Origin of the sequence: Brevundimonas sp. UBA7664 (assembly GCF_002483305.1) — a bacterium.
Classification (GTDB): Bacteria; Pseudomonadota; Alphaproteobacteria; order Caulobacterales; family Caulobacteraceae; genus Brevundimonas.
The window spans coordinates 54,560-105,129 of sequence record NZ_DLHQ01000059.1 but is presented as its reverse complement, the minus strand read 5'-3'; the positions used below and the strand labels follow the sequence as shown (position 1 = coordinate 105,129).

The window sequence follows — 50,570 nt, the reverse complement described above, 5'->3', positions numbered from 1 at the left end:
CGGTTCTTCGAGACGACGTCGAGTGCCGCCTGGATTTCCTGCTCCGTGCGGGTGTCGAGCGCCGAGGTCGCCTCGTCGAGAATGAGGATCGGCGGGCTCTTCAGGATGGTGCGGGCGATGGCGACGCGCTGCTTCTCACCGCCGGAGAGTTTCAGGCCACGCTCACCGACCATCGCCTTGAAGCCTTCCGGCAAGTGGCGGATGAAGGGGCCGATCTGCGCCGCCTCAGCGGCGGCGGTGACCTCCTCGTCGCTGGCGCCAGGTCGGCCGTAGCGGATGTTGTAAGCGATCGTGTCATTAAAGAGCACGGTATCCTGCGGCACCATGCCGATCACCGAGCGCAGGCTCTTCTGCGTGACATCGCGTACATCCTGCCCGTCGATGGTGATCGCGCCCTCCTGCACGTCGTAGAAACGATAGAGCAGCCGCGAAAGCGTCGACTTCCCTGCGCCGGACGGGCCGACGACGGCGACGGTCTTGCCGGCGGGAACATCGAAGGAGACGCCCTTGAGGATCGGCCGCGCCGGATCATAGGAAAAGTGCACGTCCCTGAAGGAGATCGCGCCGTCGGCGATGATGAGGTCCTTGGCACCGGGCTTGTCCTGTACCTCTTCCTCCACTTCGAGCAGATCGAACATCTGTTCGATATCCGTCAGGCCCTGGCGGATTTCGCGGTAGACGAAGCCGATGAAGTTGAGCGGGATGGCGAGCTGGATCAGCATGGCGTTGATGAAGACGAAATCGCCGACCGTCTGCTCGCCGCGCTGCACGGCAAGCGCCGACATCGCCATCATGACCGCCATGCCGACGCCGAAGATCAGCGCCTGACCGAAGTTGAGCCAGCCGAGCGAGGTCCAGACCTGGGTCGCCGCCTTCTCGTAGCGCGCCATGGACTGGTCGAAGCGGCGCGCCTCCATCTCCTCGTTGCCGAAATACTTGACCGTCTCGAAGTTGAGCAGCGAGTCGATCGCCTTGGTGTTGGCTTCGGTGTCGCTGTCGTTCATCGAGCGGCGGATCGAGATGCGCCAGTCGCTCGCACGCACCGTGAACCAGATGTAGAGACAGACAGTGACGGCCGTGACGAGAAGATACTGCAGCCCGTAACCCCACCAGAAGATGGCGGCGGTGAGCAGGAACTCGATGAAGGTCGGCACGCTGTTGAGGATCGTGAAGCGCACGATCGTCTCGATGCCCTTGGTGCCGCGCTCGATGACGCGCGACAGGCCGCCGGTGCGCCGCTCCAGATGGAAGCGCAGCGACAGGCGGTGCAGGTGCACGAAGGTGCGGTAGGCGAGCTGGCGCACGGCATATTGCCCGACGCTGGCAAACAGCGCGTCGCGCAGCTGGTTGAGGCCGGCCTGCAGGATGCGCGCACCGTTGTAGGCAAGCACCAGCATGACGGCGCCAAGCAGGAAGGTCGGCAGAAGCGAGACGGCATCCGCCTTGCCGTTCAGCGCATCCGTTGCCCACTTGAAGAAATAGGGCACCAGCAGCAGCACGATTTTCGAGGCGAGCAGGAAGACGGACGCCCAGACGACGCGCATCTTCAGGTCGGGCCGGTCGGAAGGCCACATATAGGGCCAGAGGTTCACCAGCGTGTGGAGGGGATTGCTGCTGTCGGCCGAAACCGTCTTTTTCGTCGTTCTCGCCACGCTGGCCTCCGCCGGGTCGCCGTCACGCCCCGGTCTTCGTTTCTTGCCGGACTTGCCGAATGAAAATGCGGCGCCCGGTAGGGGCGCCGCATCGGGGAGATAGGTCCTTGCCGGCCGCTTCGCAACGGCCGGCGGGAAATTGTCCTTGTGCAAGTCCGGCAAACTCCGCACTGCCGGACCTGCGAGGGATCAATTGCCGCGAACGCGCTTGCGGTGCAGCTCTTCCGCCTCCGCATCGCTTTCCACCGTCTTGTCCGGCACGCCGAAGACCTGGCCGGGGATGATGCGGTCCGGATCGGCGATCTGGTCCTCGTTGGCGAGGTAGATCGTCGTGTAGCGTACACCCTTGCCGTAGATGCGGCGGGAGATCTGCCAGAGCGTGTCGCCGCGGCGGATGATGACCGAGGTCTTGCTCTGCTGCAGCGGCGCCTGCTCGACCGTTTCCGGCTCCTCGGCAACCGCCTGTCCGCTGCCCGTTGCGGCGGCTTCGCCCGAGGTGGCGGTGCCGCTCTCGCTGCCGGTCGCAGCCGCGGTGCCGCCGGCCGTCGTGGTTTCCTCCGCCGGGCTCGCAGCGTCGGCAACCGGCGCACCGCCCACCGCTTCGCTGCCCGACGCAACGGCGTTGGCGGCGGCCGTCAGCGAGGGCATGCCTTCCAGCGCCACAAGCGCCTGCTGATAGGCCTCCTTGCCGGCGCCGGCCGGAACCGCGGCGAAGCGGTCGAGCGCGGTCGAGGCCCAGCCCTTCAGCTTTTCGATGGCCGCCGTCACATCCGCGGCCGTGCCCGCCGGGGGCGTGAAGCCGGTGATGCCCTTGAGGGCGCCTTCAAGCGCGGTGCGGGCGGTCTGGATTTCCGCCGACGTCGCATTGCGGCCGTCGGAGAACAGCGCAACGAACTGCTGCTGGAGCGCCGTCGCCTGGCCGGCCAGCGCCTCGATGGAGCTGTCCGCCGCGGCCGACGCCGCGCCGACCACGGCCTCCGCCTTCTCGATGGCCGGAGCCAGCGCATCGGCAACGGCCGTCTCGATCGAGCCGAGAGCACCGCCGACAGCGGCAGCGTCCTTCGGCAGGGCCTGGAGGCGGGCGAGCGCCGTGGCCGCAGCGGCCGAGGCCTTGGCGGCCATGTCGCGGGCCGCATCGCCCTCTTCCGGGCCGGGCTTGAACTCCGATAGCGACTTCAGCGCGATCTCCGTCGCGGACCGGGCAGCCGCCAGCTCCTCGACGGTCGGCAGGCGGCCATCGGCATAGAGGCCCTTGAGCAGCGCCAGCGCCTTGTCGGCCTCGGTGCGCAGCTTGTCGAACGTGCCGCCGCCGATGAGGCCGAGCGCCGGGGCGGTATCGCCGGTGGCATTCTCCTGCGCGACAACGGCGACCTGTTCGCCTTCCGGCCGATCGAACGGAACGGAAGCGCGGAATTCGACCTTGCTGCCATCCGGGCTCATCACGTCGGCGCGGACGGTGTGGCGGCCGACCGACAGGTCGATCGTGCCATCGGCCACGTAGCGGCCCTGATCATCCGCCTTCGCCTCGCCGACGAGCGTGTCGTCGGCATAGATACGCACAAGCGCACCCGGCTTGGCCGTGCCGGCAATGAACATGCGCTCGCCTTCCAGCTCGACGGCCGAAACACGGGCCTGGGGCTTGGCCGCCGTTTCCGTCGCCGCGCTGCCGGCTGCACCCGCCGTCTCCGTCGCAGCGGCCGTGGCGGTTTCGCCCGTGGCTGCCGCATTGCCGCCGCTCGTCCCGGCCGTTTCCGTCCCGGCAGGCTGTTCGCCCGCGGTGCCGGCTGCGCCTGCATCGGTGGCAGCGGCGGTTTCGCCGGCTGGCTGGTCGATGGTCTTTTCCGCGGTAGCGGCGGCCTTGTCCGCGGTGTCCGGCACCGTGATCAGGCGGCTCGCCTCGCCGGGCTTGGAGACCATGGCCAGGAGCTCGCCGCCGGCATCCTTCGGCACGGAGACGGTCGCCACCTCGTCCGAGGTCTTCGAGACGCCCTTGTCGTCCTTGGTGTTCAGGGTGAGCTGATAGTCGCCGGCCGAGAGCGGCTGATCGAAGACGGCCGCGAAATCGCCGGACGGGCCGATATCGGCCGTCGCGACGACGGTCTCGCCATTCTTGATCTCCAGCTTGGTGTTCGGCTGGCCGCGGCCGGCGATCACCGTCGAACCATCGGGCTCGACGCGCAGGAGATCGAAGGCAGGCGTGACCCAGCCGGCGGCCGGATCGGCCGGCGTCGTTTCCGCCTTGGCGACCTCCTGGGTCGCGGTCGCAGCCTCGCCTATCGTCGCATCGGCCGGCTTCTCGCTTCCGGCAGCAGAGCCCGTGCCGGTCGCTTCTCCACCCGTCGCTGCCTCGCCGGTTCCCGTCGTCGGACGGGCCTGCTTGCCCTCGGCCGTCGTGGTCTCGCCGCCGCCTTGCGTCGTCGTATTGGTAAGGCTCGCGACCGGGGTTTCGGCCGGCTTGTCCTTGTTCATGTTGGGCAGCACGAAGAAAACCATGAGCAGCGTTGCCGCCGCCAGCACGATCAAGGCCACCAGACCGGTCTTGTTCTTCATCATCAACTCTCTCTCTGTCCCGGTTTCCCGGGGGTCCCCTCCTGAAATTGCTATCGATTCCCAATGTTTTGCACAAGGTTCCCGGGACGTTCCGGAGCCGCCGCCCCGCGCTTTTTCGTCATTATCCTTGACGGGCTGCCAGCCGGGTGGCTGAATCCCGTCATGAGCGAACAAACCCTGCCGATTCGATCCGTCTGCGTCTACTGCGGCTCCCAGCCGGGCCGCGAAACCACCTATGTCTCCGCCGGGCGACGCCTCGGCAAGGCGATGGCCGAAAACCATCTCCGCCTCGTCTATGGCGGCGGCACGAAAGGCATCATGGGGGCGGTGGCCAGCGGCGTGCTCTCGCATGGCGGCCGCGTCACCGGCATCATACCGCAATTTCTCGTGGATATGGAGGCCACCCGCCATTCGCTCGGCCAGCTCTCCGAGCTGATCATCACGCCCGACATGCACGAGCGCAAACACAAGATGTTCGAGCGCGCCGACGCTTTCGTGGCGCTGCCGGGCGGCATCGGCACGCTGGAGGAGATCGTCGAGGTGATGACCTGGGCACAACTCGGCCGCCACCGCAAGCCAATGGTCTTCGCCAATATCGGCGGCTTCTGGGACCCGATGCTCAAGCTCATCCGCCACATGGCGGACGAAGGCTTCATCCACACGGCCCATCTCGTGCAGCCGATGGTGATCGACGAACCGGAAGAGATCGTCGCGGCGCTCGTTGACCATTGGGCCGGCCAGGTCGACCGCGAAGGCGAAGCCGACATCATCGCCAGGCTCTGATCTTCTCAAGAGAAACGGAAGCTCGCCTTACAGGCGGTCGAGTTCGTACCACACTTCGCCGTGCTCACTGCCCGCGATCGGATCGGGAAAATCGCCGGACACCGTCCGCGCATGCCTCATGCCGATCTTTTCCATGACGCGGCGCGAAGCCTGGTTCACGGTCATCGTCGTCGCCACGATCTTTTCGTATCCGGCGGTTTCAAAACCCCAGTCGACGAGAGCCTCCGCCCCCTCTGCGGCCAACCCCTGGCCCCAGTTCACGCGATGCAGGCGATAGCCGAGTTCAGCCAGCGTCTCGCTTTCCGGCCAGAGGCAGAACCAGCCGACAAAGACGCCATCGGCCGTCCGACGGGCTGTCCAGACATAGGGCTCCGTGCCGGTCGGCATCAGAAAGGTCGCGTTCGGCGCGACCGTCTCCCGATCGACGGCATATCCCCCGTTCAGAAAGCGCATCACCTCCGGATCACGCTCCAGATCGATGAAGTCCGCACGGTCGCCTGGCCGGCAAGGGCTGAGCGTCAGACGCGCCGTCTGCAAAACGGCCATCGTCTATTCCGCCGGCTTGAGCTCCATGGCCGCAAGACGCTTTGTCCGCGCCGTCCGTAGCATGGAGCTGGAATAGAGGAGAAGCGCGGCCCAGATGAAGGCGAAGGCGATGAGCTTCGTCGTGCCGAAAGGTTCGTTGAAGGCGAAGACGGCGATGAAGAAGATCATCGTCGGCGCGATGTACTGCATGATGCCGATGGTGGACAGGCGCAGCAGCTTGGCGCCATTGGCATAGATCATCAGCGGGATGGCAGTGACGACGCCGCAGGCGAGCAGCCAGAGAACATCGGCGGCACCGGTATCACCGAAATGGCCCTGCCCCGAGGATTCGAGCCAGAAAATATAGCCGAGCGCCGGCACGCTCAACAGCAGAACCTCCAGGAAGAAACCCTGATTCGGACCGATCGGCAGCGTCTTGCGGAAGAAGGCATAGAAGCCCCAGGAGATGCAGAGGCTGATGGACACCCACGGCAGCCCGCCGGCGTCGAAGGCAAGGATCCCCACCGCCAAGGCCGCAAGCCCGATCGCCAGAATCTGCGTCCGGTCGAGTTTTTCCTTCAGGAGGACGGCGCCGAGGAAGATCGAGAAAAGCGGGTTGATGTAATAACCGAGGGCCGTCTCGATGGCCCGGCCGGCGCCGATGGCCCAGACATAGATGCCCCAGTTGATGGTGATCAGCACCGCCGTCAGCGTCGCCATGGCGAGCATGCGCGGCGAGCGCAACGCCACCTTGATATCGGCGGTGCGGCCGAGCCAGATCAGCACCAGCCCGGCGAGCGGCACCGACCAGACGATCCGGTGCGCCACCACCTCGGCAGCGGGAATGTGGGCGACGGCCTTCATGAAGAAGGGCAGGAACCCCCAGAACACGTAGGCCGTCAAGGCGAAGGCGAAACCGCGCGGCGAATCGCCGGTTTCGGGGCCGCTGGTGGATTTAGCGTCGGCCATGGCGTGGTATCCCGTCATTTCATGGATTTTTCGACGGGATACTCCAAAGGAAGGTTATGCACCAATTCATTCCGGTGAAGGGACGATGAGCGGCGCTGAACCTCGCCCCGTTACTCCGCGGCCACCCGCCCCGCCTCCCCGCGGTTCTTCAGGAGCTTGTAGATGATGGAATCCATCAAGGCCTGGAAGGACGCGTCGATGATGTTGTCGGAAACCCCGACCGTCCACCAGCGCGCGCCGCTGGCATCGGTGGATTCGATCAGGACGCGGGTGATGGCCTCGGTGCCGCCGTTGAGGATACGCACCTTGTAATCCGCCAGCTCCAGGTCGGCGATCTCGGCCTGATACTTGCCAAGGTCCTTGCGCAGCGCGAGATCGAGCGCGTTGACCGGGCCGTGACCTTCGGCAACGGACATCATCGTCTCGCCATCAACGACGACGCGCACCACGGCCTCCGAGACGGTCTTGAGCTGGCCGTTGGCGTCGTAGCGGCGCTCCACCATCACGCGGAAGCTTTCGACGTGGAAAAACTCCGGCACCGTGCCGAGCGTGCGGTAGGCCAGCAGCGCGAAGCTCGCATCCGCGCCCTCATAGGCATACCCGGTCGCCTCGCGTTCCTTGACGATCTGGATGAGACGATCGAGCTTCGGGTCATCCTTGCTGACGGTGATGCCGCGCAGCTTGAGCGCATTGATGAAGTTCGCCTTGCCGCCCTGGTCGGACACCATGACCTTGCGCAGGTTGCCGACGCTTTCCGGCGTCACATGTTCGTAGGTGCGCGGGTCTTTCAGGAGCGCCGAGGCATGGATGCCGGCCTTGGTGGCGAAGGCGGAAGCCCCGACATAGGGCGCCTGATGGTCCGGCGAACGGTTCAGCAATTCGTCGAAGGTATGGGCAAGCTTGGTGAGGCCCGTCAGGTCCTCCGTGTCGATGCCGATCGAAAAGCGCGTCGCATAGGTCTCCTTCAGCGCCAGCGTCGGGATGAGCGTCACCAGATTGGCATTGCCGCAGCGCTCGCCGATGCCGTTCAGCGTACCCTGGATCTGGCGCACGCCGGCCTCGATGGCGGCGAGCGAATTGGCGACGGCCTGCCCCGTGTCGTTGTGGGCGTGGATGCCGAGATTGTCGCCGGGCACACCGGCGGCGATCACCGCCCGGACGATCGCCTGCACCTCCGACGGCTGCGTGCCGCCATTGGTGTCGCACAGCACCACCCAGCGGGCGCCGGAGGCATAGGCCGTGGCGGCACAGGCCAGCGCATAGGCCGGATTGGCCTTGTAGCCGTCGAAGAAATGCTCGCAGTCGACCATGGCTTCGCGACCGGAGGCGGCGACGGCCTTGACCGATTCGGCAATGCTCTCGAGGTTCTCCTCGTTGGAACAGCCGAGCGCCACGCGCACATGATAGTCCCAGCTCTTGGCGACAAGACAGATCGCGTCGCTCTTCGAGTCGAGAAGCGCGGCAAGGCCAGGATCGTTGGAGGCGGAAATGCCGGCGCGTTTCGTCATGCCGAAGGCGACGAATTTCGCGCGGCCGGTGCGCTTCTTCGAGAAGAAAGCCGTATCCGTCGGGTTGGCCCCGGGATAGCCGCCCTCGACATAGTCCAGGCCGAACGCGTCCAGCATGCCGGCAATGGCGATCTTGTCCTCGACGGAAAAGTCGATGCCGGGCGTCTGCTGGCCGTCACGCAGCGTGGTGTCGAAAAGGTAGATACGGTCTTTTTTCATCTGTTCCCTCCCTGGGAACTCATTGAACACTTCAATCCGCCCCTCATCCGGCTGCCGCCACCCTCTCCCCGCAGGTGAGGAGAAGGAATATGCCGCGCCGAAAACCTCGAACCCGAATCCTGCATTCGACGGGCCCCCTCTCCCCGCATGCGGGCAGAGGGTTTGGGTGAGGGGCAGTCTCTCAAACTTTCCCCGCGAACTTGTCCGTCGCGTAGATCAGCCGGTCGAGAATGCCCGGCTCGGAATAGGCGTGGCCCGCCCCCTCAACGAGGTAGAATTCCGCCTCAGGCCACGCCTTGTGCAGGGCCCAGGCCTGTTTTGCCGGGCACGGCATGTCGTAGCGCCCGTGCACGATGAGGCCGGGAATGCCCTGCAGCTTGTGCGCGTCGCGCAGGAGCTGCCCCTCGTCCAGCCAGCCGGCATTGACGAAGAAGTGGTTCTCGATGCGGGCAAAGGCGTGGGCGAACTCGTCCTCGCCGAACTTGTCGCTCGTCGAGGGCTCCGGCAGCAACGTGATCGTCTCGCCTTCCCACAGGCTCCAGGCAAGCGCCGCGGCGATACGCGTCGCCTTGTCATCGCTCGTCAGGCGGCGGTGATAGGCATGCATCATCTCGTGCCGCTCTTCCGGGGGAATGGGCGCGATGAAACGCTCCCACTTGTCGGGGAACATTTCCGAGACGCCGAACTGGTAGTACCAGTCGAGCTCGCCCTTGGTGAGCATGTAGATGCCGCGCACCACGAGCTCGGAGACGCGCTCGGGATATTTTTCCGCATAGGCAAGCGCCAGCGTCGAGCCCCAGGAGCCGCCGAAGACCAGCCATTTTTCGGCGCCGGCCATTTTCCGCAGGCGTTCGATGTCGGCAACGAGATGCCAGGTCGTGTTGGCCTCCAGCTCCGCATGCGGCGTGGACTTGCCGCAACCGCGCTGGTCGAACAGCGTCACGTCGTAGAGGGCGGGATCGAACAGGCGGCGGTGGGCGGGCGAGAACCCGCCGCCGGGGCCGCCATGCAGGAACACCGCCGGCTTCGCACCGGGCGTTCCGGCGCGCTCCCAGTAGATGACATGCCCATCGCCGACGTCGAGATGGCCGGAGGCATAGGGTTCGATTTCGGGATAGAGGGTACGCAGGGTCTCGCTCATAATTTCATTCCGTGGGCAGGCCAGTTTTCGGTTTCGTGGTCGGGGTGCTGGAAGGAGATGATCTTCTCCTGCTGGCTGTAATAATCGGGGTCCTTGTGGGCGGGCGCGGAAAAGATCGCCTCGACCCAGGGAAGCCGTGCGTCGAAATTGACCTGGATCTGCGGCGCGAGGTCATCGCGCCTGTCGAAGGCGCCGATGGCGATCTCCAGCCCGCCGGGATGCTTGTAGGCCAGCGGCGTGCCGCATTGCTGGCAGAAGCCGCGGGCGATGTTGATCGAGGACTGGAAATAGGCCGGCTCGCCGCGCGGCCACTCCACCTCGCCCTCGACCGTGACGAGCGGGCCGAAAAAACCGCCGAACTGCTTCTGGCACATGCGGCAATGGCAGATCGACGGGCGGCCGAGCCCGCCCTTGATACGGAAACGCACGGCGCCGCACTGGCAGCCCCCGGTTCTTGTCTCTTCCTGTTCGACGCTCATGGCAGCTCCTTCAACGATAGGCGGAATAGACGACGACGGCGACCACCACGGCGGTGATCAGGATCAGCTTGCCGGCGATGAGATAGAGCCACTTGCGCGGAAAACCGAGCTCCGGCCGGGTCTCGGTCATGGAATGTCCTCCGGCGGCCAATGGTCCGTGTCATAGTCCGGGTGCTGGCGGTTGGAGGCGCGGACCACGATGTGCCGCGCCGCGCCGAACTCGCCGTCCTCGCTCTCGCTTTCCGGCAGTTTCGCCAGCTGCGCGAACCAGACGAGCCGCGATTCGACGCCCGCCTGAGCGACCGGGCGGACATCGTCGGGATCGTCGAGCGAGCCGAGTGTCACATTGATATGGTCGGCGGCGAGCGCGTCGTAGAACAGCGGCGTGCCGCAATCGCGGCAGAAACCGCGGCGCACGATCTCCGAGGACTGGAACCAGCCGGCCTCGCCGCGGGTCATGGTGAAACGGTCGCGTGGCGCATTGGCAAGCGGCAGGAAATAGTTGCCGGCCGCCTTCTGGCACATGCGGCAATGACACAGATGCGGATCGCCGAGTGTCCCTTCCACCCGATAGCGCACCGCGCCGCACTGGCACCCGCCGGTATAGATGCGGGAAATGCTCATGGCTTGCGCTCCGGCGGCCATGCGTCCGTGTCGTGGTCCGGATGCTGGTAGGAGACAAGGTCGGCGAGGAAGGACGCCGCCTCCTGGTCCGCCATTGTCTCTTCCCCCGGCAGGTCGCAAATCGCGTCCACATAGGGCAGCTTCGCCTCGACGCCCCACTGGATGCGCGGGGCGATCTCCGCCGGGTCGTCAAAAGCGGCGATGGTCAGCGCCACGCCGTCCGGCGCTTCATAGGTCAGCGGCGTGCCGCAATCGGCACAGAAGCCGCGATAGCCGTGGTTCGACGACTGGAAGCGCTTCGGCTCTCCCCGCGTCCAGGTCAGCTTGGCCTGCCGCACGGAGACCAGCGGCAGATAGAAATTGCCGCTCGCCTTCTGGCACATGCGGCAATGACAGACCGACGCATCGCCGAGCGCCCCTTCGACATGAAAGCGCACGGCACCGCACTGGCACCCGCCGGTGTAGAAGGGGGTGGTCACCTTTTCACCTCCCATGTCGTCACGCGCTCGCCCGTCTGGGCGTCCTTGCCGTCCTTCAGCTGGACTCCCCTGGCGGCGAGGTCGTCGCGAATCTTGTCGGCTTCGGCGAAGTTCTTCGCCTTGAGCATTTCCAGGCGAAGTTGGATCAGCGTTTCGATGCTATCCTCGAGCGCCTTGGAGATCTCGGCCTTCTTCGGCAGGACGCCAAGAAGTTCGGCGCTGGCAGCGAAGACCGGCAGCATCAGCGGATCGGCATTGGCGCACTGGGCGAGCGCATGCAGCGCCTGCACGGCCGCGACGGTGTTGAGATCGTCGAAAAGCGGCGCACGCACGCTTTCATCCACCCGGCCCTCGGCCGGATTGCCACCGGCGGGCCATTTGGCAAGCAGGCGCTCCGCCTCTTCCAGCCGCTTGACGGAGAAGTCGATCGGTTCGCGGTAATGCGTCATCAGCATGGCGAGGCGCAGCACCTCGCCCGGCCACTTGCGGCCGCCGAACTTCTCCTCGTGCAAGAGTTCTGCGATCGTGAAGAAATTGCCCTCGGACTTCGACATCTTGCGGCCTTCGACCTGCAGGAAGCCGTTGTGCATCCAGACATTCGACATGACCGGCGTGCCATGCGCGCAGCGCGACTGGGCGATCTCGTTCTCGTGGTGCGGGAAGATGAGGTCGAGGCCGCCGCCATGGATGTCGAAGGTCTCGCCGAGATAGGCGGCAGACATGGCGGAGCACTCGATGTGCCAGCCCGGACGACCGCGGCCCCAGGGGCTTTCCCAGCCGGGCTCTTCCGGCGAGGAGAGCTTCCAGAGCACGAAATCGCCGGGGTTCTTCTTGTGCACGTCGACGGCGACGCGGGCGCCGGCCTGCTGTTCGTCGAGGTTGCGCTTGGAAAGCTGGCCGTAGTCGGCCATGGACTGCGTGTCGAACAGCACCTCGCCGCCCGCCTGATAGGCATGGCCGCGCTCGATGAGGCGTTCGATCAGCGTGATCATGTCGACCTTGCCGTCGCCGCGCGGCTGGACGAACTCCGTGGCGCGGGGCTCGTGCGTCGGCTCCATGGTGCCGAGCGCGGCGATATCCGCGTGGAACTGGTTCGCCGTCTTCTCCGTCACCCGGCGGATCGCCTCGTTGAGCGAAAGCGTGCCGTCGCCGATCTCCTTTCCGAAATCGCGCAGTGCCCGGGCGTTGATCTTGTCGTCGACGTCGGTGATGTTGCGGGCATAGGTGACGTGGTCTTCGCCGTAGACATGGCGCAGCAGGCGGTACAGCACATCAAAGACGATGACCGGCCGCGCATTGCCGATATGGGCGAAGTCGTAGACCGTCGGGCCGCAGACATACATGCGCACATTGTCGGGATCGATGGGAGCGAAGGGCTCCTTCGAGCGCGTGAGCGTGTTGTACAGCGTCAGGACCGGCTTTTCGGCCATAGAAATCTCCCCAAAAGGCGTAAACCCGGCTGGCCGGGTCGTTGTCATCCGGGGATTTTGAGGGACGAAAACGGCCGGGCCAGCGCGTGCGCTAGCGAATAATGCTCCGGCGAATGCAGAGTACCGTTTTCATGGCCTGCTTTATCGCGCCGTGCGGGCGTCCGGTCAAGCGGGCGCGGCCCGTTCCCGGACGAAATTCTCGCCAGGCCTCCTGTTCCCGCGGTGACACGGCCGCCCCTGCCCGCATGGGAAAAAGAAGGGGTGAGACCGGCAGTGCCCGCCGGCAAACCGAAGGGACAGCATCATGACGACCCGGAAGACAGAGACACGCCCCGAGACCGATCTTGCCAGCCGCTACAATCCGATCGGCATCCGCGCCGTCATCGCGGCCTTTCTGATGATCAAGGTGCGGCAGGTTCCGAGGAAATGAATGTTTGCGGCCGTCACAATAGTTGATCTCGAAAACCTGTGTTTTCAGTCGCTTGCCGCAGATCGATCAAAATTTGAGCAGAATTTGGCCGAATGGGTCGCGTAAATGCATAACGCATCGGGGGTAGCAACCGGGGGATCGAAACGGGGCTGCCTGACAATTCAGGAGAAAGACAATGTCGACCGCACGAAAACAGCCGCCGCAGAACCATGCGGCAAACGAAAACCTCCAGGCGCGCTACAAGCCGCTCGGCCTGCCCGCCGTCGTGGCCGCCACGCGCTGCAAGCCCGAGGCGAAGACAGAGGACAAGCGCTCCAAGCGCGATATTCCGGCCGTGCTCCAGCCGCTCTACGATTGAGCCGCTCCAAGGCGGCCTCGCCGGCGCGATTTCAGAACAGCGACAGCTGGTCGGACGGTGATGGGGGCGCTTCCGCGCCCTTTTTCTTTTCCGCCGGCGCTTCGTCGGCCCGCTCTTCCACCGGCTCCAGGATATCCGGCCCCATATTGGCGACCTTGCCCACCTTGTCGGAGACCGGGATCGCCTCGAAGAAACCGTCGTCGATCGGCTTCATCAGATCAGCCACCTCACGCGGCTCCTGCGTCTTGCAGTCGAGCCAGCGCGAAAAGTCCTGCCTGCGGATGACGACGGGCATGCGGTCGTGGATGCGGGCAATGTCGTTGTTGGCCGCGGTCGTCAGGATCGCGCCGGTGTCGACCTCCGAACCGTCGGCGGAAGACCACGTCTCCACCAGTCCGGCAAAGGCGAGAATCTCGCCCTTCTTCGGGCGGATCCAGTAGGCCTGCGCCTTGGCGCCCTTCCCTTCCGGCCGGCGCCATTCGAAAAAACCGGAGGCCGGCACGAGGACGCGGCGATGGCGCATGGCGGCGCGGAACGAGGCCTTGCCGATCGCCGTCTCGGCGCGCGCATTGATGAGCAGCGGAAAGTCGCGCGGGTCCTTCACCCAGCCGGGCATGAAACCCCAGCGCACCAGCATGGCCTTACGCTCCGGCAGGTTGCTGCCGGGCTCCTGCCTTTCCCCCGCGACGACGACCAGGATCGGCTGCGTCGGGGCGATGTTGTAGCGCTCGGTCAGGTCGTCCAGCTCGGCGAGATCGAGATAGTCGCGCGCAAGATCCCGCTTGGCCAGCAATGCAAATCGTCCACACATGGCATCGTCATCGCACTTTGCCTATAAGGGGTCAATCGAGCGCAACCGAACCGGACCGCGATGAAGAAATCCAAGACGCCCCAGCCCGCCTCCTCCGCCATCATCGAACGCGACGGGCGCTATCTCCTGGTCCTGCGCAGCAACCCGCCCTCGGCGGACATGTATGCCTTTCCCGGCGGGCGCGGCGAGCCGGGCGAGACGCCGGCCGAGACGGCGCTGCGCGAACTCTTCGAGGAAACCGGCATCAGCGCCGAAAAACCACTGCTTTTCGCGACCTACGACCTGCCCGGCCGGGAAGACGGCCCCGGCAGCCCGTCGTTCCGCCTCTCCGTCTTCAAGGTGAAGGCGGATGCCACGGCCATCGCCGTCGCCTCGGACGATGCGGCGGCCGTCGGTTGGTACACGGCCGGGGAGATCGAAAAGCTGCCGGCGCCGGACAGCGTGCGCGAATGCATCCGGCGCCTCGAGGCGGAACGCACGGGGCAGACCGCATGACGGTGATTCGGCTCGCCCTCCTTCTCACCCTGACGCTTTCCGCGCCCGCCTTCGCCCAGAAGGCAAAAGGTGACGCGAAGGAAACACCGCCCGCGGCGGCCATCGAGGAAAAGCCCGCACCCTATGACGAACGGCTGGAACGGCTCTCGGAAATCCTCGGCGCCGTGCACTACCTGCGCAATCTCTGCATGGACAAGCCGGAGGACGGCTGGCGGGCCTCGATGCAGCGCCTCATCGAGCTGGAAGCCGCTAACGAGCCGAAAAGACAGGAGAAACTGACCGCGGCATTCAACCGTGGATATCGTTCCTTTGCCGCCATCTATACCGCTTGCACCGACTCGGCTGTTGTCGCAGAAGAGAGATACCGTAACGAAGGTGCAACACTTGCCACAGAAATTACCGCACGCTTCGGAAATTAGCGGTTAATTAACCTCTTTTTACAGGACCCAGTGCCGTTTTGGGAAAAGGCTGCTAAGGTCGTTAACAGTCAAGTAAGAACTGAATGCCCCGCATGGACCGATCAATGGAACCTACTCTCAACGATATCGACGAGATGATCGTGCACGAGAAGATGCAGGCCGCTCTGGAATACCAGAACGAGGCCTGGGCCGACGGCATGGCTGATGGCATCGAACCGGAAATCATCGCCGATGCCGCCATCGCGCTCGCCATGCGCGAGACGATTCGCATTCACGGCGAACGTGGCGCGGAGGCGATGCTCGAATCGCTGCGCGAGCGCATGCTGGCTGGAGAATTCTCCCCCGAGCGCATCCTGCAATAGGCTGGAAAGACAAGTCATGCAGACGTCGCCTGACGGCAAAACGCTGTTTCGCAGCAGCCTCATCGTCTTGTCCGTGCTTTTCACGACGACGGCACTGGTGGCACCCGTCCGTCCCGCCTTTGCGCTCAGCGAGTTGAAGAACGAACAGGGTCAGGTGCCGCAGAAGCCGGCCGAGGACGGCCAGACGCCGCCCGTCGAGGAGGAGCAGGAAGAAACCGGCCCTCTCGAACTGCCGCTGCCCGATCCGCTGATTCGCCGTAACCAGGCGGTGACAGAACCCTCCGACGACGCGCCCGCCACCGACGACAAGGCTGACGACGAACCGGAGGTTCCGGTCGAGTTCTTCTCCGACATCGCCAAGGCGCCGGAACCCGTGCGCCGCATGCGCGAACTCATCGTTGAGGCTGCCGCCTCCGGCGATATCGAGCGCCTGCGCCCCCTGCTCGGCAAGGGCATGACGGAAACGCAGGTCTCCATCGTCGAGACCGACGAAGGGCCCGTCGAAACCCTCAAGGGCCAGTCGGGCGACGAGGAAGGCATCGAGGTTCTGGCGATCCTGCTCGACGTGCTGGCGACCGGCTTCGTGCATGTCGGCAAGGGCACCGCGGACGAAATGTATGTCTGGCCCTATTTCGCCGAAAAGTCGCTCGCCACGCTGACACCGCCGGAAAAGGTGGAGCTGCTGCGCATCGTCACCGCCGGCGACTTCGCCGACATGAAGGAATTCGGCAGCTACAATTTCTATCGCGTCGGCATCACGCCGGACGGCCAGTGGAAATTCTTCGTCACCGGCGACTGAGCCTTACAAGACCGCGCTCCAGGCATGATCCGGATAGGCCTGCGCGAGGCACGCCTGCAACCAGCACCTTTGCTTTGCGTCGAGCCGCGGCAACGCCTTGGCGAAATCCGCCTCGTCCTTGTCGCGCCGGTATTTTGCCTTGAACAGCAGGACGATCTCCGGCGCGAGATAGGCGATGCCACCGCCCGTCCTGCGCACGGCATCGGCGCGCGGCAGGCGGATCGACGGATCGCGCTTGTAGACCCAGGTCTCGGGCGTGCCGTCCTCCAGCATCATGTCGACACGCCAGCAGCCCGCCGCTACATCCTCGCACCAGACCTGCGCGATGCCTGAAGGCAGCATGTCCTCCGCGCCGAGCGGCTCGACATGGCCGTCGCCGACCGTATGGAGACGCAGGCCCGGCAAGGCTGCGCGGAAATCCGCAAAATCGGTGCGCAGAATGGTGAATTCGAGGTCGTCGTGCGGCCGCATCTGCTCCCCGTGCCAGAGATCGAGCGCCCAGCCGCCGACGATGCACCAGGGCCGTGTGACGCCGGCTAGCCGGTGGGCGAGCTCCTGCGGGTGCCAGGCGGCCCATGCATCGTGGGGAAGTGTCGGCGTTGCCGTCATCATGGATCACCTTTCTTCGCGCGGCGTCCTTCTCCGCCATCCGGACGTACAGCGCAAGGCGGCACGACCTTGCGAAAGGCGCCCGGCCGTTCTACCTCTGTTTCAACGGGTGCGATCATGCACCGCCCGCTGCCGCATGGTGCCGGCGGGCGCACAATCTGGATCGAATCATGCCTTCCGTCACACTTTCCGGCCGCGCCTTCCTCCGCATTTCCGGTGCCGATGCCGAGACCTTCCTGCAATCGCTCATCACCACCAACCTGCCCGACCTTGCGACCGGCGAGATTCGTCCCGGTGCCCTGCTGACGCCGCAGGGCAAGATTCTGTTCGACTTTCTAATATGCCGCGACGGCGACGGCGCCTTCCTGATCGAGACGACGGACGCACAGCGCGATGCACTCCTGAAGCGCCTGACCATGTACAAGCTGCGCGCCGCGGTCGACCTTGCAACCGTCGAGGGCGACACGGTGGCGATCGCCTGGGACGCGCCCGAGGCCGGCGCGCCGCAGGACGGCCGCTTCGCCAAGGCCGGCCTTCTCCTCTCGCGCCGCCCAGGCACCGGCGGCGACGACGACCCGGCGCTCTATGACGCCCTGCGCATCGGCACCGGCCTTGTCGAAGCCGGCCAGGACTATGCGCTCGGCGATGCCTTTCCGCACGATGTGCTGCTCGACCTCACCGGCGGCCTTTCCTTCCGCCAGGGCTGCTATGTCGGGCAGGAAGTCGTCTCCCGCATGCAGCACCGCGGCACCGCGCGCCGCCGTCCCGTCATCGTCAGCGCCGAGGCCGACCTTCCCGCGACCGGCACCGAGCTTCTGGCCGGCGGCAAGCCGATCGGCACGCTCGGCAGCGTGTCCGGCACGCGCGGCCTTGCCATCGTGCGCATCGACCGCGCGGCCGACGCCATGCATGGCGGCACGCCGATCACCGCCGACGGCATGCCTGTCACCGTCGCCCTGCCGCAATGGACGGGCCTTGCCTTCCCGCAGGAAACCGCCGAGGTGCCGGCGCAATGAGCGGAGCCGCCCGCGCCAAGACGGAACCCCGCGCCTGGCAGCGCATGCTGTCGGGCCGCCGCCTCGACCTGCTCAATCCGTCGCCGCTCGACATCGAGCTGTCCGACATCGCACACGGGCTTGCCCGCGTCGCGCGCTGGAACGGCCAGACCAACGGCGACCACGCCTTTTCGGTGGCGCAACATTCGCTTGTCGTCGAGGCGATCTTCCGCCAGCAGAACCGTTGCAATGCCGACGAGTGCCTGATGGCATTGCTGCACGATGCACCGGAATATGTGATCGGCGACATGATCTCGCCCTTCAAGGCGGCGCTGGGCGTCAACTACAAGGCCTTCGAGGCCCGACTGGAAGGCGCCATCCACCTCCGCTTCGGCCTCCCGCCGAAGAACCCGGTCGAGATCAAGACCCTGATCAAGAAGGCCGACGTCGCCTGCGCCTATTTCGAGGCCACCCAACTGGCCGGCTTCAGCAAGAAGGAGGGCCTGAGCCTGTTCGGCTCGCCACCTCCCGGCTACGACCTGATCATCGACCCCCTGCCCGCCCCCGTCGCCCAGCAACGCTACCTCGAACGCTACCGCGTCCTGGCCGAGGCCGTCGGCCTGATGCCCGCCGCCGACGCCTGGCATACGGAATAGGCGATGGGCGCGCCGGCTGAACAGGGCGTGCGCATCGGCCTCTCGGCGGTCGTCATCGCCCTGCGCGACCGCAAGGCCTGCGTCCTGACCACGCCGGGCGAGGACGGCGCCGCCGCCCTGCCCTTCGGCCCCTTCGACCCGGGCCGCGACCGCACTTTCGAACTGGCCCTGCGCGCCTTCGTCACCGCCCAGACCGGCTTCCGCCTCGGCTTCGTCGAACAGCTCTACACCTTCGGCGACCTCGGCCGGGACAGCCCCCGCGCCACCCCGGGTCCCGAGCGACGCCGCGAGGTCTCGGTCGGCTACCTCGCCCTGACCGCCGACGCCGCCGACGCCCCCCTGGCCGAGGCCCGCTGGACCCCGGTGCTGGACATCTTCCCCTGGGAAGACCGCCGCGACGGCCCGCCCGCCTGCCTCGCCCCCCTGATCGACGACCTGGCCACGTGGGCCGTCGACGACCCGCGTCGTCAGGCCCGGATCGAGACCCTGTTCGCCACCACCCCGGCCCACCGCTGGAACGAGGGCCGGGTGCTGGACCGCTATGAGCTGCTCTACGAGGCCGGACTGGTCGCCGAGGCCGCCCGCGATCAGGACCTGCCGCCCCTGCCGACCGCCTCTGGCCGCCCCATGGTCTCCGACCACCGCCGCATCCTCGCCACCGGCCTTGGCCGCCTGCGCAGCAAGCTGAAATACCGCCCGGTCCTCTTCGACCTGATGCCGCCGACCTTCACCCTGTCCGAACTGCAGGCCGCCGCCGAGGCGATCACCGGCCTGTCGCTGCACAAGCAGAATTTCCGCCGCGGCGTCGAACGCACCGGCCTGGTCCAGCCGACCGGCCTCCTGTCCGCCGCCACCGGCGGCCGCCCCGCCGAACTGTTCCGCGTCATCGACGGCGACCTGGCCACCGGCGAAGCCCTCGGTCTGCCCCTTCCGGCGCAACGCTGAGCGATTTCTCCCGAACCCGGCTTGCGGCGCAGCCCCTCGCCCATTAGAGAAGCCGCTCGCTCGACCAAGCGTCTATCGGCCCCGCGGAGAGGTGGCAGAGTGGTCGAATGTACCGCACTCGAAATGCGGCGTGCCTTTGCGGGCACCGTGGGTTCGAATCCCACCCTCTCCGCCACTCACCCCCGTAACAGTTCTCTGATCTGACCCCGGCCCCGGAAGGGCCCGGATCGTCGGGACTATTCGCCGCCAAACTCCCGTACTGCCCCCCATTAAGGCCGCTTCGGAGCAGCCACTCGGCCGCTGTTCGGCCCCCAGTCTCTGTGCGAACCGCATCTGGTGGAGTTTCCCTGTTATGGCCCGGAACAGGGAATTCAGATGTTTTTCGAGAACCCGATTTCGGGCTCAGGAACCCGCCGGGCCTCGCAAAGCCAGTCAGCGCGGGCATTTCGTCCGGTTTTAGCTTCCATCCGGTCCGAAATTAACAGGGAACGATATTCCACCGAAACAGGGATCATTTTGGCGCAGAACAGGGATCGATATTTCCCGGAACAGGGAGTGTTCCTGAGCGAAACAGGGATCATTTTCCGTCGAAGCCCAACGCGTGCCGCTGATCAGGCCAGCCGGTCGGAAGCCGCATCTTCAGTAACTGGTCGAGCGTGAGCGCGGGCGGCTGGCGACCTTCGAGGATGGACTGCTGGATATCAGGCGCCAGGAACACTAACGGCCAGAGCCGGCGCTCGTAGCTGCTCGTTGGCGCCTTGCCCGATCCAACGAACGCGCCGTCGCTTGCGCGCCAGCCAAGGCCGGCGGCGATCTTGTGCGCCTGGCGAAGGCCGCGGATCAACACCGGGTCGCGCCGCGCCTTGCGGACGGCCGATCCGCATACCGGAGTCAGCACCCATGTCCGGCCGCCGCGCGCCTGACAGCGCACAGGAGCGACCAACACCACCTGGTCCGCGTGGGTATCGCAAGGGTAAAGCCTGTCGCGCACATCCCGGGGCAAGGCCTTTGCGTGGAAGGCAATCCGGAGCGCCTCGGGGAGCACCTCTACCCGCCGCACCGGTTTCAGCAGCGCCGCAAAGGATCGCTCATCTCCTCCCGGCGACACTGTCGCCAGTTGCGTGCGCACCGCCTCCTCAAGGGCTTCGGCGGAGACCCGCCGCAGCACCCCTTCCCGCTCCTCGACCTTGCGGCCCTGCTGCAGCGGCGCCGAGACGTAGTAGCGGTAGACTCGCCCACCCCGGCCGTAGCCGAACGAGGGGCTCATAGGATGGCCGTCGGCGTCGAACACCAGTCCTTTGAGCGGAAGCTGCGCCGATCGAAGAGGTCGTTCCTTGCGGGCGCGGGTGTTGGCGGCGAGCTGCGTCTGCACTCTGGCGAACACGTCGGGCTCGACGATCGGCGGATGGCAGCCGGCGACGCTGGTCGCTCCATGGACGATCTCGCCGAGGTAAACGCGGTTGCGCAGCATGTGGAACAGGGCGCCGCGGCTGAGCGGTACGCCGCCGGAAGTGCTGCCTTTCGCGCTGACCCAGACCTTGGAGCGCATGCCCTCCTGCGCCAGCCGGGCTTCCAGCGCCGAGACCGACCCCAGCTCCAGATACAGGTTGAAGATGGTCCGGACCTGTTCCGCCTCGGGCTCGTTGCGCACGAGGGACCGGGTCGCCCTGTCCGTTGGAGGGTCGTAACCCAGGGGCGGCATGCCGCCCATCCACATCCCTTTGGCCTTGGAGGCTGCGATCTTGTCGCGGATGCGTTCGCCAGTGACCTCGCGCTCGAACTGGGCGAATGACAGCAGCACGTTCAGCGTCAGCCGCCCCATGGAGGTGGTGGTGTTGAACGACTGGGTCACCGAGACAAACGACGCCTGCGCCTTGTCCAGCCGATCGACGATGCGGGCGAAGTCGGGCAGCGACCGGGTTAGCCGGTCGATCTTGTAAACGACAATGGTGTCGACCTTGCCGGCGTCGATATCCTCCAGCAGGCGCTTGAGGGCCGGCCGTTCGATGTTGCCGCCCGAGAAGCCGCCGTCATCATACACGTCAGGCAGGACCTTCCAGCCCTCGCTGGCCTGGCTGCGGACATAGGCCTCGCAGGCCTCACGCTGGGCATGCAGGCTGTTGAAGGCCTGATCCAGCCCCTCCTCGCTGCTCTTCCTCGTATAGAGGGCGCAGCGGACGACGGGCCGAGCGGTCATGCGCCCTCCTCCCCGGCGCGCAGGCCGAAGAAGCGCGGTCCGTTCCAGCGCGAACCGGTGATCTTGCGAGCGACCTGCGACAGGCTGAGGTGCAACTCATCACGATGGCGCAAACGCCCGTCGGGCTCGACCACCACCTCGTGACGCACGCCCTGCCATTCCCGGGTCAACCGCGTGCCCGGGGTCAGCGCTGTGGCGACAGGCGCCGAGGCCGGGCGGCGGATGGTCCGTCGAAGATCGCCTTGGAGACCGCCTTCGCGCGCCGCCTGAATGCGCCAGGCCAGCATCAGGGCGAGGATCTCTGGCGAGCGGATCGACGGCGCGGCCCCGAAGCGCTCGCGCCAGATCGTTCGAAGTGGCTCTAGGCCGAGGTCGCCGATGGTCGCGCAATCAATGTCGGTGGCGTGGATAATGGTCATCAGGGGCCCGGCTCCGCGGGGCTCATCTGCCCCCACCGGAACGAGCCCGGAGTGGCCGGGCGCGCAGACACTGACGCTCCGTTCCGGGCCGCAGTCCAGTCGGAGGGGGATATTTTTCCAGCGCTGTGGACAGCGGCCTGAAGTGGGGCCATGCGAATCAATGTTCGCGCTATGTTCACCCCATGAACACAGCCGTCGCTCATCGAGTCGTCGAGGCCCGCTCTCCGTCCGAACTGCAGCCCTACAGCCGCAACGCCCGGACCCATTCCCGCAAACAGATCCGCCAGATCGCCGACAGCATCGAGCGCTTCGGGTTCACCAATCCGGTGCTGGTCAGTGACGACAGCGAGATCATCGCCGGCCACGGCAGGGTGGAGGCGGCCAAGCTGCTGGGACTGAAGACTGTCCCCACCCTGCGGCTCTCGCACCTCTCTGCCGAGGAACGCCGGGCCTATGTGCTCGCCGACAACAAGCTGGCCCTGAACGCCGGCTGGGATCAGGACATCCTGGCCATCGAGCTGGAGGCGCTGATCGATCTGGACTTCGACGTGACCCTCACCGGTTTCTCGCTGGCTGAGGTCGACTTCACGCTGGACGCGGCGCGTGAGCGGGACCCTGAGGCGCCGCCCGGCGTCGAGGATGAGATCCCGGCGATCGCCGCCGGGGCGGTCACGCGTATGGGCGACGTGTGGGTGTTGGGGCGCCACCGGCTGGTCTGCGGGGATGCCCGCGAGGCAGCCGACTATGCGCGGCTCCTGGGAGACGAGCGGGTGGACCTGGTGTTCACCGACCCGCCCTACAATGTGCCGATCGACGGGCACGTCTGCGGCTCCGGCCGGATCCGGCATCGCGAGTTCGCCATGGGCGTTGGTGAGATGAGCCAGGACGCCTTCACCGGCTTCCTGGCCGCCGCGCTCAAGCCCATGGCCGCCAACTGCCGCGACGGTGCCATCGCCTTCGTCTGCATGGACTGGCGGCACATGACAGAGCTGCTGAACGCCGGGGCGCAGGTGTTCTCCGAGCTGAAGAACCTGTGCGTCTGGAACAAGACCAACGGCGGCATGGGGACCTTCTACCGGTCCAAGCACGAGCTGGTGTTCGCCTACAAGGTCGGGACAGCGCCCCACACCAACACCTTTGGCCTCGGCGACACAGGCCGATATCGCACCAACGTCTGGGACTATGCCGGCATCAGTTCCATGGGTTCGACCCGAGCAGAGGATCTGGCCATGCACCCGACCGTAAAACCGGTCGCGATGGTGGCGGACGCCATCCGCGACTGTTCAAGGCGTGGGGACATCGTGCTGGACGGCTTCGGCGGCTCGGGCACCACCCTGATCGCCGCGGAAATCTGCGGCCGCGCCGCTCGGCTGATCGAGTTCGATCCGCACTATTGCGATGTGATCATCAGGCGGTTCGAGCGGCTGACCGGCAAGCCGGCCGTGCTTCATGAGGGCGGGACCCCGTTCGATGACGTCGCGATCCAGCGTCTTGGAGGGCTGGCAGCTTGAACGACAAGCTCCCCCCTCACACGCCCGGTACGGCCGTGGTGGTCGGTTACGCCCGCCCCCCGGTCGAACACCAGTTCCAGAAGGGCCGCTCCGGCAATCCCCGCGGCCGGCCGCGTAAGCAACCGGCCCTCGACCGCCCAACGATCGTCGACCCTGTGATGACCCATCACATGGCGGATCTGGTGTTGGCCGAGGCCATCCGGCCGATCCAGATCCGGGAGAATGACGAGATCATTGAGCTGCCCCTTATCCAGGCGGTCGTACGCAGCCTCGGCGTCTCAGCGCTGAAGGGCAATCACCGCGCCCAGATCGCCATCACCAGCATGGTCAAGGCCGTGCAAGACAAGTCGATGGAAGACCGGACTTTCCTGTTCAAGGCAGCAATCAACTACAAGGATGTCTGGGAAAGCGAGTTCAAACGCTGCGATGCCCGAGGCGAGCCGCGCCCCGAGCCGGTCCCCCATCCGCATGAGATCAGTGTCGATACCAAGACGCTGAAGGTTACGATCAACGGCCCGGAAACCGAGGATGAGAAGAAGCTATGGGACAAGATGCTCAACCGGCGCGTGGTTGCCTTGGAAGAGGTCGCTGAGTTGAAACAGCAACTGAAACGCAAGTCCAGGCACAGCGAGTTTTACCAGGCGGAGATGGAGACCGAGCAGCGGATGGCCGACATGATCGGCGCTGTCCTGCCGGACGAAAAGACCAGACGGCAGCCCGGGTTCGATATGAAGCGGTGGCGCGAGGGCCAAGAAGCCTGGAACAAGATCAAGCTGGTGCAGAAGAAGGATGGGGCGCGGCCCTAGGAACTCACAAGGTCAGCAGTGCGCTAAGAGGAGACATTGGCATCCGCGCCAAGAACGGCCGCTTCAGCATCAGCCAGTCCACGAATTTGCGTGGGCGCAAGACAGGAAGCGCTCGTTTACCCTACCCTGCACCAGATGAGAAACACCTCGCATTTCGGCCAGCTTCTGGCCGCCGCCGCCGCCGAGCCCGAGCCGCAGCGTCTTCTGTTCGTCTTCGCCGGCGCCGAACTGCCCGACGGGGCCACGCCGGAGCAGGACGCGCGCTTCCGGGCGGGACGAGGCGGCGCGCTCGGGCCGCTGATGTGCGTCGACAAGGCTCCGCGGGACCTCCCTGACTTCAAGGCCCTCGTCTCGGAGGCCGAACGGGCCGGGCCGCCGTGGAGCATCGTGTTCGCCGCGAGCCTGTCGGGACAGGCCGGGCGTCCGCCTGACAAGGCCCGCATCGACCTCGCACTGGAGACCATGGTCGAGGCTGTGCGGGATGGTCGGATCAGCGGCTTCGCGGCTTATGGACCCGAGGGCGACTTCCTGGAGATCGGGTGACCCGACGTCGCGACCCGGCCTTTGACGGGGTTCGTCCGGGCGCTTGATGGATGCCAATTCGTTTTGGCGACGCAGGCTGTAAGTCCATCGGACCGGCCCGGTCCGGGCAGAGAGGCAACCGACGTTCCGATGACCGCAGACCCGTCACGCGAGCTCGTCCGCATCTATTTCCCCGGCGCGCGATCCGAAAATGAACGCCGGCTGCGCGGCGAGATCGACGCCACACTCGACCATTGGTTTCGCTGGCGCTCCGGACGCTTCGAAGACAGCGCCTCCGACGTCGCGCCCCCCGTCGCAGGTTCCCCCGCACGCGAGGGAGATCTGCTCGGGCAGCGGTTGCTGACGCTCTGCGACGCCCTGACGGCGGAGACCCCGACGTTCTCGCCGCGCTACATCGCTCACATGAAGGCCGACCTGTCCCTGCCCGGTCTGCTGGGCTGGTTCGCGGCCATGCTGCACAATCCCAACAACAGTTCGCGCGACGCCAGCCGGGTCGGCAGCGTGATTGAGACGGAGGCCATCGCCGCCCTTGCCAGCATGCTGGGCTATGATCCCGCTCAGGCCCAAGGGCATTTCACCTCCGGCGGGACGGTGGCTAATTTCGAGGCGGTCTGGCGCGCACGCTATCGACTGGACCACTGGCTGGCGCTGGCGCTGCATGTTTCGGAAGTCACCGGCGAGACCCTGGATCCGTTCGCTGCGGCCCATATGGGCTGGAAACAGTTCCGCAGCCTGCAAACCGCTCACGCCGTATCGGACAATGTCCTGAAATCCTGCAGCGCGGCGGCGTCCAATCCGGGCGACGTCTGGCGACGGATCAGCCGGGCGTCGGGACGGGATTACCGGGGGCCGGTGATGCTGGTTCCGGGAAACCGGCACTATTCCTGGAGCAAATCGGCCAACGTCTTCGGTCTGGGCGGCGAGGCGATCTGGAGCGTGGCCCTGGACCAGGGCGGTCACCTGGACCTCGCCGATTTCGAACGCCAGGTGGAACGCGCCCAGGCTGATGGAAGACCGATCCTGATGGCCGTCGCCGTGGCCGGGGCCACCGAGACCGGGGCCATTGATCCGCTCGATCGCCTCTATGACCGGTTGGACCTGTGGCGGGCGGAGCGAGGTTGGCGCATCTGGCGCCACGTCGACGCGGCCTATGGCGGCTTCCTCCGGGCCATGCTGAACGGCCCGGAGGAAGCGGTCCTGGCGCCGGAGACGGCCGCCGCACTGCGGGCCATGGGACGTTCGGATTCGATCACCATCGACCCGCACAAGCTGGGCTATGTGCCCTATGCCTGCGGAGCTTTCCTGACGCCGGACGCCGAACATTACGCCGTCTCCGCCTTTGACGCCCCCTATCTGGACCGGCCGGAACTGGGCGATGGAAAATGGTCATCGACGCTGGAAGGGTCGCGGTCGGCGGCCGGCGCCGCGGCGACCTGGCTGACGGCGGAAACCCTCGGCTTCGGCGCGGCCGGCCTCGGGGCTCTGATGGCCACTACGGTTGAGACCCGTCAGGCTTTCGAAGCTGCCATAAGGGAAGCTGTCCCGGAAGCGCGTTTCCTGCCCGCCGACAGCAATATCGCCTGCTTCTCGCTGGCTCGCCCAGGCGAGGCGCTGAGCCTTTCCAACGCCCGCAATCAGGCCGTCTTTGATCATTTCCAGAGATCGCCCCATTTCGCTGTGTCCAAGACGACCCTGGGGGCCGACAACGCCGCGCTGATCGCCGATCTGCTCGGCGGCCATGGCGGCTACGATGACCGATCCGAGGGTGATGCCGGGATGCTGGTCATCCGTTGCGTGTTCATGAATCCCTATTGGTCTGACCCCTCGGTGCGGCACGACCTGCTGCCGCGCTTCATTGAGGAGTTGCGCCAGGCACTGGCCGACCCCGACGAAGCGAAGGCGGCCTGAGATGGAGACGACCATGAGCCCTATCCTGTTCTTTGGCCGGGTCGGCGAGCGTCTGGGCCCGAAGGGGCGCCTGGACTTGCCCGCCGAGGGACTTCCGGTTCGAGAGATCCGTCGCCTGCTGGCCGAGCGCGACGAGGTCGCAGCGGACGCCCTGCTGCGGCCCGACGTCCGCGCGTCGGTTGATCTGGTCGTCGTCGGAGAGGACGCCTTGGCCCGGCCGGGTCAGGAGATCGCCTTCTTTTCACTGTTTTCGGGGGGCTGAGATGGCCCTCGACGTCAGGCTCACCAGCACGACCCTGTCCGCCCCTGCGGAGCTTGAGGCGTTTCTCGCCGGCCGCACGGTCGAGGGCGCTGTGGTGACGTTCACCGGCCTGGCTCGAGGCGCGGGCAAAGACGGTTCGGTCGTCGAGACTCTCACCCTGGATTGGTATCCCGGCATGACCGAGCGTTCGATGCAGGATATCGCCGAAGCCGCCGCGGTGCGCTTCCCGGTTACGGATCTGGTCGTGGTCCATCGATGCGGCGAGATCGTCCCCGGCGAGACCATCGTCTTCGTCGCCGCCGCCGCGGCCCACCGGCGCGAAGCCTTCGCAGCGGCGGACTATCTGATGGACAGGCTCAAGACCGAGGCCGCATTCTGGAAGCGCGAGACCGGCCCCTCCGGCACACGCTGGATCGAACCCGTAGACGAGGACCGCGCCGCCCTGGCGCGTTGGAAGGACGAGACCCCCTGATGGCCGGAAGAATTGACGAGACACTGCCGTTTCACCCGCTCAACATCGCGGTGCTGACCATCTCGGACACCCGCGATGAAACGACTGACACCTCGGGCGGCACGCTGGTCGAACGTCTGACCACGGCGGGCCATGTGCTGAAGGGGAAGGCCATCGTCCACGACGAGGTGGATGCCATCCGGAGCCAGCTGAGAATCTGGATCGAGGACCCGGACGTAGATGTGGTTCTGACGACAGGCGGCACGGGCTTTTCGCCCCGCGACGTGACCCCAGAAGCGGTAAAGCCGCTGTTTCGGCGCGAACTGGAGGGCTTTTCCGTGGTCTTCCACCTGGCAAGCCTGGGCACCGTCGGCGTGGCGACCCTGCAGTCTCGGGCCCTCGCGGGACAGGCCGAGGACACGTTCGTCTTCTGCGTGCCGGGTTCGACCGGAGCGTGCCGGGACGCCTGGGACCTGGTGCTGGCCGAAGAACTGGACAGCCGCTTCCGGCCTTGTTCCCTGGTTGGCCAGATCCCGCGCTTCAGGGGTATCTGCCCGTGAGCGCCCTGACCCATCTGGACAGCGGCGGGCGCGTGCACATGGTTGATGTCGGCGACAAGACGCCGACATCGCGGCGGGCTGTGGCGGAGGGGTGGGTCATCTGCGCGCCCGCGACCCTTGCCCTCGTCCGGGACGACCATGCGCCCAAGGGCGCCGTCATCACCACCGCCGAACTGGCGGGGATCATGGGCGCCAAGCGCACGGCCGACCTGATTCCGCTTTGTCACCCCCTCGGCCTCGACAAGGTCTCGGTGAAGATCGACCTCGACGAGGCGCTGCCCGGCTTCGTCGTCACCGCCGAGGCGCGTGTCTCCGGTCCCACCGGCGTCGAGATGGAAGCCCTGACGGCCGTCTCGGTGGCCTGTCTCACCCTGTACGACATGCTCAAGGCGGCCGACCGCGGGATGGTGATCAGCCAGGTCCGGCTGCTGTCCAAATCCGGCGGCCGCTCGGGCGACTGGACCGTGTCGTGATCGATTTCGATACCGCCCTCGCCCTGATCCTGAACGAGGCCCGCCCCCTCCCTTGCGAGACGGTGGCGCTGGACGCCGCCGCCGACCGCGTCCTGGCCGCCGATCTGCGGGCCCGCGGCGACGCCCCGCGCGCTGCGGTATCGGCCATGGACGGCTATGCCGTGCGCGACGCCGACCTTGCGACATTGCCGGCCCGACTTCCCATCGCCACCGTCGCCTTCGCCGGGCGAGCGGACGTGCCAAGCCTGCCCGCCGGAACCTGCGCCCGGGTCTTCACCGGAGGACCCGTACCCCACGGGGCCGACAGGGTCGTGGTCCAGGAGATTGTCGGCCGCGACGGCGATCTGGCCCTGTTCGAGGTCCCGCCCGGACCGGCGACTCACATCCGCGCGGCCGGTTCGGATTTCCGGGCCGGTGATACCCTGCTGCCGGCCGGGACCCTCCTCGGCTTTCGCGCGATGGTCGCCGCCGCCGCGGCGGATGTCGCCGACCTGTCGGTCGTGCGCCGGCCGCGCATAGTCATCCTCGGCACCGGTGATGAACTGGCGGAGCCGGGACAGGCGCTCGAGACACCCGGCAGTATTCCGGAAAGCGTCTCGTTCGGGGTCGCCGCCCTGGCGCGGCAATCCGGCGGCGAGGTGGTCGAACGTCGCCGCCTGACCGACACGCCCGAGACCCTTGAGGCCGCCGCTCGACTTGCCCTGAGCGAGGCCGATCTGGTGGTCGTGACGGGCGGCGCATCCGTCGGCGAGAAGGACTACGCCCGTTCGATGTTCGCGCCCTTCGGGCTGGAGCTGATCTTCTCCAAGGTGGCCATCAAGCCCGGCAAGCCGGTCTGGTTCGGGCGGGCAGACGGCACCCTGATCTTGGGTCTGCCCGGCAACCCGACCTCGGCGCTGGTGACGGCCCGCCTGTTCATGGCGCCGCTGGTCGCGGGCCTGACGGGCCGAGATCCTGCCGCACTGCTGGGCTGGCGGGACATGACCCTGACCGCGCCGCTGAAGGCCTGTGGAGATCGGGAAACCTTTGAGCGCGGCCGTCTGGTCGGAGGCGGCGTCGCGGGACTGGCTGTCCAGGATTCCGCGACCCAGATGGCCCTGGCGACAGCCGATGTGCTGATCCGGCGTCGGGCCGGCGCTGCCGCCCTCAACGCTGGCGACAATGCCCTCGTTCTGGACTTCTGAACCCGCTCAGAGGAAGCGCTGGAACAGGATGTTGTTCTCGAGGTGGACATGCTCGCGCAGGTCCATGTCCAGCTTGCTGCAGCCGGCATAAAGAGCACGCCAGGTGGTGCAAGCCCCTTCCGGCGGGACGAAGTCGTCGGTCAGCTCCGCCATGAAGCGGAGCAACGCCCCAAGGTCGTCATGGTCCTGCATCATCCGGGCGATCGGATCACGCAGAACCGGACCCATGCCCCTGATCATGGCTGGAAACAGGACCGCCTCTTCCTTGTGCTGGTGGTCTTCGAGGTCCTCGAACATATCGGCGAGCAGGTTGGCGAGCCCGCGGGGACAGTCGGTCCTGTCCTGATGAACTGACTCGACCCGGCGGGCCAATGCGATGACCTCGGGGAATTCGCGCCGGTGCACCTTGTGATAGCGCTCAATGATGTGGGCGATCAGATCGGCAGTCTCTGCGGGCGCATGGACCCCCGGGGTTTCCAAGGCGTGGAGTTCCGCCTCGAGGGCCGCCAGGTCCAGGCCGCGGCTCTCCGCTTCCTTCGCGAGCACGGTATCGCCCTTGCAGCAGAAATCGATCTTGTGGCGGCGAAAGACCGTGGCAGCTCCCGGAAGGATGACGGCGATCTCGCCGACAGACAGATGTTCAAGCGCCATGATCGAGGGTGTCCTCTTCGTTGCGCGCTCCGCTTTCACGGGCGCGTCGAAGCGTCTTCCTAGACCGTCGGCGCCGGCCGTTGCTTGACGTCAATCAAGCCTCGCGTTGATGGCGGTCCGGCTCCGCGACACCCACGGAAGCCTTCCCCGCGCCGCAGGGAATCACCGAGTCTGAACTCCGCTTTTGAAGGGGTGCAGACATGGCGTTCGACAGTCCGCTGGCCGGTGAGATCTGGAGCAGCAAATATCGTTTCCGGCCGCACGATGGGGCGGGAGACGCGACCGTCGAGGCCACGTGGGACCGGGTCGCCGCCGCCCTCGCCGAAGCTGAACCCGCGAAGTCGCGGGGACGCTGGCGCGCCCGGTTCCGGGAGGCCCTCGAAGGCTATCGCTTCCTGCCCGCCGGGCGAATTCTCGCCGGAGCCGGCACGGGCCGCGCCGTGACCCTGTTCAATTGTTTCGTCATGGGGACGGTTCCTGACGATCTCGACGGCATCTTTCAGCATCTGCGGGAAGCCGCGGTCACCATGCAGCAGGGCGGCGGCGTGGGAATGGACTTCTCCACGGTCCGACCCTCAGGGGCGCCGGTTCGGGGGGTCGGCGCGGAGGCCTCGGGCCCGCTCAGCTTCATGGACGTCTGGGACTCGATGTGTCGGACGATCATGTCGGCGGGTCAGAGGCGCGGGGCGATGATGGGTTGCCTCCGGATCGACCATCCGGACATCGAGGCCTTCATCGACGCCAAACGAAACGCGGTCCGCTTCCGGAATTTCAACCTCTCGGTGCTGGTCCCCGACGCCTTCATGACCGCCCTGGACGCCGACGCGGACTGGCCCCTGGTGTTCAACGGCGAGGTCCGGCGCACGGTCCGGGCGGCGGACCTGTGGAACCGCCTGATGCAGGCCACCTATGACGCCGCCGAACCGGGGGTGATCTTCATTGACCGGGTGAACGCCGCCAACAACCTGGCCCATTGCGAGGTGATCTCGGCCTCCAATCCCTGCGGCGAACAGATGCTGCCGCCCTATGGAGCCTGTCTGCTGGGGTCGATCAATCTCGCTCGCCTCGTCTCCGAGCCGTTCGAATCCGGCGCGGCCATGGACGAGGTGGAGCTGGCGGCGCTCACTCGCACAGCCGTGCGGATGCTGGACAACGTCATCGACATCTCCCGCTTCCCCCTGCCGGCCCAGGAAGCGGAGGCCCGCGCCAAGCGCCGCCTCGGCCTTGGCGTAACGGGGCTGGCCGACGCCCTGATCTTCTGCGGTGCCCGTTATGGCGAGGACCGCGCCGTGGCCCTGACGGAACAATGGCTCGGGGTGATCCGGCGCGAGGCCTATCGCGCTTCGGCCGAACTGGCGGCCGAAAAGGGCGCCTTCCCCCTCTACGATCCGGCCATGCTTGAGCGGCCCAACATGGCCAGCCTCGATCCCGAGACCCGCGAACTGATCGCGCGCCACGGTTTGAGAAACGGTTGTCTGACGTCGATCGCCCCGACTGGCACGACCTCTCTGCTGGCCGGGAATGTCTCTTCGGGGATCGAGCCGGTGTTCGCCTTCGCCTACACCCGCAAGGTGTTGCAGCCCGACGGCACCAAGCGCGAGGAGGCCGTCGAGGACTACGCCCTGGCGCTCTGGAAGCGGCTCAAGGGGGCAGATGCTCCTCTGGAGAGCGCGCCAGGGGAGGCCTTCGTCAGCGCCCAGACCCTGACACCCGAACATCATCTGCGGATGCAGGCGGCGGCCCAGGCCCAGATCGACAGTTCGATCTCCAAGACCATCAATTGCCCGGAGGACATCGCCTTCGACGCCTTCTCCGACGTCTATCGCCAGGGCTATCGTCTGGGCTGCAAGGGACTGACCACCTATCGGCCCAACGCCATCACCGGTTCAGTGCTGAGCGTCGAACCCACACCCACGCTTGCCCCGGTCCCGGCAGAACCTGTCCTGACGCCCAGGCCGGCGCGGCTCGAGGGCGCGACCTACAAGGTGCGTTGGCCGCTGGACCCGCACGCGGTCTATGTGACCATCAACGATTCCGGCGAGGAGGATGGGGGCGAACGTCGTCCGATGGAGATCTTCGTCAACTCCAAGAACATGGCCCACTACGCCTGGACGGTCGCCCTGACCCGGATGGTCTCGGCCGTCTTCCGGCGCGGCGGCGACGTCTCCTTCGTGGCGGAAGAACTGAAGGCGGTGTTCGATCCCGGCGGCGGCGCCTGGATGGAGGGGCGCTATACGCCGTCCCTCCCTGCGGCCATCGGCGCGGTGATCGAGCGCCACATGGCCCTCTCGGCCGGCGGCGCTGCCACGGCTGCGCCCGATCCGGCGCCCGGGTCCGCGACCGTGGCCGCGACTGTGGCAGTCCACGCCCCGTCGTCTTGTCCGCGATGCGGCACGCCGGGCCTGGTTCGCAAGGAGGGCTGCGACAGCTGCCTCGACTGCGGCTACTCCCGATGCGGATAGCCCCGCTAAGGGTCTCGTCGCCCACCCGTCGCTGGACCGAACTGATGTATCGGGCGCGGAGACCCGTCGAGACCCTGCTGACAGCGTCGCTTCGCGGGGTCGCCCGCCGTCAGCCCGAGGCGTTCGAGCGGCTCGGACCTGTCCGCCACGCCACTATCCGGATCAGCCCCGCCGACCTGCCCATCGCCTTCGAGATGCGGCCGGACGGCGTGGCCGGTTCCATACGGGTGGTGCGGCCGGACTCGGATGACGGCGCCGCTTCGGCTCACATCAGCGGCTCCTTGCTGACCCTTCTGGCTCTCTTCGACGGGCGCGGAGACGCTGATGGAGCCTTTTTCCAGCGGCGCATCGATATCGACGGAGACACCGCCGCCATCCTCGCTCTGCACAATGCGCTTGAAGCCTCGGAGTTGACGATGGCTGACATCCTGGGTCTGCCGCGAGGGCTCGAACCGATGCTGCAGACGGTGTTGTCCGTCGTCGGGCGCTGGCGTCAGGCCGAGGTTCGGCCATGACCGGCGCGCTGGAGCTGGTGTGCCCTGCCGGCTCGCCCGCCATGCTGAAGGCCGCGATCGATGCCGGGGCGGACAGCGTCTACTGCGGCTTCCGCGACGAGACCAACGCGCGTAATTTCCCGGGCCTGAACTTCTCTCCCGAGGAGCTGCGGGCAGCGACCGACTGGGCGCACGAACGCGGCGCCCGCGTTCTGCTGGCGCTGAACACCTTCGCCCGGGCCGACGCAACTGATCTCTGGCGACGCTCCGCCGACGCCGCCGCAGCCGCGGGCGTGGACGCCGTGATCGCCGCCGATCTCGCTGTGCTGTCGCATATGCGCGCGAACCATCCGGACACCCGGCTTCACCTGTCAGTCCAGGCGGCGGCGGGCACCCCTGAGGCGATCGCCTTCTACGCTCGCGAATACGGCGTGAAACGGGTGGTTCTGCCCCGCGTCCTCAGCGTCGAGGAAATCCGGAGCCTGACTCCGGAAATATCCGCCGAGACCGAGGCCTTCGTCTATGGCGGCCTGTGCGTGATGGCGGAAGGCCGCTGCGCCCTGTCGTCCTATGCCACCGGACGGTCTCCGAACCTGTCCGGCGTATGTTCGCCGCCCGAGGCTGTAACCTTCACCGAAGATCGTGGTGAGCGCACGACGCGGCTATCAGGCTTCGCCATCGACCGGCTGCCGGCGGGCCAGGTGGGCGGATACCCGACCCTGTGCAAGGGCCGGTTCCGCGGCGCGGCCGGGGAGCCGGCCTATCTCTTCGAGGATCCGGTCAGCCTCAACGCCATGAGCCTGCTGGCCGGGCTGGCACGGGCGGGGGTCACCGCTGTCAAGATCGAGGGACGACAGAGGGGCCGCGCCTATGTGGCGCGTGTCACCGCCGCCTTCCGGGCCGCCATCGACGCCATTGGACGTGGGGAATCTCCGGCTCCCTATGAGTCCCTGCTGGGCGACCTCGCCGAGGGTGCGCGCGAGACAACCGGCGCCTATCGGAAACGCTGGCGATGAGCGGGTTGATGGAACTGGCGATCGGACCGTTGCTATTCAACTGGCCCGCGGAGCGGGTCGAGGCCTTCTATGCCCGGATCGCCGACGAGGCCCCGGTCGAAACGGTCTATCTCGGCGAGGTCGTCTGCGGAAAGCGCCAGCCTTTGCTGCAGGACGTCCTGGCGCGGGCCGCCGAGCGGCTGGAAACCGCGGGCAAGACAGTGATCTGGTCCACTCTCGCCCTTCCCTCCACGTCCCGGGAGCGCCGGTTGGCGGCAGAGCTGGCCGCGGATCCCGATCATCTGATCGAGGCCGGGGACATGTCAGCGGTCTGGAGCCGGGCGCCCGCACCCTTCGTCGCCGGCCCGCTGTTGAACGTCTACAACGCCCCCGCCGCGGCGGAGCTGGTGCGGATGGGCTGTGTGCGCCTTTGCGCCAACGTCGAACTTCCCCTGACCTCCATCGCCGAGATCGCGCAGGCCTGCCCGGAGCTCGAACTTGAGCTATTCGCCTTCGGTCGTTTGCCGCTCGCCCTGTCGAGCCGCTGCGCCCAGGCCCGGATGGAGGGACTGCACCGCGACGCCTGCCGCTATGTTTGTGACCAACACCCCGATGGCATGGACGTCACGACAATCGAGGGTCAGGACTTCCTGGCCGTGAACGGCCTGCAGACGCTGTCGCACGGATGTCAGCTGGTCGACGTTGAAATCCAGCGGCTCAAGGAAGTCGGCGTGTCGGTTCTTCGGCTGTCGCCGCACAGTCTGGACATGGTCGCGGTCTGTAACCTGTTCCGGGCGTTCACCACCGGGCAGCTCACATCGTGGGAACTTGCCCAGGGGATCGAGCCTCTTGGGCCGCCCGGACCTCTGGTCAGCGGTTATCTGCACGGGGCGGCCGGCGCTCACCGAGGGGCTCGGGAGGTTGCGGCATGAACCTGTCCGAACTCGAGGCCCGTCGTGCGCGGATTGACCAGATCGATTCGGTCCTTGTGCGGCTTGTCGCGGCACGCCAGCGCCAGGTCGCCATCATTGCCGCACTCAAGGCGGGGCCGGACAGCGTTCGGGATCCCGCCCGGATCGCCGCCGTCCTCGCCCGCGTCCAGTCGACGGCGCGACGTTGCGGGCTGGACGAAGCGATCGCGATTCCTGTCTGGCGCGAGCTTCTGGAACGGTCAGCCGAGGCTCAGCAGATGCTTCTGGCGCTCGCCAGACAGGCTGATCCATCGCCTTGACGAAGGGCAGGCCGCAGCGGCCAGTTCATCAACTGGGTCTCCGCTCCGGTCCTCTATGCAGACCGTATCCGCCGTCCGGGAGTCCCCATGAACACCGCCGCTGCCATTCGTGCCCATCGCGGTCCCGCCGTTTTCAGCGTCGGCCTGCGCCCCTTCTTCCTGTTCTCTGCGCTTTGGGCCGCCATCGCCGCTCCGCTCTGGCTTTATGCCTTTCTCAGCGGCGGGCCTGTGGGTCTGAGCTGGCACGTCCACGAAATGTTGTTCGGCTACACGGGAGCGGTCGTCGTCGGCTTTCTGCTGACCGCTGTTCCCAACTGGACCGGTCGTCTGCCGGTCGTGGGCACGCCCCTGGCCCTGCTGTTCGGCCTGTGGCTGGCGGGGAGAGCCGCCATGCTCGCCACGGCTCTGAATGCGGATCTGTCGACGGAAGTCTGGCCGTTGATCATCGACGGCCTGTTCCTGTTCGCCATGGCCGGGGTGGTCTGGCGGGAAGTGTTGGCCGGGCAGAACTGGCGCAACGTGCCCGTCGCCGTCATGGTCACCCTCTTCGCCCTCGCCAATGCCGGATTTCACCTTGAGGCAGGGGCCGGCGGCGTCGCCAACCTGTCCACCCGGTTGGGCCTGGCGGTTGTGGCCCTGCTGATCGCTGTGATCGGCGGACGGGTCACCCCGAGTTTCACCCGCAACTGGCAGACCAAACGCGGCGGCCCTCTGCCCGCCGTCGCGGGCCGCTTGGACGTGGTCACCCTGGCCGTCACCGCTGCGGGCTTGTTGGCCTGGAGCGTGGCGCCGACGCATCCGGCCGCGGGCGCGCTGTTGCTGGCGGCGGGAGGGCTGAACCTGGTCCGGCTGATCCGCTGGCGCGGAGACGCCACGGTGGCGGAACCGCTCGTCTGGATTCTGCACCTCGGCTATCTGTGGCTGGCTGCGGGCCTCTTCTTCACGGGCTTGTCGGTCGCAGCACCCGGTCTGGTTCCGCCCTCTGTCGGCGTCCACGCCCTGACAGCCGGCGCGATCGGGGTGATGACTCTCGCCATCATGACCCGGGCCAGTCGGGGACACACCGGTCGCCCCCTGGCGGCCGGCAGGATTGAGGTCCTGATCTATGTCCTGATCAATGCCGCGGCCCTGACCCGGGTGACAGGCGGTCTCTTGCCGACCCTCTATCAACCCTTGTTGATGGTCTCGGCAGGGCTCTGGTCAGCGGCCTTCCTGGCCTTCGTGGTCGGCTATGGCCCGATGCTGCTGTCGCCCCGCCCGGATCGCGTCTGATCCCGGTCAGGCGTAGCGGGCCGCGGCGGTCGCCTTGACCAAGGCGATCACCTGCTTACCCGACGCCAGGGCGAGTTGTTCGCTCGCTTGCCGGGTGACCAGAGCCTTCAGCCTCAGCCCGCCCGCCTCGAGACGTACGAGGACACCGTCAGACCGAACTTCCAGCGCCGCGACCTGCATGGGCAGGCGGTTCTGAAAGCTGGCGTCGACCGGATCCGTCAGGGCGAGGGCCACATCCCGTGCGTCAACGACGACCCGCAACCGGTCGCCCGGAGCCACATCGAGGGGCGGGGCCAGAAACGGGGTGCCCGCCAGATCGATGCGGGTCGCGTTACTTGCCGGGTCGTGCGCGGTGACCCGCCCGTCGATAATCGACAGGGGCGCGCTGAGCCCGGCGGCGGTCTCGGCTTCCGGTCGATCAAACGCCGCATCCGGCGGCTCGGCGCCGACGGCGCGGCCGTCCCCGACCAACACCACACGATCCGCGAGGCGGGCGACTTCCTCGACCGCGTGGCTGACATAGAGGATGGGCGGTCCAGTCCGGGCCAGCTGATCCAGATACGGCAGGATGTCCCCACGACGGGCGCCGTCCAGCCCCGCCAGAGGCTCATCGAGGATCAGCAGACGGGGACGGATCAGCAGGGCCCGTCCGATCGCGACCCGTCGGGCCTCGCCGCCGGACAACGAACCGGGTCGGCGCTCCAGCAGGTTTTCGAGTCCCAACAGAGCCACCGCCTCGTCAAGGGCGGGTTCCGGATCGCCCGACCGGCGGGGGCCGTACAGGAGGTTGTCGCGGACCGTCATGTGCGGAAACAACCGCGCGTCCTGGAAGACGTAGCCGATGCGGCGTTTCCAGACCGGGACCGACACCCCTGCATCAGTATCGAGGAGCACCTCCCCGTCCAGCACCACCCGACCCCGGACGGGCGGGATCAGGCCCGCGACAAGTTCGGCCACCGTGGTCTTGCCGGCCCCGGAGCGACCGAACAGGCAGGTGATGCGGGCGTCGCTCGAGAAGGCGACTTCCAGAGAGAAGTCGTCGCGGACGATATGCGCTGACACCTCGAGCATCACCGCATCCCTCCGACCCGCCGCGCGACGGAGCGCGCGCCCCATTCCGAGAGAACGAGGGCGCCGATCGACACGCCGACCGAGATCAGGACCAATCTCAACAGGGCCGCCGCGCCGTCGGGAGCCTGGAGCAGGCTGTATATGGCCAGCGGCAAGGTGCGCGTCTCTCCGGGGATGCTGGCGACGAAGGTGATGGTGGCGCCGAACTCGCCTAGCGCCTTGGCGAAGCCCAGTACCGCCCCGGCCGCCACGCCGGGCAGCGCCAGCGGCAGGGTGATGGTGAGGAAGCGGACGACAGGCCGCGCGCCGAGCGTTTCGGCCGCTTGTTCGATCCGGGGATCGACCATGTCGAACGACAGGCGCACGGCCCGCACCAGCAGGGGGAAGCCCATGACCGCCGCAGCGAGGGCGGCGCCGGTCCAGTCGAAGGCGAAGACAATCCCAATCGGCTCGAGGAGTTTGCCCAGAGTGCCGCTGCGACCGAACAGCATCAGCAGGGCATAGCCGGTCACCACGGGAGGAAGGATCAGGGGCAGGTGCGTCAGGCCCGACAACAGGGCCTTGCCGGGGAAGCTGTAGCGCGACAGCAGATAGGCGATCGCGATCCCGGGCGGCAGGCTGAACAGCGTCGCCGTCAGGGCGACCTTCATCGACAGGCCGATGATCTGCAGCTCTTCGGGGCTCAGCGCGAACATTCGGAACCCTCAGGTCTGGGCCGGCGCCGGAGCGAAGCCGAACCGCCGGAACAGGGCCTTTCCCTCGGCGCCGGCCAGCATATCCAGAAAGGCCTGCGCGGCCGCGGGGTCGCCGGCTCCGTCCCGCCGACGAACCGGAGCCCCCGGATAGACGATCGGATCGTGGCTGGCAGGTGGAAAGGTCGCCACCACGCGCACCCGTGGCTCGGCTAATGCATCAGTCGCATAGACCAGACCCAGCGGGACCTCTCCGCGCGCGACGAGAGACAAGGCGGCGCGGACGTCATCTCCGGGTGCCCGCCGGTCCTTGACCCCGGACCAGAGGTTCAGGCGGACCAAGGCCTGCTCTCCGTAGCGACCCGCCGGTATTGAGGAGTCGGCGATCGCCAGTCGGCCTCCGCCCAATCGGTCGATGAAAGCGGCTGGGGAAGAGAGATCGACAGGATCGCCGGAGTCGGAGACCGGCGCGACCAGCACCAGTGCGTTGCTGGCCAGCCGACGCCGTGCGGACGTATCGACAAGGCCGCGCTGACCCAGCCAGTCCATCCAGCGCTCGTCGGCCGAAATGAACAGATCGGCCGGGGCGCCCTGGGCGATCTGGCGGGCCAGCTTGGCGCTGCCGGCGTAGCTGGCCCGAACAATCCGGCCGGTCTGCTGTTGGTGTTCCGCGGCGGCCGCGTCCAGGACTTCGCGCAGGCTGGCGGCGGCGAAAAGGTCGATCAGCGGCGTGCTGGCAGAGCGACGGGGCGCACAGGCGGTCAGCGCCGTGCCTGCAAGCACCACCAGCGCCCCTCGTCGACCAAGGCTGGCGCCCGCCGTCGTCATCAATCGAACCTCCGCCCGCGCCGTTCGCCGGGCCCGCACTCCTGCCTAGCATGGCGAGCCAGGCAACCGCACAAAGGGGGCCGAAAGCGCGCTTGATCTTCATCAAGGCCCGTCGCGCCCCGTGTCATAGGGTGTGCGGGGCTGGTCGACTATCAAACCCCCTGAGTTCGCTCCGAGCCGCCTGACCTGTAGCGCCCGCGCGCCATGGTCCGACGGCCGGATCCGCAAGGATCGAGGGCGGCGGGAGAAATCCCTCCGCCTCCCGTATTTGGAAAGGAGCTTCCATGGCGCTCGACGCCGCCCCCATGGCCGACGGCTTCGGCCGCCGGTTTCACTACCTTCGCCTTTCGGTGACGGAGGTCTGCAATTTCAGTTGCACCTACTGCCTGCCGAACGGCTGGAAAAAGACCGGACCGCTGTCGTTCCTGACAGTCGACGAGATTCGCCGTCTGGTCGCCGGTTTTTCCGATCTGGGGCTCAGCAAGGTTCGCCTGACTGGAGGGGAGCCCACGGTTCGCAAGGACTTCAACGCCATCATCGAGACGGTCGCGGCCGCGCCCGGGGTGGCCAAGGTCGCGATGACCACGAACGGCTGGAACCTGGCGCGTCACGCGGTCGACTGGCGGGCCTCCGGCCTCAGCCACATCAACGTCAGCATTGACTCGATCGACCCGGAAACGTTCCACCAGATCACCGGCCACGACAAGCTGAACCAGGTTCTGACGGGCCTCGACCTGGCGCTGGCCGAGGGCTTCTCCGCCGTGAAGGTCAACGCGGTCCTGCTGCGCGAGACGGCCGAGGCCGGCTTCGACGGCTGGGCGCGCTTTGTCAGGGATCGGCCGGTCGCAGTTCGCTTCATCGAGCTGATGAAGACGACCGACAATGACGACTATTTTGCCCGCCATCACGTCAAGGCCCAGGGGCTACGCGACTGGCTGAACCGGAACGGCTGGGTCCCGGCGCCGCGCGCCTTCGACGCCGGGCCGGCGCTGGAATATCACCATCCCGATCATGCCGGCGCCATCGGCCTGATCGCCCCATACGCACCCGGCTTCTGCGACAGCTGCAACCGGTTGCGGGTCACCTCGAAGGGCAAGCTTCGCTTGTGCCTGTTCGGCGACGGCGGCGTCGATCTGCGCGATCTGCTACAGGATGACGAAGACCGCGAGGCGCTGTCACAGCGCATCGTCTCCTCTCTGGGAGGAAAAACTGCGGGCCATTCGCTTGCTCTGGGGCGTTCGGGCGACCTGCGGAACCTGTCCCAGCTCGGGGGCTGATCAGCCGAGAACGGTGCCGCAGGTGCGCCCCGTCTGGGTGGCCCATCTCTCGCTTTCCGCCTTGCCGACGACGCCCTTCGGCGGCGGCATGTGATTGTCGATCAGCGGGTGCGGACGGGCCAGTCGCTCGAGGGCCTCTGGACGGCCAAGGTTGACCTCCGCGCCATGCACGACCACCCCGTAGCTCGACAGGTTGGCGAAGGCCCGTGACAGATTCTCCGGAGACATGCCGAGCAGCGAGGCCAGCACCCGCTTCTCATGCGGCAGGACGATCGGGTCACGCATTCCCTGTCGAACCCGCTGGGTGATCAGATAGTTGGCCAGCCGCTCGACGCCCCCGCGAAGCTTCTGGTTCTTTACGGCCCGGACCAGGCCGCGGTAACAGCCCGACAGTTCCTGGGACACCGCAAAGCTGAAGTCGGCGTCCTGTCTCATGGTGCGGCGAAGGGCCTCTCCCGACAGCATCAGGATCTCCGACCGCTCGAGGGTCCGCGCCGACATCAGCGCGTCAGCGTCCAGGACGACAGCCGCCAGAATAAACGTCGAGACTGGCCGCAGCAGCGCCAGGGTGGTCTCCTTTTCCTTCCAGGACCCCTGCAGTTCGACCGCCCCGTCAAGCAGCACATACAGGAAGTCGACCGTGTCGCCCTCCATCAGAAGGGTGGTGCCGGCGGGGAACCGCTGCAGGAAGGCGCCGGCCGTCACATCACGGAAAACCTCCGGGGTGGTCCGCGAGAACAACGGCAGGGCCCTGACACGGTCCAGATCGGCGGGGCGCATGGTCATTGTGTTGGTTCCTCGTGCGACTCGGTAGCGAGGCTCTGGGCTGATCGGCTTCGCTCCGTGCGGCCGCGACCTATCACTAGAACATCACTTGACGAGTATCAATCGGCGTAGATGATTGCGACAATCCAGCAGCCGACGATTTTCGTTTTACTACTGTTTTCTTGTATCCAATCCCGATTTAGCCAACTCCTCCAAGACTTCAATTGATAACCATCAAATAGCGCATTCAGAACGCGCGCTAGGAGTCATGGAACGACAGCCGGCAAGCGGCGACGTTCCATGGAGCAGGTCCGGTGGTATCCGCCTCTGAAACAGCAGCGCCAGGCGCCACTTCGGCCCTGTGGGTCAGCACCTTCGCCTTCACGGCCTGCTTCGCAGTATGGACGATCTTCTCGATCATCGGGGTCCAGATCAAGGCTGACCTCGGCCTGACAGAAGCGCAGTTTGGCCTGCTGGTCGGCACGCCGATCCTGACCGGTTCGCTGGTGCGCGTGTTCCTGGGAGTCTGGACCGAACAGTTCGGCGGACGGCGGGTCAGCCTGATCGTCATGATCCTGGCCGCCGCAGCCACCTTCCTGCTGTCCTACGCCGAGACCTATCCCCAGTTCCTCGTCGCCGCCCTCGGCGTCGGCATGGCGGGCGGGGCCTTCGCGGTCGGCGTCGCCTATGTCTCGAAATTCTTCCCCGCCGGACGGCAGGGCACGGCGCTCGGCATCTTCGGGGCCGGCAATGTCGGCGCGGCGGTGACCAAATTCGCGGCGCCCTTCGTCATGCTGACGCTGGGCTGGGAAGCGGTGGCGCAGGTCTGGGCCGGAGCCCTTCTTCTCATCGCGCTCGCGGCCTTCTTCCTGACCCGGGACGAGCCCCAGCTGGTTGAGCGTCGGCGGACGGGCCAGAAGCCCGTGGCGGCCTGGATGCAACTGGAGCCGCTGAAGGACCTCCGCGTCTGGCGGTTCGCGCTGTACTATTTCTTCGTCTTCGGCGGGTTCGTCGCCCTCGCCCTCTGGCTCCCGCACTATCTGACCGGCGCCTACGGAGTAGGCATCGGCGTGGCCGGGATGCTGGCCGCCGCATACTCGATCCCCGGCTCGCTGTTCCGGGTATTCGGCGGCTGGCTCTCGGACCGGGTCGGCGCCCGCAAGGTCATGTATCTGACCTTCATCATCAGCGTCATCTGCGCCTTCATCCTCGCCTATCCCGCGACGACCTATGTGGTCGACGGCATCGACGGGCCCATCCGCTTCCGCCTGGCGATGAACCTGCCGGTCTTCACCGTGGTGGTCTTTGTGCTCGGCTTCGCGATGAGCCTGGGCAAGGCGGCCGTCTTCAAACACATCCCGGTCTACTACCCGGACCACGTCGGCTCCGTCGCCGGGCTGGTGGGCATGATCGGCGGACTGGGCGGCTTCATCCTGCCCATCACCTTTGGCGTCCTGAACGACCTGACCGGGGTCTGGACCAGCTGTTTCATGCTGCTGTTCCTGCTCGTCCTCGCGGCCCTGATCTGGATGCATTTCGCCGTCCGTCGGATGGAGCGCCGTCGCTCGCCCATGCTGGCGACGCTGCCAGAATTTCCCGAGCTCGCCGGGGTCGGTCCCGATAAGACCGCCTCTGCCGCCCCTGCTTCTTCGCACTAGAGAAAGACGCGCATGTCCCGTCACATCCTGCACGACTGGCGCCCGGAAGAGCCGGCGTTCTGGGCCTCCACCGGCCAGCAGATCGCGCGTCGCAATCTGTGGATCTCGATCCCGAACCTGCTGCTGGCCTTTTCCATCTGGATGCTTTGGTCGACGGCGGCGACCCGCCTCAACATGGTCGGTTTCCAGTTCTCGACGGCCGAGCTGTTCTGGCTGACCGCGCTTCCTGCGCTGTCCGGGGCGACGCTGCGGATCTTCTACAGCTTCATGGTCCCGATTTTCGGGGGTCGCCTCTGGACCACCCTTTCCACTCTGTCGCTGGCGATCCCCGCCGTTGGCATCGGGATGGCGGTGCAGGACACGGGGACGCCGTATGTCGTCTTCGTCATCCTCGCCCTGCTGTGCGGCCTGGGCGGCGGGGCCTTCGCCTCGTCGATGGCCAATATCGGCTTCTTCTTCCCCAAGGCCCAGAAGGGCAACGCGCTCGCTCTCAACGCAGGCTTCGGCAACCTGGGCGTCAGCGTCCTCCAGTTCACGGCGCCGCTGGTCACCGGCATCGCCCTGTTCACGCCCCTGTTCGGAGCGCCCCAGACCTATCTGGAAAATGGCGTCCAGCATCAGGTCTGGCTGCAGAACGCCGGCTTCGTCTGGGTGCCGTTCATCCTGATCGCCGCCGCTGCGGCGTGGTTTGGAATGAACGATGTCGCCTCCGCCCGCGCCTCGTTCCGTGAGCAGGCCGTGGTGTTCAAGCGCAAGCACAACTGGCTGATGTGCTACCTCTACATCGGCACCTTCGGCTCGTTCATTGGCTTCTCGGCGGCCTTTCCGCTGCTGGGCAAGACCCTGTTTCCCGACGTCAATATCCTGCAGATCGCCTTCCTCGGGCCGCTGGTGGGCGCAGCCTCGCGGGCGATGACAGGCTGGGTTTCCGACCGCTGGGGCGGCCATAACGTTACCCAGGTCGTCTTCTATGCGCTGATCGCAGGCGTGCTGGCGGTGCTCTACAGCGTCGGCGCCTTCGGCGGCGAGCCAGTGTTCGGCCTGTTCTTCGCCAGCTTCATCTGGCTGTTCTTCTGGACCGGCGTGGGCAACGCCTCGACCTTCCAGATGATCCCGGCCCTCGTGCGCGCCGACATGCCCCGCCTCCTGCCCCTCGCAACGCCCGCCGAGCGGCTGAAGGCGGCGGAGCTGGAAGGGGCGGCCATCGTCGGCTTCTCGTCGGCCATCGGCGCCTACGGCGGCTTCTTCATTCCCCTGGCCTTCGCCAACTCGATGAAGGCCACCGGGGGTCCGGTCACCGCCCTCTACATCTTCCTGGCCTTCTACATCACCTGCGCTGTCGTGAACTGGGTGTTCTACGCCCGCCGGCGCTCGATCCTGAACCCCACCCTGAAAACGGCGGCCTGATCATGAGCCATACCCTTGACCGTCTCGCCTTCTTCACGCGCAAGACCGAGCTGTTCTCCGACCGTCACGGCGTTATGAACGACGAGGATCGCGGCTGGGAGGAGGCCTATCGGAACCGCTGGCGCCACGACAAGGTCGTGCGCTCGACCCACGGCGTGAACTGCACGGGCTCCTGCTCCTGGAAGATCTACGTCAAGGGCGGGATCGTCACCTGGGAGACCCAGCAGACCGACTACCCCCGCACCCGGCCCGACCTGCCCAATCACGAACCACGCGGCTGCGCCCGTGGGGCCAGCTACAGCTGGTATCTGTATTCGGCCAACCGCGTGAAATACCCGCTGGTGCGGTCCCGCCTGCTGCGCGTGTGGCGCAAGGCGCGCGAGACCATGGAGCCGGTCGCGGCCTGGGCGTCGATCCAGAACGATCCGGTTGCTCGCAAGTCCTATACGAGTATGCGCGGCGCCGGCGGCTTTGTGCGGGGCACCTGGGACGAGATCACCGAGATCATCGCCGCGGCCAACGCCCATACGGTCAAGCGCTGGGGCCCCGACCGGGTGTTCGGTTTCTCGCCGATCCCGGCCATGTCGATGATCTCCTATGCGGCCGGCGCCCGCTACCTGCAGCTGCTGGGCGGGGTCACCGGCTCCTTCTATGACTGGTATTGCGATCTGCCACCGGCTTCGCCCCAGACCTGGGGCGAGCAGACCGACGTCGCCGAGAGCGCCGACTGGTACAATTCCAGCTTCATGCTGCTGTGGGGCTCGAACGTTCCCCAGACCCGCACGCCAGACGCCCATTTCTACACCGAGGCCCGCTACCGCGGCGCCAAGTCCGTCGTCATCTGCCCCGATTACTCCGAGGCCTCGAAATTCTCGGACCTGTGGCTTCCGGTCAAACAAGGGACCGACGCAGCCCTGGCCATGGCCTTCGGCCACGTGATCCTCAAGGAGTATCACGTCGACAAGCAGGTCCCGTATTTCCGCGACTACCTGCGCCAGTACAGCGACCTGCCGATGCTGGTCCGCCTCGTCCCCCAGGAGGGCGGCTATGTGCCCGAACGCCTGGTGCGGGCGTCGGATTTCGTCGGCGACCTCGAACAGGCCAACAACCCCGACTGGAAGACGGTCGCCATCGACGAAGCTACCGGCGAGATCGTCGTGCCCAATGGCTCGATCGGCTTCCGCTGGGGCGAGGACGGCCGCTGGAACCTTGAGGAACGTGACGCCGCGGGTCGCGAGACCAAGCTGAAGCTGGGCCTCAAGGACGCTCATGATGAAGTGGCCGGCGTCCGCTTCCCCTATTTCGCTAACACTGCCAGCAATGGCTTCGCCTCCACAGACCACCCCGATGTCCTGACCCGCAACGTGCCGGTCCGGCGGGTGAAACTGAAGGACGGCGAAGCGCTGGTGGCCTGCGTCTACGACCTGTTCCTTGCCAACTACGGCGTGGACCAGGGCTTCGGCGGCGACTGCATGCCTGAGTCCTTCGACGACCTGCAGCCCTATTCCCCGGCTTGGGCCGAAGCCATCACCTCGGTCCCGCGCGACCAGATCATCGCCACCGCCCGCGGCTTCGCCACCAATGCCGAGAAGACCAACGGCAAGTCGATGGTGATCATCGGCGCGGCGATGAACCACTGGTTCCACATGGACATGAACTACCGTGGCGTCATCAACATGCTGGTGATGTGCGGTTGCGTCGGTCAATCCGGCGGCGGCTGGGCCCACTATGTCGGTCAGGAAAAGCTGCGGCCGCAGACCGGCTGGGCTCCCCTGGCCTTCGCCACCGACTGGATCCGTCCGCCGCGGCAGCAGAACTCCACCTCCTTCTTCTACGCCCACTCCGACCAATGGCGCTACGAGACCGTCGGCATCGACGAACTGCTTTCGCCTACGGCTCCCGACGGCCCGTGGAAGGCGTCGATGATCGACTTCAACGTTCGGGCCGAGCGGATGGGCTGGCTGCCCTCAGCCCCGGCGTTGAAGACCAACTCGCTTGATGTGGCCAAGGCGGCCGAAGCGGCTGGCGTCGACCCCAAGACCTACACCCTCGACGGACTGAAAGACCGCTCGATCCAGCTGTCCTGCATGGACCCGGACGACCCGGCCAACTGGCCGCGGAACATGTTCATCTGGCGCTCGAACCTGCTGGGGTCCTCCGGCAAGGGCCACGAGTATTTCCTCAAACACCTGCTCGGCGCCTCGCACGGCGTCCAGGGCAAGGATCTGGGCGAGACCGGTCAGGTAAAGCCCGTCGACGTCGTCTGGCATGACGAGGCGCCGGAAGGAAAACTCGACCTGCTGGTGACACTCGACTTCCGCATGTCGACCACGGCGGTCTATTCCGACATCGTTCTGCCGACGGCGACCTGGTACGAGAAGAACGACCTCAACACCTCCGACATGCACCCCTTCATCCACCCGCTTTCGGCGGCCGTGGACCCCGCCTGGGAGTCGAAGTCGGACTGGCAGATCTTCAAGGCCATCGCGAAGAAGTTCTCGCAGGTGGCGCCCGAGGTCCTGGGCAGGGAGAAGGACGTCGTCCTCACCCCGATCCAGCACGACAGCCCCGGCGAGATGGCGCAGCCGTTCGAGGTGAAGGACTGGTTCCTCGGCGAGTGCGAGGCGATCCCGGGCAAGACCATGCCCCAGATCACCGTGGTCGAGCGCGATTATCCCAACCTCTACAAGCAGTTCACAGCCCTCGGCCCGCTGCTCGACAAGGTCGGGAACGGCGGCAAGGGCCTGGCTTGGAAGACCGGACATGAGGTCGATCTGCTGCGCGAGTTGAACGGCGCCGTGCTCGAGCCCGGCCTGACAGAAGGCATGCCCAGCATCGATACCGACATCGACGCCTGCGAGACCATCCTGATGCTGGCGCCGGAGACTAATGGCGAGGTCGCGGTCAAGGCCTGGGAGGCGCTGGAGAAACAAACCGGTCGCGAGCACGCCCACCTGGCCCTGCCCAAGGAGGACGAGAAGATCCGCTTCCGCGATCTGCTCGCCCAGCCGCGCAAGATCATCTCATCGCCCATCTGGTCGGGCATCGAGAGCGAAAAGGTCTGCTACACCGCCGGCTACACCAATGTGCATGAGCTGATCCCTTGGCGGACGCTCACCGGCCGCCAGCAGCTCTATCAGGATCACCTGTGGATGCGGGCCTTCGGCGAGGCGCTCTGCGTCTACAAGCCGCCGATCGATCTGAAGACGACGCATGTGAAGGGTCTCAAGCCCAACGGCGAGACCGAGATCGTCCTCAACTTCATCACCCCGCACCAGAAGTGGGGCATCCACTCCACCTATTCCGACAATCTGCTGATGCTGACGCTCAATCGCGGCGGGCCGGTCGTCTGGATTTCGGAGACGGACGCCCGCAAGGCCGGCATCGTCGACAACGACTGGATCGAGGTCTTCAACGCCAACGGGGCGCTGACAGCCCGGGCCGTGGTCTCCCAGCGGATCCGTGAAGGCACGACCTTCATGTACCACGCCCAGGAGAAGATCGTGAACACGCCGGGGTCGGAGATCACCGGCCGGCGCGGCGGCATCCACAACTCGGTCACCCGCACCGTGCTGAAGCCGACCCACATGATCGGCGGCTACGCCCAGCTGTCCTACGGCTTCAACTATTACGGCACCGTGGGCTCCAACCGGGACGAGTTCATCGTTCTCCGCAAGATGAAGACGGTCGACTGGCTCGATGAGCCGCTCGAATCCAAGGAGTTCGGCCAATGAAGATCCGCGCACAGATCGGCATGGTGCTGAACCTCGACAAATGCATCGGCTGTCACACCTGTTCGGTGACCTGCAAGAACGTCTGGACCAGCCGCAAGGGCGTCGAATACGCCTGGTTCAACAACGTCGAGACCAAGCCGGGCATCGGCTATCCCAAGGAGTGGGAGAACCAGAAGAAGTGGAACGGCGGCTGGCGGCGCAAGGCCAACGGCAAGATCGAGCCGCGCATGGGCGCCAAATGGCGCATCTTGGCCAAGATCTTCGCCAACCCCGACCTGCCCGAGATCGACGACTATTACGAGCCCTTCGACTTCGACTACGGCCACCTGCAGACGGCGCCGGAGATGAAGCATTTCCCCACCGCCCGGCCGCGTTCGCAGATCACCGGCAAGCGGATGGAGAAGATCGAATGGGGCCCGAACTGGGAGGAAATCCTCGGCGGCGAATTCTCGAAGCGGTCTCAGGACACGAATTTCGAGGGGATCCAGAAGGAGATCTACGGCCAGTTCGAAAACACCTTCATGATGTACCTGCCAAGGCTTTGCGAGCACTGCCTCAACCCCACCTGCGTGGCCGCCTGTCCTTCCGGCGCGATCTACAAGCGCGAGGAAGACGGCATCGTCCTCATCGACCAGGACAAGTGCCGGGGCTGGCGGATGTGCGTCTCGGCCTGCCCGTACAAGAAGATCTATTACAACTGGGACTCCGGCAAATCGGAGAAATGCACCTTCTGCTTCCCGCGCATCGAGGTCGGCCAACCGACCGTCTGTTCTGAGACCTGCGTCGGCCGCATCCGCTATCTTGGCGTACTGCTCTATGACGCCGACCGGATCGAGGCGGCCGCTTCCACCCCGGACGTGAAAGACCTCTACCAGGCCCAGCTCGACATCTTCCTGGATCCCCACGACCCCGCCGTCATTGCCCAGGCCCGCGCCGACGGCGTGCCGGAAGCCTGGCTCGAGGGTGCTCGACGCAGCCCGGTCTACAAGATGGCCATCGACTGGAAGGTCGCCTTCCCGCTGCACCCCGAATACCGGACCCTGCCGATGGTCTGGTATGTGCCACCGCTGTCGCCGATCCAGAACGCCGCCGCCGTCGGAGCCCTGGAGATGGACGGCGAGATGCCGGATGTGAACTCGCTCCGCATTCCGGTGAAATACCTCGCCAACCTGCTGACCGCTGGCGTCGAGGCGCCGGTGACCCTGGCGCTGCGGCGGATGCTGGCCATGCGGGCCTATATGCGGGCCCGGACCGTGGACGGACGGATCGACCACGGCCTCGCCGAAACGGTCGGCCTGACCGCCGTCCAGATCGACGACATGTACAAGATCATGGCCATCGCCGATTACGAGGATCGGTTCGTCATCCCTTCGACCCATCGCGAGACGGTCGAGGACGCCTACGACCTGCGCGGCGGCTGCGGCTTCACCTTCGGCAACGGTTGTTCAGGCGGCCGCACCGAACTGGGCCTGTTCGGCCCCGACAAACGCTCACGCGCCAAACCGACAGCAGAGGTGGCCTGATCATGGCATTGACCTATCGCGCCCTGGCGCTTCTCCTCAGCTATCCGACTGCCGACGTCCAGGCTGCCGCGCCGGCGATCATGGACACCATTCGCTCGGAAGGCATGGTCCCCGCTCCGATCGTGGGGGCGCTGGAGAAGCTGGTCCGCAAGCTGGAACGGGAGGACCTCTTCGACCTCCAGGAAGGTTTCGTTCACCTGTTCGACCGGACCCGGTCGCTATCGCTGAACCTGTATGAGCACATTCACGGCGAGAGCCGCGACCGCGGACAGGCAATGGCGGCCCTCGTCGAACTGTACCGGTCCTACGGACTGGAGCTGACGGCTAACGAGCTGCCCGATCACCTGCCGGTGTTCCTCGACTTCCTGTCGACCCTGCCGGAGGAGGAAGCCGCCTCCCTGCTGGGCGAGGGGGCGCACGTCCTCGCCGCCCTGACCGAGCGGCTGCACAAGCGCGAAAGCCCCTACCGGGCCGTGTTCGGGGCGCTGACGGCCATGACCGGTGCGGTGCCCGACTCCGACGCTGTCGCCGCCCTGATGCAGGAGCCCGACGACAACCCGGACGACCTGGAGGCGCTGGACAAGGCCTGGGAGGAGACCGCGGTCACCTTCGGCCCGTCCGACGCCGGCTGTCCGAAAGCCGACTCCATGCTCTCCGCCATGAACGCCGCCCCGCCCCCCGACAAGAGCCGCCGCGCCGGCGCGGCCGCCTGAGGATCGTCACATGGACCTGAATTTCATTGTCTTCGGGGTCTATCCCTATATCGCCATGGCGGTCCTGGTGATCGGCTCGGTGCTGCGCTTCGACCGCGAGCAGTTCACCTGGCGCACCGGCTCGTCCCAGCTTCTGCGGCGCAAGCAGTTGATGCTGGGCTCGGTGCTGTTCCACCTCGGAATCCTCGCCATCTTCGCCGGCCATTTCGTCGGACTTCTCACGCCGATCGCGGTTTGGGACTTCC

General features: G+C 66.3%; 51 protein-coding genes, 1 tRNA gene and 1 riboswitch (1 of these 53 cut by a window edge). Of the genes, 33 read left to right on the top strand and 19 right to left on the bottom strand.

Features of this window, described 5'->3' with window-relative positions; genetic code table 11:
- On the bottom strand, window positions 1-1,805 hold a 1,805-nt coding region (locus tag B2742_RS14330; protein WP_292067633.1), incomplete at its 3' end, for an ABCB family ABC transporter ATP-binding protein/permease.
- A 36-nt stretch (window positions 1,806-1,841) separates the two neighbouring features.
- On the bottom strand, window positions 1,842-4,205 hold the full coding sequence (locus tag B2742_RS14325) for a LysM peptidoglycan-binding domain-containing protein (protein ID WP_024271438.1): 2,364 nt from the start codon (window positions 4,203-4,205) through the stop codon (window positions 1,842-1,844).
- 159 nt (window positions 4,206-4,364) lie between these two features.
- Between B2742_RS14325 and B2742_RS14320 the strand changes: the two genes are divergently transcribed.
- Entirely contained in the window at window positions 4,365-4,985 is a 621-nt protein-coding gene (locus B2742_RS14320) for a TIGR00730 family Rossman fold protein (RefSeq protein WP_037409306.1), read from the top strand.
- A 27-nt stretch (window positions 4,986-5,012) separates the two neighbouring features.
- Here B2742_RS14320 and B2742_RS14315 read toward each other — a convergent pair whose 3' ends face one another.
- From B2742_RS14315 to cysS, 8 genes are all read right to left on the bottom strand, one after another.
- Window positions 5,013-5,531, bottom strand: coding sequence for a GNAT family N-acetyltransferase (locus B2742_RS14315; RefSeq protein ID WP_023513247.1), 519 nt, complete (start codon window positions 5,529-5,531; stop codon window positions 5,013-5,015).
- 3 nt (window positions 5,532-5,534) lie between these two features.
- Window positions 5,535-6,479, bottom strand: a complete 945-nt coding sequence (rarD, locus tag B2742_RS14310) for an EamA family transporter RarD (RefSeq protein WP_023513246.1) — start codon at window positions 6,477-6,479, stop codon at window positions 5,535-5,537.
- 110 nt (window positions 6,480-6,589) lie between these two features.
- Window positions 6,590-8,206: a citramalate synthase gene (gene cimA / locus B2742_RS14305; protein WP_278025655.1), complete on the bottom strand. Its 1,617-nt coding sequence runs from the start codon at window positions 8,204-8,206 to the stop codon at window positions 6,590-6,592.
- A gap of 181 nt (window positions 8,207-8,387) precedes the next feature.
- Window positions 8,388-9,347 carry a prolyl aminopeptidase gene (gene pip / locus B2742_RS14300; RefSeq protein ID WP_023513244.1) on the bottom strand — a complete coding sequence of 320 codons (960 nt, stop codon included), beginning with the start codon at window positions 9,345-9,347 and terminating at the stop codon, window positions 8,388-8,390.
- Window positions 9,344-9,826, bottom strand: coding sequence for a GFA family protein (locus tag B2742_RS14295; protein ID WP_023513243.1), 483 nt, complete (start codon window positions 9,824-9,826; stop codon window positions 9,344-9,346). The genes pip and B2742_RS14295 overlap by 4 nt, the downstream gene beginning before the upstream one ends.
- A 126-nt stretch (window positions 9,827-9,952) precedes the next feature.
- The gene (locus B2742_RS14290) at window positions 9,953-10,471 is read right to left on the bottom strand and encodes a GFA family protein (protein WP_081870760.1); all 519 of its coding nucleotides are present in this window, start codon (window positions 10,469-10,471) and stop codon (window positions 9,953-9,955) included.
- Window positions 10,447-10,929 carry a GFA family protein gene (locus B2742_RS14285; RefSeq protein WP_023513240.1) on the bottom strand — a complete coding sequence of 161 codons (483 nt, stop codon included), beginning with the start codon at window positions 10,927-10,929 and terminating at the stop codon, window positions 10,447-10,449. Before B2742_RS14285 ends, B2742_RS14290 begins: the two co-directional genes overlap by 25 nt.
- Window positions 10,926-12,359, bottom strand: a complete 1,434-nt coding sequence (cysS, locus tag B2742_RS14280; RefSeq protein ID WP_023513239.1) for a cysteine--tRNA ligase — start codon at window positions 12,357-12,359, stop codon at window positions 10,926-10,928. Before cysS ends, B2742_RS14285 begins: the two co-directional genes overlap by 4 nt.
- Window positions 12,360-12,663: 304 nt before the next feature.
- Between cysS and B2742_RS14275 the strand changes: the two genes are divergently transcribed.
- Entirely contained in the window at window positions 12,664-12,789 is a 126-nt protein-coding gene (locus tag B2742_RS14275; protein ID WP_023513238.1) for a hypothetical protein, read from the top strand.
- A gap of 175 nt (window positions 12,790-12,964) precedes the next feature.
- Window positions 12,965-13,147 (top strand): hypothetical protein, encoded by a 183-nt coding sequence (locus B2742_RS14270; RefSeq protein WP_023513237.1) that lies wholly within the window; start codon window positions 12,965-12,967, stop codon window positions 13,145-13,147.
- Window positions 13,148-13,178: 31 nt separating this feature from the next.
- On the opposite strand, the gene B2742_RS14265 is transcribed toward B2742_RS14270, so the two are convergent.
- Window positions 13,179-13,958: an SOS response-associated peptidase gene (locus B2742_RS14265; RefSeq protein ID WP_023513236.1), complete on the bottom strand. Its 780-nt coding sequence runs from the start codon at window positions 13,956-13,958 to the stop codon at window positions 13,179-13,181.
- Window positions 13,959-14,018: 60 nt separating this feature from the next.
- Between B2742_RS14265 and B2742_RS14260 the strand changes: the two genes are divergently transcribed.
- The 4 genes from B2742_RS14260 to B2742_RS14245 all read left to right on the top strand — a co-directional run bounded on the left by B2742_RS14260 (window position 14,019) and on the right by B2742_RS14245 (window position 16,033).
- Complete coding sequence (locus B2742_RS14260; protein ID WP_023513235.1) at window positions 14,019-14,453, top strand: NUDIX hydrolase; 435 nt, start codon at window positions 14,019-14,021, stop codon at window positions 14,451-14,453.
- The gene (locus tag B2742_RS14255) at window positions 14,450-14,872 is read left to right on the top strand and encodes a TIGR02301 family protein (protein ID WP_023513234.1); all 423 of its coding nucleotides are present in this window, start codon (window positions 14,450-14,452) and stop codon (window positions 14,870-14,872) included. Before B2742_RS14260 ends, B2742_RS14255 begins: the two co-directional genes overlap by 4 nt.
- A gap of 104 nt (window positions 14,873-14,976) precedes the next feature.
- Window positions 14,977-15,234, top strand: coding sequence for a hypothetical protein (locus B2742_RS14250; protein WP_024271436.1), 258 nt, complete (start codon window positions 14,977-14,979; stop codon window positions 15,232-15,234).
- A 16-nt stretch (window positions 15,235-15,250) separates the two neighbouring features.
- A complete protein-coding gene (locus tag B2742_RS14245) occupies window positions 15,251-16,033 on the top strand; it encodes a hypothetical protein (protein WP_023517134.1) in 783 nt (260 codons plus the stop codon).
- Between the two features lie 3 nt (window positions 16,034-16,036).
- Here the strand turns inward: B2742_RS14245 and B2742_RS14240 are convergent, their stop codons facing one another.
- Window positions 16,037-16,645, bottom strand: a complete 609-nt coding sequence (locus tag B2742_RS14240) for a nucleotidyltransferase domain-containing protein (protein WP_292067527.1) — start codon at window positions 16,643-16,645, stop codon at window positions 16,037-16,039.
- Window positions 16,646-16,812: 167 nt separating this feature from the next.
- Here B2742_RS14240 and B2742_RS14235 point away from each other — a divergent pair, with 167 nt between their 5' ends.
- The 4 genes from B2742_RS14235 (at window position 16,813) to B2742_RS14220 (ending at window position 19,413) form a co-directional block, all read left to right on the top strand.
- Window positions 16,813-17,658, top strand: coding sequence for a YgfZ/GcvT domain-containing protein (locus tag B2742_RS14235; protein ID WP_023517137.1), 846 nt, complete (start codon window positions 16,813-16,815; stop codon window positions 17,656-17,658).
- A complete protein-coding gene (locus B2742_RS14230) occupies window positions 17,655-18,293 on the top strand; it encodes an HD family hydrolase (protein WP_292067519.1) in 639 nt (212 codons plus the stop codon). Before B2742_RS14235 ends, B2742_RS14230 begins: the two co-directional genes overlap by 4 nt.
- A gap of 3 nt (window positions 18,294-18,296) precedes the next feature.
- The gene (locus tag B2742_RS14225) at window positions 18,297-19,238 is read left to right on the top strand and encodes an NUDIX hydrolase (RefSeq protein ID WP_292067518.1); all 942 of its coding nucleotides are present in this window, start codon (window positions 18,297-18,299) and stop codon (window positions 19,236-19,238) included.
- Window positions 19,239-19,323: 85 nt separating this feature from the next.
- A tRNA-Ser gene (locus B2742_RS14220) sits at window positions 19,324-19,413 on the top strand.
- Between the two features lie 402 nt (window positions 19,414-19,815).
- On the opposite strand, the gene B2742_RS14215 is transcribed toward B2742_RS14220, so the two are convergent.
- Entirely contained in the window at window positions 19,816-21,435 is a 1,620-nt protein-coding gene (locus B2742_RS14215; RefSeq protein ID WP_292067516.1) for a recombinase family protein, read from the bottom strand.
- Window positions 21,432-21,854, bottom strand: a complete 423-nt coding sequence (locus B2742_RS14210; RefSeq protein WP_292067514.1) for a DUF2924 domain-containing protein — start codon at window positions 21,852-21,854, stop codon at window positions 21,432-21,434. The genes B2742_RS14215 and B2742_RS14210 overlap by 4 nt, the downstream gene beginning before the upstream one ends.
- Before the next feature lie 182 nt (window positions 21,855-22,036).
- Here B2742_RS14210 and B2742_RS14205 point away from each other — a divergent pair, with 182 nt between their 5' ends.
- The 9 genes from B2742_RS14205 (at window position 22,037) to B2742_RS14165 (ending at window position 29,552) form a co-directional block, all read left to right on the top strand.
- Window positions 22,037-23,365 carry a site-specific DNA-methyltransferase gene (locus tag B2742_RS14205; RefSeq protein WP_292067512.1) on the top strand — a complete coding sequence of 443 codons (1,329 nt, stop codon included), beginning with the start codon at window positions 22,037-22,039 and terminating at the stop codon, window positions 23,363-23,365.
- Window positions 23,362-24,171, top strand: a complete 810-nt coding sequence (locus B2742_RS14200; protein WP_292067511.1) for a DUF5681 domain-containing protein — start codon at window positions 23,362-23,364, stop codon at window positions 24,169-24,171. Before B2742_RS14205 ends, B2742_RS14200 begins: the two co-directional genes overlap by 4 nt.
- Window positions 24,172-24,306: 135 nt before the next feature.
- On the top strand, window positions 24,307-24,714 hold the full coding sequence (locus B2742_RS14195) for a ribonucleotide reductase subunit alpha (protein ID WP_292067509.1): 408 nt from the start codon (window positions 24,307-24,309) through the stop codon (window positions 24,712-24,714).
- Window positions 24,715-24,843: 129 nt separating this feature from the next.
- The gene (locus B2742_RS14190) at window positions 24,844-26,622 is read left to right on the top strand and encodes a pyridoxal phosphate-dependent decarboxylase family protein (RefSeq protein WP_292067507.1); all 1,779 of its coding nucleotides are present in this window, start codon (window positions 24,844-24,846) and stop codon (window positions 26,620-26,622) included.
- 13 nt (window positions 26,623-26,635) lie between these two features.
- On the top strand, window positions 26,636-26,884 hold the full coding sequence (locus tag B2742_RS14185; RefSeq protein ID WP_292067505.1) for a MoaD/ThiS family protein: 249 nt from the start codon (window positions 26,636-26,638) through the stop codon (window positions 26,882-26,884).
- A 1-nt stretch (window position 26,885) separates the two neighbouring features.
- Window positions 26,886-27,356, top strand: coding sequence for a molybdenum cofactor biosynthesis protein MoaE (locus B2742_RS14180; protein WP_292067503.1), 471 nt, complete (start codon window positions 26,886-26,888; stop codon window positions 27,354-27,356).
- Window positions 27,356-27,895 (top strand): molybdenum cofactor biosynthesis protein B, encoded by a 540-nt coding sequence (moaB, locus tag B2742_RS14175; protein ID WP_292067500.1) that lies wholly within the window; start codon window positions 27,356-27,358, stop codon window positions 27,893-27,895. Before B2742_RS14180 ends, moaB begins: the two co-directional genes overlap by 1 nt.
- A complete protein-coding gene (gene moaC, locus B2742_RS14170; protein ID WP_292067498.1) occupies window positions 27,892-28,368 on the top strand; it encodes a cyclic pyranopterin monophosphate synthase MoaC in 477 nt (158 codons plus the stop codon). The genes moaB and moaC overlap by 4 nt, the downstream gene beginning before the upstream one ends.
- A complete protein-coding gene (locus B2742_RS14165) occupies window positions 28,365-29,552 on the top strand; it encodes a molybdopterin molybdotransferase MoeA (RefSeq protein ID WP_292067496.1) in 1,188 nt (395 codons plus the stop codon). The genes moaC and B2742_RS14165 overlap by 4 nt, the downstream gene beginning before the upstream one ends.
- 6 nt (window positions 29,553-29,558) lie before the next feature.
- Here the strand turns inward: B2742_RS14165 and ric are convergent, their stop codons facing one another.
- Window positions 29,559-30,203, bottom strand: coding sequence for an iron-sulfur cluster repair di-iron protein (ric, locus tag B2742_RS14160; protein WP_292067493.1), 645 nt, complete (start codon window positions 30,201-30,203; stop codon window positions 29,559-29,561).
- A gap of 200 nt (window positions 30,204-30,403) precedes the next feature.
- Between ric and B2742_RS14155 the strand changes: the two genes are divergently transcribed.
- From B2742_RS14155 to B2742_RS14130, 6 genes are all read left to right on the top strand, one after another.
- The gene (locus B2742_RS14155; protein ID WP_292067491.1) at window positions 30,404-32,665 is read left to right on the top strand and encodes an adenosylcobalamin-dependent ribonucleoside-diphosphate reductase; all 2,262 of its coding nucleotides are present in this window, start codon (window positions 30,404-30,406) and stop codon (window positions 32,663-32,665) included.
- Between the two features lie 44 nt (window positions 32,666-32,709).
- On the top strand, window positions 32,710-33,180 hold the full coding sequence (gene ubiT / locus B2742_RS14150; RefSeq protein ID WP_292067489.1) for a ubiquinone anaerobic biosynthesis accessory factor UbiT: 471 nt from the start codon (window positions 32,710-32,712) through the stop codon (window positions 33,178-33,180).
- Window positions 33,177-34,175, top strand: a complete 999-nt coding sequence (ubiU, locus tag B2742_RS14145) for a ubiquinone anaerobic biosynthesis protein UbiU (protein WP_292067487.1) — start codon at window positions 33,177-33,179, stop codon at window positions 34,173-34,175. The genes ubiT and ubiU overlap by 4 nt, the downstream gene beginning before the upstream one ends.
- A gap of 8 nt (window positions 34,176-34,183) precedes the next feature.
- Window positions 34,184-35,086, top strand: a complete 903-nt coding sequence (gene ubiV, locus B2742_RS14140) for a ubiquinone anaerobic biosynthesis protein UbiV (protein ID WP_292067485.1) — start codon at window positions 34,184-34,186, stop codon at window positions 35,084-35,086.
- A complete protein-coding gene (locus B2742_RS14135) occupies window positions 35,083-35,385 on the top strand; it encodes a chorismate mutase (RefSeq protein ID WP_292067484.1) in 303 nt (100 codons plus the stop codon). Before ubiV ends, B2742_RS14135 begins: the two co-directional genes overlap by 4 nt.
- An 87-nt stretch (window positions 35,386-35,472) precedes the next feature.
- Complete coding sequence (locus B2742_RS14130) at window positions 35,473-36,657, top strand: NnrS family protein (protein ID WP_292067481.1); 1,185 nt, start codon at window positions 35,473-35,475, stop codon at window positions 36,655-36,657.
- 6 nt (window positions 36,658-36,663) lie between these two features.
- Here B2742_RS14130 and modC read toward each other — a convergent pair whose 3' ends face one another.
- The 3 genes from modC to modA are packed head-to-tail and all read right to left on the bottom strand — an operon-like array spanning window position 36,664 to window position 39,248.
- Window positions 36,664-37,728 carry a molybdenum ABC transporter ATP-binding protein gene (modC, locus tag B2742_RS14125; RefSeq protein ID WP_292067479.1) on the bottom strand — a complete coding sequence of 355 codons (1,065 nt, stop codon included), beginning with the start codon at window positions 37,726-37,728 and terminating at the stop codon, window positions 36,664-36,666.
- Window positions 37,728-38,423 carry a molybdate ABC transporter permease subunit gene (modB, locus tag B2742_RS14120; protein WP_292067477.1) on the bottom strand — a complete coding sequence of 232 codons (696 nt, stop codon included), beginning with the start codon at window positions 38,421-38,423 and terminating at the stop codon, window positions 37,728-37,730. The genes modC and modB overlap by 1 nt, the downstream gene beginning before the upstream one ends.
- 9 nt (window positions 38,424-38,432) lie before the next feature.
- Entirely contained in the window at window positions 38,433-39,248 is an 816-nt protein-coding gene (gene modA / locus B2742_RS14115; RefSeq protein WP_292067475.1) for a molybdate ABC transporter substrate-binding protein, read from the bottom strand.
- Window positions 39,249-39,406: 158 nt separating this feature from the next.
- Window positions 39,407-39,543, top strand: a riboswitch (molybdenum cofactor riboswitch).
- Here modA and moaA point away from each other — a divergent pair.
- Window positions 39,533-40,525, top strand: coding sequence for a GTP 3',8-cyclase MoaA (gene moaA / locus B2742_RS14110; RefSeq protein ID WP_292067473.1), 993 nt, complete (start codon window positions 39,533-39,535; stop codon window positions 40,523-40,525). (Overlaps the previous riboswitch by 11 nt.)
- On the opposite strand, the gene B2742_RS14105 is transcribed toward moaA, so the two are convergent.
- Complete coding sequence (locus B2742_RS14105; protein WP_292067631.1) at window positions 40,526-41,305, bottom strand: cyclic nucleotide-binding domain-containing protein; 780 nt, start codon at window positions 41,303-41,305, stop codon at window positions 40,526-40,528.
- Between the two features lie 299 nt (window positions 41,306-41,604).
- On the opposite strand from B2742_RS14105, the gene B2742_RS14100 reads away from it, so the two are divergent.
- The 6 genes in view from B2742_RS14100 to narI are tightly spaced (at most 12 nt apart) and all read left to right on the top strand, a layout consistent with a single transcriptional unit that may run on beyond the window.
- Entirely contained in the window at window positions 41,605-42,948 is a 1,344-nt protein-coding gene (locus tag B2742_RS14100; RefSeq protein ID WP_292067471.1) for an MFS transporter, read from the top strand.
- Window positions 42,949-42,960: 12 nt separating this feature from the next.
- On the top strand, window positions 42,961-44,355 hold the full coding sequence (locus tag B2742_RS14095; protein WP_292067469.1) for an MFS transporter: 1,395 nt from the start codon (window positions 42,961-42,963) through the stop codon (window positions 44,353-44,355).
- Between the two features lie 2 nt (window positions 44,356-44,357).
- On the top strand, window positions 44,358-48,089 hold the full coding sequence (locus B2742_RS14090) for a nitrate reductase subunit alpha (protein WP_292067467.1): 3,732 nt from the start codon (window positions 44,358-44,360) through the stop codon (window positions 48,087-48,089).
- Window positions 48,086-49,612 (top strand): nitrate reductase subunit beta, encoded by a 1,527-nt coding sequence (gene narH, locus B2742_RS14085; protein ID WP_292067465.1) that lies wholly within the window; start codon window positions 48,086-48,088, stop codon window positions 49,610-49,612. The genes B2742_RS14090 and narH overlap by 4 nt, the downstream gene beginning before the upstream one ends.
- A 2-nt stretch (window positions 49,613-49,614) precedes the next feature.
- Window positions 49,615-50,325, top strand: coding sequence for a nitrate reductase molybdenum cofactor assembly chaperone (gene narJ, locus B2742_RS14080; protein ID WP_292067463.1), 711 nt, complete (start codon window positions 49,615-49,617; stop codon window positions 50,323-50,325).
- 10 nt (window positions 50,326-50,335) lie between these two features.
- Window positions 50,336-50,570, top strand: partial view of a respiratory nitrate reductase subunit gamma gene (gene narI, locus B2742_RS14075; protein ID WP_292067461.1) — the beginning only. The gene runs 485 nt beyond the window's last position; only the first 235 of its 720 coding nucleotides appear in the window; its start codon is at window positions 50,336-50,338; its stop codon lies beyond the right edge, outside the window.

What these genes read in the sequence shown, in the direction of transcription:
- B2742_RS14090 (WP_292067467.1), top strand. Translation starts at nt 44,358, where the DNA reads ATGAGCCATACCCTTGACCGTCTCGCCTTCTTCACGCGCAAGACCGAG.
- B2742_RS14230 (WP_292067519.1), top strand. Translation starts at nt 17,655, where the DNA reads ATGAGCGGAGCCGCCCGCGCCAAGACGGAACCCCGCGCCTGGCAGCGC.
- B2742_RS14275 (WP_023513238.1), top strand. Translation starts at nt 12,664, where the DNA reads ATGACGACCCGGAAGACAGAGACACGCCCCGAGACCGATCTTGCCAGC.
- ubiT (WP_292067489.1), top strand. Translation starts at nt 32,710, where the DNA reads ATGTATCGGGCGCGGAGACCCGTCGAGACCCTGCTGACAGCGTCGCTT.
- B2742_RS14215 (WP_292067516.1), bottom strand. Translation starts at nt 21,435, where the DNA reads ATGACCGCTCGGCCCGTCGTCCGCTGCGCCCTCTATACGAGGAAGAGC.
- ric (WP_292067493.1), bottom strand. Translation starts at nt 30,203, where the DNA reads ATGGCGCTTGAACATCTGTCTGTCGGCGAGATCGCCGTCATCCTTCCG.
- B2742_RS14265 (WP_023513236.1), bottom strand. Translation starts at nt 13,958, where the DNA reads ATGTGTGGACGATTTGCATTGCTGGCCAAGCGGGATCTTGCGCGCGAC.
- B2742_RS14325 (WP_024271438.1), bottom strand. Translation starts at nt 4,205, where the DNA reads ATGATGAAGAACAAGACCGGTCTGGTGGCCTTGATCGTGCTGGCGGCG.
- B2742_RS14225 (WP_292067518.1), top strand. Translation starts at nt 18,297, where the DNA reads ATGGGCGCGCCGGCTGAACAGGGCGTGCGCATCGGCCTCTCGGCGGTC.
- B2742_RS14095 (WP_292067469.1), top strand. Translation starts at nt 42,961, where the DNA reads ATGTCCCGTCACATCCTGCACGACTGGCGCCCGGAAGAGCCGGCGTTC.
- ubiU (WP_292067487.1), top strand. Translation starts at nt 33,177, where the DNA reads ATGACCGGCGCGCTGGAGCTGGTGTGCCCTGCCGGCTCGCCCGCCATG.
- B2742_RS14185 (WP_292067505.1), top strand. Translation starts at nt 26,636, where the DNA reads ATGAGCCCTATCCTGTTCTTTGGCCGGGTCGGCGAGCGTCTGGGCCCG.
- B2742_RS14260 (WP_023513235.1), top strand. Translation starts at nt 14,019, where the DNA reads ATGAAGAAATCCAAGACGCCCCAGCCCGCCTCCTCCGCCATCATCGAA.
- B2742_RS14320 (WP_037409306.1), top strand. Translation starts at nt 4,365, where the DNA reads ATGAGCGAACAAACCCTGCCGATTCGATCCGTCTGCGTCTACTGCGGC.
- cysS (WP_023513239.1), bottom strand. Translation starts at nt 12,359, where the DNA reads ATGGCCGAAAAGCCGGTCCTGACGCTGTACAACACGCTCACGCGCTCG.
- B2742_RS14105 (WP_292067631.1), bottom strand. Translation starts at nt 41,305, where the DNA reads ATGCGCCCCGCCGATCTGGACCGTGTCAGGGCCCTGCCGTTGTTCTCG.
- modB (WP_292067477.1), bottom strand. Translation starts at nt 38,423, where the DNA reads ATGTTCGCGCTGAGCCCCGAAGAGCTGCAGATCATCGGCCTGTCGATG.
- B2742_RS14295 (WP_023513243.1), bottom strand. Translation starts at nt 9,826, where the DNA reads ATGAGCGTCGAACAGGAAGAGACAAGAACCGGGGGCTGCCAGTGCGGC.
- B2742_RS14190 (WP_292067507.1), top strand. Translation starts at nt 24,844, where the DNA reads ATGACCGCAGACCCGTCACGCGAGCTCGTCCGCATCTATTTCCCCGGC.
- B2742_RS14135 (WP_292067484.1), top strand. Translation starts at nt 35,083, where the DNA reads ATGAACCTGTCCGAACTCGAGGCCCGTCGTGCGCGGATTGACCAGATC.
- B2742_RS14155 (WP_292067491.1), top strand. Translation starts at nt 30,404, where the DNA reads ATGGCGTTCGACAGTCCGCTGGCCGGTGAGATCTGGAGCAGCAAATAT.
- modC (WP_292067479.1), bottom strand. Translation starts at nt 37,728, where the DNA reads ATGCTCGAGGTGTCAGCGCATATCGTCCGCGACGACTTCTCTCTGGAA.
- moaB (WP_292067500.1), top strand. Translation starts at nt 27,356, where the DNA reads ATGGCCGGAAGAATTGACGAGACACTGCCGTTTCACCCGCTCAACATC.
- B2742_RS14235 (WP_023517137.1), top strand. Translation starts at nt 16,813, where the DNA reads ATGCCTTCCGTCACACTTTCCGGCCGCGCCTTCCTCCGCATTTCCGGT.
- B2742_RS14205 (WP_292067512.1), top strand. Translation starts at nt 22,037, where the DNA reads ATGAACACAGCCGTCGCTCATCGAGTCGTCGAGGCCCGCTCTCCGTCC.
- rarD (WP_023513246.1), bottom strand. Translation starts at nt 6,479, where the DNA reads ATGGCCGACGCTAAATCCACCAGCGGCCCCGAAACCGGCGATTCGCCG.
- B2742_RS14290 (WP_081870760.1), bottom strand. Translation starts at nt 10,471, where the DNA reads ATGGCCGCCGGAGCGCAAGCCATGAGCATTTCCCGCATCTATACCGGC.
- B2742_RS14270 (WP_023513237.1), top strand. Translation starts at nt 12,965, where the DNA reads ATGTCGACCGCACGAAAACAGCCGCCGCAGAACCATGCGGCAAACGAA.
- B2742_RS14130 (WP_292067481.1), top strand. Translation starts at nt 35,473, where the DNA reads ATGAACACCGCCGCTGCCATTCGTGCCCATCGCGGTCCCGCCGTTTTC.
- B2742_RS14210 (WP_292067514.1), bottom strand. Translation starts at nt 21,854, where the DNA reads ATGACCATTATCCACGCCACCGACATTGATTGCGCGACCATCGGCGAC.
- cimA (WP_278025655.1), bottom strand. Translation starts at nt 8,206, where the DNA reads ATGAAAAAAGACCGTATCTACCTTTTCGACACCACGCTGCGTGACGGC.
- pip (WP_023513244.1), bottom strand. Translation starts at nt 9,347, where the DNA reads ATGAGCGAGACCCTGCGTACCCTCTATCCCGAAATCGAACCCTATGCC.
- B2742_RS14245 (WP_023517134.1), top strand. Translation starts at nt 15,251, where the DNA reads ATGCAGACGTCGCCTGACGGCAAAACGCTGTTTCGCAGCAGCCTCATC.
- narH (WP_292067465.1), top strand. Translation starts at nt 48,086, where the DNA reads ATGAAGATCCGCGCACAGATCGGCATGGTGCTGAACCTCGACAAATGC.
- B2742_RS14240 (WP_292067527.1), bottom strand. Translation starts at nt 16,645, where the DNA reads ATGATGACGGCAACGCCGACACTTCCCCACGATGCATGGGCCGCCTGG.
- B2742_RS14195 (WP_292067509.1), top strand. Translation starts at nt 24,307, where the DNA reads ATGAGAAACACCTCGCATTTCGGCCAGCTTCTGGCCGCCGCCGCCGCC.
- B2742_RS14250 (WP_024271436.1), top strand. Translation starts at nt 14,977, where the DNA reads ATGGAACCTACTCTCAACGATATCGACGAGATGATCGTGCACGAGAAG.
- narJ (WP_292067463.1), top strand. Translation starts at nt 49,615, where the DNA reads ATGGCATTGACCTATCGCGCCCTGGCGCTTCTCCTCAGCTATCCGACT.
- modA (WP_292067475.1), bottom strand. Translation starts at nt 39,248, where the DNA reads ATGACGACGGCGGGCGCCAGCCTTGGTCGACGAGGGGCGCTGGTGGTG.
- ubiV (WP_292067485.1), top strand. Translation starts at nt 34,184, where the DNA reads ATGGAACTGGCGATCGGACCGTTGCTATTCAACTGGCCCGCGGAGCGG.
- B2742_RS14315 (WP_023513247.1), bottom strand. Translation starts at nt 5,531, where the DNA reads ATGGCCGTTTTGCAGACGGCGCGTCTGACGCTCAGCCCTTGCCGGCCA.
- B2742_RS14180 (WP_292067503.1), top strand. Translation starts at nt 26,886, where the DNA reads ATGGCCCTCGACGTCAGGCTCACCAGCACGACCCTGTCCGCCCCTGCG.
- moaA (WP_292067473.1), top strand. Translation starts at nt 39,533, where the DNA reads ATGGCGCTCGACGCCGCCCCCATGGCCGACGGCTTCGGCCGCCGGTTT.
- B2742_RS14255 (WP_023513234.1), top strand. Translation starts at nt 14,450, where the DNA reads ATGACGGTGATTCGGCTCGCCCTCCTTCTCACCCTGACGCTTTCCGCG.